The following is a 57,671-nucleotide window of genomic DNA, read 5'->3' as shown; positions in this document are numbered from 1 at the left end:
ATAGTTCCTTTAAAGCTATCATGCAGTTGCCTCCTTTTCAGCAAATGTTCTTCACATGATGGATTAACTATGTATATTCCTCATTCAAAAAAAAGCAGTCAATTAATTAGTTGACTGCTCTTTCTCATATGCATCAATGATCTTCGCTACTATTGGATGTCGGACTACATCACCTTGTTCCAAATACATGAATTGGATATCCTGTACGTTCTTCAAAATGTGTTCCGCAACATTTAGACCGGAATCCACACCGCGAGGTAAATCAATTTGCGTTTTATCACCTGTGATGACCATTTTCGATCCAAATCCGAGACGAGTCAGAAACATTTTCATCTGAGCTTTCGTTGTATTTTGAGCTTCATCCAAAATAACGAATGCATCATCAAGCGTTCTACCGCGCATATACGCAAGTGGTGCAATTTCGATGACGCCACGCTCCATAAGACGCTCTGTATGTTCGGCTCCTAGCACGTCGTGTAGCGCGTCGTAAAGAGGTCGAAGATAAGGGTCAACTTTTTCTTTCAAGTCGCCTGGAAGGAACCCTAAGCTCTCTCCAGCTTCAACAGCAGGTCGAGTCAACACAATTCGCTTTACTGAACCCGTTTTCATTGCCTGCACCGCCATCACGACAGCGAGATACGTCTTTCCTGTACCGGCAGGTCCTATACAAAATACTAGATCTCTTGAACGAATTGCCTGGACGTATTCTCTTTGTCCGATTGTCTTTGCACGAATAACTTTCCCTTTTGTATTGCGTGCAATTTCTTCTTCGTATAAAGAAGAAAAATATTCAATCGTGCCATTTTTCGCCATTTCAATCGCCGTTGCTACATCGCGTAAATTGATATTAATGCCTTTACGTATAACTTTCAGTAACTGCTCGAGCAAAGTTTTCGCTACCTCTGCTTGTTCTTCGGCTCCACTGATCGAGATATTTTCTCCTCTAGTGTGGATTGAAACTTTCAATTCTTCTTCGATCAAATTCATGTTCTGATCGGAAATGCCAAGAAGCATTATCGCTTCATTCGGTTCTTCAATATGAAGTTGAAGTAAATGTTCGCTCAATGTTTTCAGTCTCCTTGAGTTATAGGTCGTTTTTCAGCAATATTTTCATTAAGTAAAAATAGTATAGTCCCACTCACTTTATCATTAGTGAAGGATACATGTAAAATGTTTTCTTCTTTAATTATGCGCTCATTTGTTTTCTTTGACAATAAATCGTACTTAATCAGTGGCAAGATGATGGTCTCTTCCATTCCTTTTTTCAAAAACACTTCCTGAATGTGATTTTCTTTCGTCCTATCCATAATAATAGGATTTCTAAAACCTATATTTTTCATCTGGTTACCTATCCATGGCTTTTGCCAACTGATATGGAGATTTTCTTCTCCCTGAATCGAATAACTAATTGTCCGCGGTAATTCAAAATGACATTCTAACCAATAATCAGCAAATACTTCCCCATCCGCCCCTACCACTGTCGTTTTTTCACCCTGTTCAAGAATACCCGTTGCCAGCATATCACCTTTCTTTACCGTTTGATGAATGATACTCGCTCTTTCCCCTCTTGTTAATGCAAAGCGTGTGATTACTCCCCCAGTTTTCGCTACTAGATGAGATGGCTTCTCTTTCACTTCTTCCTCCACTTCGGTCGACAATGGCGCAAGCATCGGTGAAACAGTTAACGAAGTACCTGTCTTTGAGAACCGGATCCAGGAAAGAGAAGGTTCATCTTGCATAAGTAGCCGACGAATTTCATCCTCTTCCGGTAATTTGGATAATAAAGAGGGCGCAGTAATTTGTGCTTTCTGCATCTTTGTTTCCATCCGTTGCGCAATTTCCGGAATATCACTTTCCACTGTGATATTCCACAGAAACAGCGAGGCCACTAGTGGAATGAAACAGACGATTAAGAATAACAAAGATGCGAATAGTCGATGCTGAACAGTGTCCATGCCTCTACGCCTGATTTGTACTTTCACACGGTATTTTCTTCTGTAACGGCGGATAACTTTAATTCCCTTTGTGTCCGTTTCAAAAAACATAGCACTTCCAGAGACATACAAGCTGCTGATCTTGACATGCTCTCTCTGTAATCTACTTAGAAAAACAGAACCGTTACGAACATCTTTCACCTGCACTTCAAATCGTTTAGGACTCATAACTATTTCCATCTTCAGGCGTAAAACGCACCGTCACTTCCTGTAGTTCATCAATCGATATGTGGGCGTGTTGTTCAGTCAGCATTAGAACCGTTACATCTTCCCCTTTGACAGTCATGACATAGTCATTCGTTTGAAAGGATACGGATTGTTCGCTTAATGCGAGCAAGCGATAGTTGCCAGTAATCCGCAATGAGTTGAATTCATCTAGAATAATGGATGGATGAAGTGCGAATAATTTTTTCATGAAAAAACCCCCTGTCTCATCCTATGAAAAGACAGGGGGCGGCATGATTACCGTTTTGATTTTGGTGGACCTAAAATTTCTGCATAGACAATCCCTTGCATGATTTGCTGAGGTGTTCTTGGAACCAAGTCTTCCTGCAAGATTTGTTCATCCTCCAACATGATGGACTGCTTCTCACCATGCAGTCTACCCCTGCCTGCTTGACGCTCCGGACGTGGCGTAGAAGAGGGTTTAGCCGGCTTCTTAGGCTCTGCATAGAAGACTTCAGACTGAGGCGCCTGCGTCTTGACAGGCTGTTCAGGTTGTTTCGTTTCTTGTTGGAGATCTTGGAATTCCTTTTGAATATCCTCAAATAGGTTTCTAGATAATTCCTTCAACGAACGCGGCTTCTCTACAGGAGCTGCATTGGTACGTTGAGGTTCTCTCTGATTCATTTGACGTTGAGTTGGTTGTGCTGGCCATTGCTGACTAGGCGGTCGCTTCGGTTGTTGATCTGGTTTCTCTTGGTCTTTCTTTTTACCGAATAAAGATCCCAGAGCCAGCATAATGACCAAAATTATCAGTTGTTCCATTATGCATCCCCTTCCCGGGAATTCATCTTGTTATTATTGGTCTTTCTTTGGTTGTTGATCCGAACCTGTTTTGCTGATAGAATCCCGCATGCTTGTATCTGCTTGGATATTTTTATAATTCATATAATCCATGATTCCAATATTTCCTGAACGCAAAGCTTCAGCCATAGCTAAAGGCACTTCGGCTTCTGCACCCACAACTTTCGAGCGCATCTCTTGAGTTTTCGCCTTCATCTCTTGTTCATTAGCAACAGCCATTGCACGACGTTCTTCTGCTTTTGCTTGGGCAATGTTTTTATCTGCCATTGCTTGTTCAGTCTGAAGTTCCGCACCGATATTTTTACCGATATCCACGTCGGCAATATCAATTGAGAGAATTTCAAACGCTGTACCTGAGTCCAAACCTTTTTTCAGAACCGTTTGGGAAATCAAATCTGGATTTTCTAGTACTTTCGCGTGACTGATAGAAGAACCGATTGTAGATACGATACCTTCACCAACACGGGCAACAACTGTTTCTTCACCCGCACCACCGACAAGGCGGTCGATGTTTGCACGAACTGTAATACGCGCTTTTGCCTTTACTTCGATACCGTTCATCGCAACACCTGCAATAAATGGTGTCTCGATTACTTTCGGGTTAACGGACATTTGAACTGCTTCTAATACGTCACGTCCTGCTAAATCGATTGCCTGTGCTCTTTCGAACGTCAACTCGATATTCGCACGTTGCGCAGCGATTAACGCATTGACAACACGGTCTACGTTACCACCTGCTAGGTAATGACTTTCCAGTTGGTTGATTGATACACTTAGACCCGCTTTATGTGCTTTGATCAACGGGTTAACTACTCTACTAGGGATAACCCGACGTAAACGCATACCGATTAATGTGAAGATACTTACTCGAACGCCTGCCGCAATAGCGGAAATCCATAGCGTTACTGGAACGAATGTAAAGAATATCGCCAGTACGATGATGATAATAAAGACTGCTGCTACCAGCCCGATTGTTCCTAGTCCCATCATAAGCCTTGTTCCTCCTCTTTCTTCTCTCTTACTACGATTCTAAAACCTTCTACTGCTACAATCACTACTTTTTTGCCACTTTCGATGTAACGACCTTCTGATACTACATCGATGCGTTCGCCATCTACTTCAGCGACACCAGATGGATAAAGTGGAGTAATTGTTGTTGCCACCTTCTGCAATAACTCATTACGATTTTTGTTGGAAACGTAACCGCTTTCCGTATCCATCGTATCCATTAAAATGATTTTATTCAATAGATGAAGTTTTTTACCGAAGAATTTCATAATAACCACTGCTCCTATCAATGCTACGGCTATCGCAATTAGCACCGAAACTGCCATGAATGCCAAGTTTGTGCCTGCCAGTAAAATACTTCCTATGATAGCCAAGACCCCGAAGATACCAGCTATCCCTCCTGCAACAAAGAATTCGGCAATAATAAGCGCTACACCGAGCAGGAATAATAACAATGTCTCATAACCTGCTAGACCTGCTACTGTGTGTCCGTAGAAGAATAAGAATAGAGCTGTAAGCCCCATGCTTCCCGGTACACCAAAGCCTGGTGAATATAATTCTACAATCAGTCCAAGACTTGCAACGGAAAGTAAAATCGGTACAACGACTGGGTTGGTGATGAATCGAGCCATTTTCTCTGTAAACGTTTCCGCTGTAGAGATGACTTGTGCATCTTCCAAGTCCAGCTTCTTCAGTAACTCGTCAAATGAAGCCACTGTCCCTTCACTGTACCCTACCTTTTCGGCTTCGTCAGCAGTGAGTGTCAGAAGTTCCCCTTTCTGTGCACGTAAGTCCGGCAGATCAATTTCAGGATTAGCCATCGCCAATGCATATTGCGGATCACGGCCTGAGTGCTTTGCGGCATTTTTCATTTGTGCCAACCAGTAACTATTGGCTTTCGTCTCTGCTGCATTTCCAGATCCATCGATGACTTGTGCAGCTCCAATAGAACCGTTTGGTGTCATGTAGATTTCATCTGCATAAAGTGCGAGGAAAGCTCCAGCAGATAGCGCACGATCATTGATGAATGCGACGATTTTTACATCGTCAGTTGTTTTCATCAGCTTTGCGATTTGATCAGCAGCGTCTACAAAGCCTCCAGGAGTGTCTATATCCAACACAATCGTCTCTGCGCCTTCAGTTTTAGCTTCTTTAAATGAACGCTGTAGGAAGGCATGCAGCCCCTTTTCTACTTCTTGATGAAGGGGTACTTGATATACTTTTGTTTCAGCTGCGTCTGAGTGTATAAAAGGCAATGCGATTGTACCGATGAATAAAATGAGCAGAAAAACGGACCTAATCATTTTAGACATTATGTTCTCACCTCTCTCTACTGCCTATTATACTTACTATTTACGTTTGAAGAAGCATTTGGTTTCATTTAATTGCAATTAAATAAAAGTTTTTCTTTCTGTGTGACCTAGCTTGTTAGTATATGGATTATATATGGATAAAAATGAGCAGAATAGTTGAAGCCTTGTTTAAAGTTATAGAGGGTGAGGGTTGAATTAGTGTCTATGAGGGGATGGAAGCTCCAGCTGGCGGACGCTTTCCCATGGGCCTGCGGGAAGAGCCGTAACGTAGAACGGCTTTTGCGAGTAAAAACGAAGCGTTAGGAGCACATCTTTGCACTTCGCCGCCAGCTTCCGCTTCCATCTTACTTATTGAGTGGAGATACTTAGAATATTCATTGAAGCTAGTGTGTGAATTATTTTTGTGCATAAACTTATTTAAGTTCAAGTTTAAAATAGATTATAAACATAACTTCAATGCACAACAAAAGTGTCATCCCTTTACATTGCAAGGGATTGGCGCGTAGGAGGGGCGACTCCCAGAGGATCAGCTCGCCGCGAACCCTCAGGAAAGCGTCCCCTCCGAAGTGCCAATCCCCCCCCTAGGCCTTCGCCAACTACTTCCTATCAACTAATTCACACTCATGCACTACTTCCCGAAACTAGCACCCGTCAAATACTCTGTTTAGAATGAAATTAAAGTTCCACACAATAAAATAAACCGAAAATCCAGTGAAGGATTTTCGGTTTATAAGAAATTACATTAGTAGGTAATATCAAAATTCAATGTAGGCAGAAATTAGAACTTGCGCTTACGTGCAGCTTCTGATTTCTTTTTACGTTTAACACTTGGCTTATCATAGAATTCACGCTTTCTACTCTCTTGTATTGTACCACTCTTGGATACAGTACGTTTGAAGCGGCGAAGAGCGTCTTCAAGTGATTCATTTTTGCGAACGACTGTCTTAGTCATATCTCTTGTCCCTCCCTCCAAACACACACTTCGAAACATAGCACTTTGCTATGTACTATAAAATTATAACGTATATATTCGGTTTGGTCAATAAAAACTATTAGAATATCATGATAAATTTTATGAATTACTTTTTAAAAAGTGATCAATAATCAGACGACGATGAGAGACCTTGCATAATTGCAACACCTGAACTCGCACCGATACGTGTTGCGCCCGATTCAATCATGCGATCTACGTCTTCAGCACTGCGAACACCACCACTTGCCTTCACACCAATTGCTGGACCTACTACCGCACGCATCAGCTTCACGTCTTCCGGAGTAGCTCCGCCAGTGGAGAATCCAGTCGATGTTTTGACGAAGTCCGCTCCTGCGAGTACCGCCAGTTCACATGCTGTGCGTTTTTGGATATCATCGAGCAATGATGTTTCAATGATTACTTTTACTAAAGCTTGATCTTTTGCTGCTTCTACGACGGCTTCGATATCATTTTGCACTTGCTCAAGAAGCCCACTTTGTAATGCACCAATGTTGATGACCATATCTACTTCTGTGGCACCGTTTGCAATCGCGTCTTTAGCCTCAAAAGCTTTAACTTCGGATGTACTTGCGCCTAAAGGGAAGCCGATCACGGTGCATACTTTTACTTCCGTGCCTTGTAAAGCTTCTGCCGCCGTTTTAACCCAAGTCGGATTAATACAAACTGAGGCGAAAGAATATTTTTTAGCCTCTTCACATAATTCGTGTACCTGCTGTTTAGTTGCTTCTGCCTTTAACAACGTATGATCAATATAAGCGGCATAGTTTGTAGTCAATGAAAGCGCTCCTTTTTACATATCGTTTTTTTCAGTATAACAAAGCTTACATTTTGTTGCACGAAAAAGACCACCTATTACAGGTGGTCCATGTTAAATCGTAACTTTTTCTTCTGTCAGTACTCGAACCGGTTGACCTTCATTGTAAGGATAGCCCGCTTTTGTGATTTTCACTTTTACAATTTGTCCAATCATCGTTTCATCTGCAGGCAAGACCACTTTCAAATAATTATCTGTATAGCCTACATAGAGATTTTGATCCGTATCTTGCTTAAAGCTTTCTTCAGGAATAACCTCGAGTACTTCGCCTTCAAATCGAGCAGCATAATTTTTTGCTAATTGGTCGTTCAGCGTTAATAAACGGTGCACGCGTTCGTTTTTTACACTTTCGTCGACTTGGTCTTCCATTCGAGCAGCAGGTGTACCCGTTCTCTTCGAATAAGGGAACACATGGAGCTCAGAAAACTTATGATCACGAATGAAGTTATACGTTTCCATGAATTCTTCTTCCGTTTCACCAGGGAAACCTACGATGACATCGGATGTGATAGCAAGATCAGGTAACGCTTCGTTCAGACGAGTTAATCGATCCGAGAAGAATTCCATTGTGTATTTACGACGCATCCGTTTGAGTACGGTATCTGAACCCGATTGAATGGGGATATGCAAATGGCGTACGACAATATTAGAGTCACGCAATACATCGATCACTTCATCTGTTAATTGACTTGCTTCGATTGAACTAATACGAAGACGTTTCAATCCTTTTACTTGCTGTTCCAAGTCGCGTAATAGACGAGCTAGGTTATAGCCTTTTAAATCTTCACCATAACCACCTGTATGAATTCCTGTTAAGACGATTTCAAGATAGCCCGCGTCGACAAGTTGTTGTGCTTGATGAATAACTTCTTCGGGATCACGTGAGCGCATCAATCCTCTAGCCCACGGAATGATACAGAACGTACAGAAGTTATTACACCCTTCTTGTATTTTTAACGAAGCACGTGTGCGATCTGTAAATGACGGCACGTCAAGTTCTTCATAAACACGGTTTTTCATAATGTTGCGCACCGCATTAATCGGCTGGCGCTCTTCACGGAATTGCTCGATCAGCCCAAGCAATTTTGAACGATCTTGTGTACCGACGACAATATCCACACCAGGAATCGCCATAATTTCTGCCGGTGATGTTTGTGCATAACAACCCGTTACACAGATTACTGCATCTGGATTTTTACGAATAGCACGACGGATTACTTGTCGGCTCTTTTTATCACCGGTGTTCGTTACGGTACATGTATTAATAACATAGACATCAGAATTCTTATCAAACTCTACTCTTTCATAATCTGCTTCTTGAAACAATTGCCAAATAGCTTCTGTTTCATAATGATTCACTTTGCAGCCCAGTGTATGAAAAGCAACTGAAGACATAAGTTGTTCACTTCTTTCATTCAAATTCATAAGACATAGCGGACAATACATATAAAGGTGCTGTTTCCGTGCGCAGGATTCTAGGTCCTAACGACACTGGAAGGAAACCGGCCTCTTGAAGTAAAGCGGCTTCTTCGCGCGCTAATCCGCCTTCCGGTCCAAAAACAACTACTATTGATTGTCCATGATACACATTTTTCAGACGGTCCGCAATCTTATGCGGAACATCACTTTTCGCATCTTCTTCATCCGCAAACAATTTGACATCAAAGGAATCTGTATACATGATCAGTTGCTTGACGCTTTGAACGGATAAAATCTCAGGCACTTGGTTACGATGACATTGTTCAGCAGCTTCCTTGGCAATCTTTTGCAAACGTTCTATACGTTTATCACCTTTTTTAGCATCCCATTTGACAATCGACCGACTCGCAGCAAAAGGAATCAATCGAGCCATACCGAGTTCGGTACTTTTTTGGGTAATTAAATCGAGTTTATCACCTTTAGGCAATCCGCAGGCAATCGTGACGGAAATCGGTAATTCGTTAGATTGGTCCAGTTGTTTCTGCTGTAAAACGGTAACGGAGTCTTCAGAAATACTGTCGATCACCGCTACCGAAGCGACGCCATCATACACCGTCAGGATTTCCTGACCCGTCGTCATACGCATCACTTTGACAATATGCTTATAATCATCCCCGCTGATTGCTACTTCGTGCTGCTCATTAAATGGTTGATCTAGAAAATAACGTTGCATGATTATTCACTGCCCTTACGCGCAATGATCGCTACCCAATCTTCCATAAGAACCGTTTCCACAATTTCAAAACCTTGTGCCGTTAGGTCGTTACGCACTTCGTCCCGTTTCGCTCCAATGATACCCGATGTAATGAAAAGGCCGCCTGGTTTAACGAGTTGATAAGCATCTTTTGAAAACGACATGATAACTTCCGCCAAGATATTCGCAATGATCATGTCAGGTGGTTCTTCAATCGATTCAAGAAGATTACCTTTCAAGACGGTGATGCGATCATCTGCGTGGTTATACGTGACATTTTCCTGTGCAGCACGTACAGCTACTTCATCTAGATCAAGCGCGGTAATATGTTTGGCACCAAGTAAAGCAGCGCCTATTGCTAGCACACCTGACCCTGTGCCTACATCAACGATCGTTTGACCAGGTTCAAGGTACTTCTCCAGTGCTTGTAAACAGAGGACCGTCGTAGGGTGTGTACCCGTACCGAAAGCCATTCCAGGATCTAATTCAATGATCAATTCATCAGATTCCACTGGCGTATACTCTTCCCATGTTGGAACAATGGTAAAACGCTTCGAGATTTTCACCGGATGGAAGTATTGTTTCCATGAGTTAGCCCAATCTTCCTCATCCACCTCTGTGATGCCTATAGTAAAGCGTCCAGGATTTAATGAAAACTGACGAAGGCCTTCAATTTCTAATTCGAGATTTTCAACTGTTTCGTTGATGAAACTATTGACAGGCAAGTAAGCTTTAATAATGACTCCTTCACTTGGGAAGTCATCCTTATCTAATGCATATATTTCGCCATATTGGTCTACTCGTTCTTTACCAGGTTCTTCGGAGTCTTCAATAACGACTCCGCTAGCGCCTGCTTCATGCAAGATGTTCGCTACTGCCTCAGTTGCTTCATGTGTCGTGTGCACGGAAACTTCAGACCATTTCACAGTTCGTCAATCCTTTCATTCGCCTTTAAAAGTGCGTTTGATTTTATCGAAGAATGAGCTGGAATACTCATCAGGTGATTCTCCTTCAATTGATGCAAACTCACGCAGTAATTCCTTTTGTCGCTCCGTCATCTTTTTCGGTGTAGTCACTTTAACGATGACATGCTGATCGCCTGTTCCATGACCATGAACGTTTGGAACCCCTTTGCCACGAAGTCGGAAAGTTGTGCCGTTTTGTGTGCCAGCCGGAATCTTCAACTTCACTTTACCGTGCACCGTTTGAACTTCGAGTTCGTCTCCTAGTGATGCTTGTGGGAACGTCAAGTTCAATTCCAAAATGATGTCGTCTTCTTCACGAATAAAACGTTTATGTGGACGCACATTAAAGACGATGTACAAGTCTCCAGGAGGTCCTCCATTAATTCCCGCTTCACCTTGACCGCCTACTCGCAGACGTTGTCCTTGGTCTACTCCAGCCGGAATCGTAATTTTGATGACCTTGTTTTTCGTTACGCGACCTTTACCTCGACATGTATCACATTTTTCAGGAATAATTTTACCTGTCCCCTGACATGTAGGACAAGTTCTACGGTTCACTACTTGACCAAATGGCGTGTTTTGAGCGAATGAAATCTCTCCTGAACCATTACATTCCGTACATGTTTTGACGCTCGTGCCTTTTTTAGCACCTGAACCGTCACATGTATCACATTCTTCCTCACGAGGGATATCGATTTCTGTTTCTTTACCGAAAATAGCATCCATGAAGTCGACTGTCATTGTATATTGCAAGTCGTTACCTTTTTGTGGAGCATTTGGATCTCTTCTTCTGCCACTACCACCGAAGAATGTGCTGAAAATATCATCGAAACCGAAGCCATCTGCACCTCCGCCACCAAATCCTCCGAAGCCTGCACCTGGTCCATTATGACCGTATTGATCATATTCAGCTCTTTTGTTCTCATCGCTCAACACTTCAAATGCTTCTGTTACTTCTTTAAATTTCAATTCTGCATCCGCTTCTTTGTTCAAGTCCGGATGGAACTTCTTAGAAAGTGTACGGTATGCTTTGCGGATCTCTTCCTTCGTAGCGGATTTAGATACGCCTAGCACCTCATAGTAATCTCGTTTACTCATCATTGCACCCCTCATCGCATTTTACCTGTTGTCCATTGTAACACGTTGATATCGAATTTTGTTAAGTTAACAAACGAAAAAGTCAAAGCCGGAATTTCGGACTTTGACTTTTCCGTCAATAGCTATTTCGACTTACTTATTTAGTGTCTTTGTTATCTTGATTGTCTTCTACTTCTTCGAAATCTGCATCCACTACACTGTCGTCTTCTTGACCAGGTTGTGCATCACCTTGAGCAGCTTGTGCTTCTGCAGCAGCTTGCTCATATAGTTTTACAGATAGAGCTTGGATTAATTCGTCGAGTTTTTCTTTCTTCGTACGAATTTCCTCAAGTTCTCCAGATTCGTTAGCAGCTTTCAATTCTTCCAATGCCGCTTCCGCTTCTTTAACTTCCGCTTCATCCACTTTACCTTCAATATCTTTAAGTGTCTTTTCAGCCATAAATACTAACTGATCTGCTTCGTTGCGAAGTTCTGCTTCTTCTTTACGCTTTTTATCTTCTTCAGCGTGTGCTTCTGCATCTTTAACCATTTGATCGATCTCTTCGTCAGAAAGACCTGAACTAGATTGGATTGTGATGTTCTGTTCTTTCTGTGTACCCATATCTTTCGCTTTAACATTGACGATACCGTTTTTGTCGATGTCGAATGTTACTTCGATTTGTGGAACGCCACGTGGTGCTGGTGGAATATCCGTCAATTGGAAACGGCCTAACGTTTTATTGTCAGTCGCCATCGGACGCTCACCTTGCAATACATGGATATCTACTGCCGGCTGATTGTCAGCTGCTGTAGAGAATACCTGTGATTTGCTTGTAGGGATTGTCGTGTTGCGGTCGATTAGCTTTGTGAAAACAGAGCCCATTGTTTCAATACCTAGTGATAGAGGTGTTACGTCAAGAAGTACAACGTCTTTTACGTCTCCAGTTAGGATTGAACCTTGAACTGCTGCACCCATTGCTACTACTTCGTCTGGGTTTACGCCTTTGAATGGCTCTTTGCCTGTTACATTTTTGATTGCTTCTTGTACTGCTGGAATACGTGTAGAACCACCAACTAAGATAACACGGTCGATTTCAGATGCTGTAAGGTCTGCGTCTTTTAGTGCTTGACGCGTTGGGATCATAGAACGTTCTACTAGGTTCGCAGTCAACTCATCGAATTTACCGCGAGTTAATGTGATTTCCATGTGTAGTGGTCCTGCTTCTCCAGCCGTGATGAACGGAAGAGAGATTGAAGTGGATGTTACACCAGACAAGTCTTTCTTCGCTTTTTCAGCTGCATCTTTTAGACGTTGCATAGCCATTTTATCTTTAGAAAGATCAATGGAGTTTTCTTTACGGAATTCTTGTACCAAGTAATCCATGATAATATCATCAAAGTCGTCGCCACCAAGTTTATTGTCACCTGCTGTTGAACGTACTTGGAATACTCCGTCACCTAGCTCAAGAATGGATACGTCAAACGTACCGCCACCTAAGTCATATACTAGGATAGTTTGATCTTCATCTGTTTTATCCAAACCGTAAGCAAGTGCTGCTGCTGTTGGCTCGTTGATGATACGCTCTACTTCAAGACCAGCAATTTTACCAGCATCTTTTGTTGCTTGACGCTGTGCATCGTTAAAGTACGCAGGAACTGTAACAACAGCCTTCGTTACTTTTTCGCCCAAGTATTCTTCAGCATAGCCCTTCATGTATTGAAGAATCATAGCAGAAACTTCTTGTGGAGAATATTCTTGACCATCCACTTCTACTTTAAAGTCCGTACCCATATGTCTTTTAACAGACATGATCGTGTTAGGGTTGGTGATGGATTGACGTTTTGCTACTTCCCCTACTTGTCGTTCGCCGTTTTTGAATGCTACAACAGATGGTGAAGTTCTGTTACCTTCAGGGTTCGGGATTACTTTCGCTTCTCCACCTTCATATACTGCAACTACTGAGTTTGTTGTTCCTAAGTCAATACCGATAATTTTACTCATTTGTGATTTTTCCTCCTATAATGTGAATGGTTTAGTTTTTTATTCGTTTACTTTAACCATGGATGGTCGTAGTACACGCTCTTTAAGTTTATATCCTTTTTGCAGTTCTTCCAAAACAATTCCAGAATCTTTCTCTTCTTCATTGCCTGTCATCACTGCCTGATGGAAGTTCGGATCGAATTCTTGATCAAGTGCTTCGATTTCTTCGAGTCCGTCAGATTTCAAAGCTTCTACTAATGAACGGTAGACCATTTCCATCCCTGTTAAGAGGGCTTTCGTCTCTTCCTCTTTTGCTTCAACAGCAAGTGCACGTTCGAAGTTATCAAGTACAGGCAAAATATTCACCATAACGTTTTGTGCACGGTATGTTTGTAACGTTTGATAGTCGAGTGAAGCTCGTCTTTTGACGTTTTCCATATCTGCCAATACGCGTAATTTCTTACCCTCTTCTTCTTCAAGAGCTTTCGTTAATTCATCTATTTTTTTCTCAAGTTCTTGTTCTGTAGTGAGCTCTTCGACGACTTCCTCAACATCTTGCTGATCTGTCGCTTCAGTTTGCTCTTGCTCATTTTCGGAAAGATTTTCATCTAGTTGCTCTTCGAACTCTTGGTTTTCTTTCACGTGTCTTGCCTCCCGTTCCCGTCTTTTCCGATCGTTAACCGATGAAGTGCAGAAGATAAATCATTGCTTAATATATCAAGTAATGTAATGACTCTTCCGTAATCCATTCGCTTCGGACCGATAATTGCGATGGAACCTTCCATATTCTCTCCTGCCGAGTACGTGGAAGTAATCACGCTGTAGTCTTCCATTTCAATCACATTGTTTTCAGAACCTATACGAACTTGAATACCTTGTCCGTTTTTTTGAAAAAGCCCCATGGCAGGATTGCCTTTCTCTATCAGTTCAAAAAATGATTGCATCTTCTGGAAGTCGTGAAATTCCGGTTGTTTCCACATATTCAATTTCCCGCCAAAATACAATCGCTCTTCCGGCTCCACTGCCATTGCTTGCTGCAAGGAGCTGAATAGTTGTTCAGCTTGGTGAATATGCTGTTCAAATACATGTTTCGCTTCGAGTTGCAATTTTTGCTGCAACTGCACAAGCGATGTGCCGATTAGGCGTTCATTTAAAATATTTACCGTCTTCTCAATTTCCGAAGCAGTGAGACCAGGTGGTACATCGAAAATCCGATTTTCCACATGTCCGTTATCGGTTACGATAATCGCCACTGCCCGTTGTTGATCGAGTGGAACAATAGAGAATTTCTTGACGGCATGCGTTGATGTGTCAGGTCCAAGTAGGATCGACGTGTAATTCGTCAAGTCAGAAAGAATGGTTGCGGATTTCCGAATTAATTCCTCCGACTCTCCCACTCTCTCCTGAAACACCGTGCGCAACTGCAAGCTGTCCTCCAGGCCTAGAGCTTGTGGTTGCAATAAATGGTCCACAAAGAACCGATAGCCTTTTTCGGAAGGCACTCTTCCAGATGATGTGTGAGTTTTTTCTAAATAACCCATATCTTCCAGATCCGCCATATCATTCCGAATGGTTGCCGAACTAAATGGCGCTTCCGGCTTTTTCGACAGTTGTCTGGAACCAACCGGTTGAGCAGACTCGATGAAATCTTTCACTGTCAATTGTAGTATGAGCAATTGTCTGTTTGTCAACATGATCATCACTCCTGTTAGCACTCATTAACCTCGAGTGCTAATACTACTCATAATTTATCAAATTCTATTTTATATGTCAACGAATCAAACTCAATCTCCCAATAAAAATTCCTGAAATACTGTATTTCCTTGAAAAACACCTTTTCTAGTCAGACGAAGATGGTCCCCATCGATTTGTAGGAGCCCTTGCTGCTGCAATTTTTCTATCGGGGTACCAAAAACTGTATGAATCGGCCGCTCAAATTTCTGCTCGAATTCTTTCATCGAAACCCCTTCGATGATTCGTAAGCCGAGAAACATTTCTTCTTCCATCGATTCAGCAAGAGTTACGTCATGTACTTCTTTACGAGGTAACTTTCCTTCCTCCAATAGATTAATGTAATGTGTCAACGGCCCGACATTCGCATAACGCTCTTTGCCGATATAACCGTGGGCACCTGCACCTATGCCTGCATAATGAGAGTTCTCCCAATAAATCAGGTTGTGAAACGAAGGATAATCAGGTTTAGCAAAATTACTAATTTCATATTGATCGCGACCTGCAGCATTCATGCGATCGATCACCATCGAGAACATTTCTGCTTCAATGTCTTCTCCTGGCAATGGCAACTTCCCTTTGACCATTCGATTGTAAAAGACGGTTTTCGGTTCCACAATCAACGAATAAGCAGAGTAATGAGGAAGATCAAGCGCTAATGCACGATCAAGTGTCTCTTCCCATTCTTTCACCGTCTGAGTTGGTAAGCTGTACATCAAATCTATGCTAATGTTTTCAAAGCCGACTTTACGTGCAGCCTTAATGACATTCTCCACGTCCTCATTGGAATGCGTACGACCAATTTGTTTCAGTAGACGTTCGTTGAAAGTCTGCACGCCAATTGACAAGCGATTAACGCCTTTTTCCTTCAATATAGAAAGTTGTCCTTCCGATAAATCATCAGGATTCGCTTCTGTCGTGAACTCCTTTAATGCCGTGACATCGATATACTCTGAAACAATTGTCAGTAACCGGTCGAGCTGAGGAACATTGAGTGCTGTCGGTGTACCACCACCTAAAAATACGGTTTCCACTTCATTAAACGAATAACCTGCTTCTTTCATATAATAAAACTCTTTGCCGATCGATTCGATGTATAGATCGACAGGTTGGTTCTTTAGAAATACTTTATTGAAATCGCAATAATGACAAATTTGCTGGCAAAACGGTATATGGATATACACTCCCCGCATGCTGTCACATCCTTTTTAAGTATGTAAACGGCAAAAAGAGGGCGGTTTGCCCCCTTTTCACTGAATTTAATTAATCTTCATCCATCTTCAAAACAGCCATGAATGCTTCTTGTGGAACTTCCACCGAACCAACTTGCTTCATCTTTTTCTTACCTTCTTTTTGCTTCTCAAGCAATTTACGCTTACGGGAAATATCTCCACCGTAACATTTTGCTAAAACGTTTTTACCCATAGACTTAATAGTAGACCGTGCAACGATTTTTTGACCGATTGCCGCTTGGACAGGAACCTCAAACTGTTGTCTCGGAATTAACGATTTCAGTTTTTCTACGATTGCCTTGCCACGTTCATAGCTAAAGTCATTGTGCACGATAAAGCTCAGCGCATCCACATGTTCGCCGTTTAGCAAAATGTCCATTTTTACGAGTTTCGAGCGCTTATAGCCAATCAATTCATAATCCAGTGACGCGTATCCTTTTGTACTGGACTTCAATTGGTCAAAGAAGTCATAGACGATTTCAGCTAACGGTAGTTCATAGATGATATTGACACGTGATGCGTCCATATAATCCATTGTCATAAAGTCTCCACGTTTACGCTGACAAAGTTCCATGACAGATCCAACGTAATCATTCGGTACCATGATGGAAGCCTTAACATATGGCTCTTCCACAAAGTCTACTTTTTGCGCACTAGGCATCATCGATGGATTATCTACACTCATCGTTGAACCATCCGTTAAGTTTACTTTATAAATAACACTCGGTGCTGTCGTGATCAAGTCGATATTGAATTCACGTTCGATCCGTTCCTGAATGATCTCCATGTGCAAAAGACCTAGGAAGCCACAACGGTAACCAAAGCCAAGCGCTTGGGATGTCTCTGGCTCATATTCAAGTGCAGAGTCATTCAATTCCAGCTTTTCAAGTGCTTCACGCAAATCGTTGTATTTAGATGTATCGATTGGATACAATCCGCAGAACACCATCGGATTCATACGACGGTAACCTGGTAATGCTTCCTCTGCAGGATCATTGACAAGTGTTATCGTGTCCCCTACTTGTGTATCGCCTACCGTTTTAATGGAAGCAGATAAGAATCCTACATCGCCTACAGTCAATTCGTCACGTGGAGAAATACCTGGAGTGAAGACACCTAGTTCTAGTACTTCAAATTCTTTACCCGTCGCCATCATGCGAATCATATCGCCAGGCTTTACTTTTCCTTCCACGATACGGATATTGACGATAACTCCTTTATATTGATCATAATGGGAGTCGAAGATCAGCGCCTTTAGTGGTGCTTCCGGATCTCCTTGAGGTGCCGGAACTTTTTCTACGATCTGTTCCAAGATTTCATCAATCCCAATTCCAGATTTCGCAGAAGCTAAAACTGCTTCAGATGCATCTAATCCGATGACATCTTCAATTTCTTTTTTCACACGATCTGGATCTGCTGCTGGAAGATCGATTTTATTAATAACAGGTAATATTTCCAAATCATTATCTAGCGCCAGATAGACGTTTGCTAATGTTTGCGCTTCGATGCCTTGCGCCGAATCCACGACAAGAATAGCACCTTCACAAGCCGCTAAACTTCTCGATACTTCATATGTGAAGTCGACGTGTCCTGGTGTATCAATCAAGTGTAACGTGTAGTCTTCACCATTTTTTGCCGTATATACTAATTGAACGGCATTCAGTTTAATGGTGATCCCGCGTTCACGTTCTAGGTCCATCGAATCCAATGATTGTGATTTCATATTACGTGTTTTCACTATTTCCGTCTTTTCTAAAATTCGATCAGCCAGCGTTGATTTACCGTGGTCGATATGGGCAATGATAGAAAAATTTCGGATGTTTTTTTGACGTGCTGCTCTCTGCTCTTGATTCATCACTGTTCACTCCTACATGTACGTACCTATTTAAGCTACTTGAATTATAGCAGTGAACGGTTCAGACTTCAATATTTGAAAGATTATTGCACGATCATCATAGCGGAAATAGATTCACCAACGACAGATATCGTTTGATTGATCTCCATTTCCGTATTACCCACCCCACCCATTTCGACTAATATGATGCTCGTATTTAAATCTTGATTGTATTTACCATCTACTCCACGGCCACCTTTGATAATGATTTCCCGTGTAATCCCAGGCACTAATTTTTCCATCTCATTTTTCAATTGCTTTGCTTTGGCCAGATTCCGTTCGTAATACGGATGGTCCCTTCCAATGACAAATGCCACTTTTGCATAACGTTGACCCTCGTGTGTAATCGTCGTTTTGGAAGGACCGAGCGAATCTCTGTGCATGTCGATGACTAAATCATAAGACTGCTCATTAACCTTCTTTTCTACATACGGCCTGATCGCAGCATACGAGCGATGATACGGTATCTTCTGTTGTTGCATGATTTTCACAATATCGATATCGAGCTGTTCTGCCGCAAGGCCATGTGAAATTAAATTCTCTTTAAGCCGCTCGCCCACTTTTAAAATATTCTCTGAATGGTGAGATACCGCTACTTTTCCGTTCGCTGCTTTCGTAATAGGTTCATACGCTTCATGTGAGTGAGTCGAATAAATCAACACACTCCCTTCTGTTTTTGGTCGAATATCTTCTTCCAATACATTGGATGCGTAGACTATTGTGCTTGGTTCCTTTAACGAGAGGGCAGTGGGGATGGTCGGCTGTTTGGGAATGTACTGCAGAACGACAGGAAAGATGAACAATACAAAGATTACGCTCATCCAGATTTGCAAAGTTTTTTTCATAGTAATCCCTCCATCTTCCACACTATGCGGAAGAAAAAAGGTCAATGACTAGTTCATGTATTTACTTTATGAATCCAACTAATTAATGAAGTAGACAAGGCAGTTGCGTAGTTCGCTACCCATGAATCAATTTCTTTTGGGGATATAAATGTCGATAATTCTTGATTGGTCAGCACTTCTTCAAATAATTGAATTCTTTCTTCATGCGTCCAGGATGACCAATCGCCGAATATAGGGCCCAGCGCTGTGCGATCCGCATCTTTTGTGATGCGTTGCGGAAAACGTCCCGTTGAGAGTTTAGACGAAGGCATAGCCTCTTCTTCTATTTTCGCTGCGATATAGCCGAACATCGTGTCAATAGCATCCGCCACCAGTACAGGACCGTCCACAACCGTTGGCACACCTATTGCAATGACCGGGATACCGAGACTTTTCTCCGATAACTCTTTGCGGCTGTTCCCAACACCTGAGCCTGGATGAATGCCTGTATCTGTCAGCTGAACCGTGCGGCAAAGCCTTGCGCTACTCCTCGCGGCAAGCGCATCGACGACGAGCAATAGATCGGGCTTACTTTGATCGACGATTGCTTTGACGAAGGAAGCCGTTTCTAAACCGGTCTGAATAGTTACACCCGGTGCATAAACCATCACACCACTCTCATCCGCTTCGTAATAATCTGGTATTACTTCTTTCACGTAATCCATAACGGCCGGTCCAACTGCGTCTGGCGTAATCTCTCGGTTGCCGAGACCAACGCATAATACTTTTTTTACGCCGCCCGGCAAATTTTCTTTTATTAATGTGTCCATTTTTTCGACGACAAGTTCACATAAAGTTTGAAGCTCTTCGATTTCGTGAACAGCAAGTGTCGGAATCGTCAGCGTAATATATGTACCTTTCGCTTTTCCGATTTCTTCTTCACCTTCCGCTGTCACTTTTACAGTTGTCGCCTTAATTCGACCAATTGTTTGTTCTTCGACACGTATTCCGGACATTTTTTTCAATTTCTTTTCTTCTGACTCTGTCTGATGCCTGACAAATTCGTCACTTTCATCGATTAAATCCGTACGAAAGTAGTTGATTTCGCTCATTTTCTTCACCTCTACTAGCAAGTTTGTGCATTTTACCGGCGTTTATTCTGGAATTGTTTGCTGTAAAGTTGAATCGCTTTACTTTTTTTCTTGCAATCTGTCTGTAGCTTTGTTAAAATTATGCTTGTTGTAAAGAGATGTCCGGATGATTGTGGAAACACTCTTGCCTTACCTGAAAGCTGGAGGTGAATGAAATGCCAAACATTAAAGGTGCTATCAAACGCGTGAAACAAAGTGCTGCTGCGAACGAGCAAAACTCTAACGTAAAAGCTTCTATGCGTACTGCAATCCGTAAAGCGGATGCGGCTCTTATGAATAACGAAGAGAACGCTGAAGAACTTTTGAGAAATGCTGTGAAACAATTGGATACTGCTGCTCGTAAAGGTCTTATCCCAAGAAACACTGCTGCTCGCCAAAAATCACGTCTAACTAAAAAAGCTCAATAATGATATGTTAAAAGACTGCCTCCTCGTGACGGCAGTCTTTTTTTGCGTTCTTATAGTCCATTCATTAAAAATAATTCCAATTTACGCTGGCGATTACCACTCGTAGTTTTAAGTTGCAGATCAATCGTTGCCAAATCATCCAATGCTTTTAGCAACACTTGCAAAGGCGGAAGCTGTCGCTGCATCATCAATTTAACACGATACGGATGGATTCGCAGCGTTGTGGCAATTTGTTGTTGTTGATAGCCTTTTTTTCGTAAATTCGTCACATGTATCATTAAACGGACTTGACTCGCTATAAGTGACGCCAGCATGATCGGCTCTTCTCCATTGCGCAATAAATCATGGTAGACAGCGATTGATTCCGCCCGTTTATTATTGACGAATGAATCCGTTAGGCGGAATACGTCCATCTCAGGTGTCCTGGTCACCAGTTGCTCAATAACAGCAGTATCCACTATGCCATTAAACGCTAAGTAGCTAGCAAGCTTGTCCACTTCCGTAGCCAATGTTAGTAAGTCGGTTCCAGATATCTCCATAAGAAATTCGGCGGTCTTTTTATCAAACTCAATCCCTTTATCCTTACCTTGCTGCATTATCCATGTAGATACATCTTGCCCTTGCAAAGCAACGGCTTCTACAACGACTGCATGTTTTTTTATTTTCTTCGTAATTTTCTTCCGCGCATCTAATTTTTCATATGGGGCCACAAATACTACGGTAGCTGTAGGCGATGGGTTTTCCAGCCATTGTTCCAACATTTCTAGTTGATGGTTCTGCTTTTCCTTTGAATGATCCGTCGCTTTCAAGAATGAACAGTTTTTTGCGACGATTAATTTATGGTCGACTAAAAATGGAAATTCATTCGCCACTTCGAGTACAGCCTGAACTGGAATTTCTTCTAAATCAAAACGATTTACTTCTGATGATGTCATACCAGGGATTGCTTTGATTAATTTTTTGATCGTTTCGTCAAGTAAGTGTTGCTCTGTGCCTGTTAGTAGATAAACTGGCTGCACATCACCTTTTTCAATTTGACTCCAAATTTTTGTAACCATTTTCTCCACCTCAATTACCGATTGCTTGCTATTAAAAACCTGTGATAACTATACATGAAAATCAATCATTTCTCCATACTAGCAAGTAAAGGAGGTTTTCATTGATGAAAAAATCTAATCGTTTGGACGTACATTCACGTAAAAAATTGAAATCTGAGGAGAAAGAAGAAATATCACTAGAGTTAACAGAGCTTGAACATTTAGCACCGAAGCAGGAACCGATGACACCGAACCATCGGGAGACGGCGGAAAAGGACAAATACTATTAATTCTATACGACGAGGCGGAATTTGCGATGCGCAACTCCGCTCGTATAACTTATAAGGCACGGACTCTATGAACAAATTGTGTCAACGTATGTGACAACTCCTAAAAACTGCGATTTTAATGGATTTTTCTTTCACTTTCATCTATACTTAGTATGGAATTAGGAGGTGTAGCAATGAATGAATTTGAACATGATGTCCAGTCCAAACGTAATGATGCGATTGACAGCGGCATCGGCTTTATAGTAGCGTTTATCGGTTTTTCTGCAATTTTTGTTGTTGCTACGATCATCGATATCGTCGCTCTCTAATCAACTGTTGTATAAAATAGACACATCCACCAAACTGGCGGATGTGTCTATTTGTTTTTCTACCGACTCGAAGTGGCGGTGTACACTCCGTCTTTCGCACGCAATTCAATCGTTCCTCTTTCGGCTGTCGACCAAAACGGTATACCGTGTTCACCAAAGCGGTCGATGACTTCTGCATGCGGATGCCCGTAGCGACTATTCCTTCCCGCTGATACAATAATAAACTCAGGCTTAAGAAAATTAATAAACGGCTCCGTACTCGACGTTTTGCTTCCATGATGGCCAGCTTTTAGTACGACGCGTTGAAAGTCAGCAGTTAGATATCTCTGCAAAAATCGATGCTCTCCCTCTTTTTCTAGATCTCCAGGAAAGATGAAATGAAGATCTTCTTTCTTCATCACAAGTACCAATGAACTATCATTTCCATCATATTTACGCTCTTCTGGCGCTACATACTGGAATTGATAGTCTGCCACTCTCCAATTCATCCCCTCCTTAACTAGTTGCACTGAAATGTTCTGCTCCTTTGCCAACCGCAACACTTCATCCATCGCTTTCTCCTGTTCACTTCCTGGTGACAAATGAATTTCCTTTACTTTCAACTCGTCCAATACTTCATCGGCACCCTCCATATGATCCATATCGGCATGAGATATTATTAGCCGGTCTATTTTCGTGATTCCTTTTGCTTTTAAGTACGGCACGACGATATTTCGCCCGATTTCAAAAGGTTGCTCAGGTGTTTTCCAATCAGTTTCGCCAAAATGGACAACTCCACCTGTATCTATCACATACACTGCTTTCCGATACGGCATTTCGATTATCGTGCTATCCCCTTGCCCGACATCTACATACGAAATGATTACGTCACGATGCAGTATCGGTTTAATTTCTAGATAGAGCGCTGGGAGAAGCAAGCAGATCAGACCGATGAGGATGAACTTCTTTCTTTCCAGACAGACGAGAAAGATGAGGATACCGACAACAGCAAGCGCTGAGCCGACGCCCCCCGGTTGTCCCGGCGTCCACATTTGATAAGGAAAGGAAGCAAACCAAGTCGTTACACTACCAATCCATAGTCTCACTGGCTCATAGATGAGAAAGAGAATACTTGCTAGCGGCGGCGCGATGTAGGTGCAGATCAATAACAATAAATTGGCAGGTAGGATAAATAATGAATACAACGGAACGTAGAACAAATTCGCAATAAAAGAAGAAATCGATAACTCGAAGAAGTGATAGAGCAAAATAGGATAGAGTGCAACTTGTGTAATGACGGTGACGAGAAATGAAACGACCAATCCGTTTTTCGCTTGATTAAGAATAGCTGACGAGTACAACAAAGAAAACGCAGCTAAATAGGATAACTGAAATCCCGGCTGGAACACGATAAAAGGTTGCATTACGATGAAGAATAATGCGCTTAAAGCAAGAGCATCATCCAGGCGCAACTTTAAATTACCTGAAACAGCAAGTAATACAATCATCGTCACCGTGGCTGCACGCCAGACAGACGGTGCTCCGCCAGCAATACATGCGTAGATTGGCAAAAAAATGAGTAATCCGTATGTCACCCACTCTTTACGAAAACCGATACGCAGCAATATCGCTCGAATGAAAAACGTCAATAAACCGACGTGCAAGCCAGAAATCGCAAATAGATGCGTAATACCTAGCGTCTGATACTCTTTTTGCAAGAGGCGATCCATACCCGAACGGTCACCGATCAATAACGCTTCAGCTTCTGTAACTAGTGAAGGTGGAAATTGATTATGAATATGTTGTTTAATCACAGAACGATAGTGAGAGAGTCGTGAACGCGGTGTAGTAAGTCGTTCGCTCGATGTCATACGAGTGGCTTCTAGAATGCCTGCGGCTCCATTCATTCGTAAATAGCGCGCCATATCGAATGAATAATCATGGGCTGCCGGTTCTAATTCTTTCGGCTCCACTTCCGCGGTGAACTGAACCGTTGATAATCGTGCAGACTGAAATCGGATTTTTTCTTGTTCGGAATGTAATGGATACATCATATAAACAACGGTGCCGTCAGACAAGGTAGCGAAGCCTTTCACTTTAGCCCCATCGATTTTCACTTGATCTTTCCAATGAAAGGTCACGACTGAGTCGTCAGGCAGAGTTGTAGAATGACTGGAGAAATAGAAAAAAGAGAGACTTGCAAGAAGGGTGCAAAGAAAAAGGTGTAGATAATCTTTGCGTAAAAAGTAGAACGGTATGAGGAATAAAGCATTCAAAAATAAAAGCGATCCTGAAAGCTCAGCTGCAAACGCAGAAATCGCAACAGGAATCGCTATATACATCCATCGTATCGATCGGATTAATTGCCAAATAAATGATTCACCCTTTGCAAAAGGGCATCCAGTTCTTCAGGTTCAGCGCCAAGTTCCTGCATTTTCGTCAACATCTCATTGAATAATGAAAATTTCTCTTCACTGGCGAAGTCAATTGAACGCGCGTCAAACGGTACTTTTTCAATCTCTACGCCTGCTTGCGCACATAGCTCGAGTGCATACTCACTATTACGATAATCTTCGGCATATTTAATGCGTTCTATACCTGCCTGAATCAATGCTTTACTACACTGCAAACACGGGAAGTGCGTGACATAAATGGTCGCCTTCGCAACTGGTATGCCATATTTAGCACATTGTAGTAATGCATTCATTTCTGAGTGTATCGTTCGAACGCAATGATTGTCCACGACATAACAGCCGTGTTCAATACAATGATCTCCACCCGATATCGAACCATTGTAGCCGCCAGCAATAATGCGTTGGTCTCGTACCAAAATGGACCCTACCGAGAGTCGCGTACATGTGCTGCGCATCGCCAGCAAATGACTTTGCGCCATGAAGAACTGATCCCAAGTAATTCGCTCCATACGGTTGCCTCCATCAGTTAAGAATTATATGTGGTTCTAATTTTTCAAATGTCTTGTCACCAATACCTGACACGTTTTTAATCTCGTCCAATTGCGAAAAAGCTCCATGCTCTTCACGGTATTGGACAATCGCCATAGCTTTTGCTGGGCCTATGCCAGGAAGTGTCTGAAAATCATTTTCATTCGCAGTATTGATATTTACTTTTGAAGTGGAACTGTCAGAAGATGATGACGCTGAAGCCGGTTGCTCATATACCGGTGGCTCTTCTCCTGCGACCGGTACATAGACGACAGATTCATCCTGCAGTCTTTGCGCATGATTCAACAACCTAGTGTCAGCGGCCTCTGTGTAGCCTCCTGCTTTGTCGATTGCATCAAGTAATCGATCACCATCTTGCATCGAATAAAGGCCAGGATGTTTCACTGCGCCTTTAACGTCCACTAGAATTGCAACCGTAATAGCTTCCGCGACCAATTCGACAGGCGCTTCCACTTCTTTATTTTGTTCAGCAGTTTCAATTGGTTCAAATAGGGATTGTCCATGTTCTTCGGAAAGTTGATCCGGTTGTTCTTGGGGAAAGAACAAAACAGTGGAAAGTACAGCGAACGCTGCAATAGGAATGATCAATGTACGCCATTTTTCGGTAAAGAATGAACGGATAAGCAACAATCCTTTCTTTCAGCACCGTATGGAGTCTCATTAACTATACCCGATTCCGAAATACTATGGTAGTCCTATTTTCGAACTTGGAAGAATATTCTTTCGCTTTCTTCCTCAGGTGCTTCATCTTCCCAGTCTGCAAAAATTCGTTCAATCTGAAATCCAACTTCTTCAAGCATTTGAACATATTCCGGGATTGCAAACGATCGTTGCATATGTACTTCGTCAAAACGTTGATAGGAATTATCTTGCTGTTTTACGAAAAATGCCAACTCGGAATAAATTGAATGATTCTCTTCTCCCGGGCTCGTTTGCCAAATATATGCAATACGTTGATTATCAAAAACAAAAGGTCCTTCAAGGAAGATCTCATCCATTTTGTATAATGAATGCACATCAAAGAGCAACACGCCACCCGTAGCAAGCGCTCCATAAATCCGGCGGAATGTTTCTATGACGCCTTGTTGCTTTATTACATAGTTCAATGAATCGATTGAGATGATCGCAGCATCAAATGTATCTTCTACATCCAGTTGCTGCATAGGTTGCTCGATAAACTGAATATCTAGAGAAAGTGACTGTGCACGATGCGAAGCAACCTCGAGCATATCTGAAGAAAGGTCAATACCAGTGACATGCGCCCCTTTTTTCGCAAGCATCGCAGAAAGCAAGCCAGTTCCACAACCTATATCTAATACTTTTTTCCCTGAAACGCCAGCAGACGCCAAATCGAGTAACTCGACATAGGCGTCATACGGGATATCATTCATTAGTTCGTCATAAATAGATGCGAACGCTGAATAGGAAGAACTCATATTTCTTCCTCAACGTTTAGTAACTGTGCGTCTCCCCATAGCTTTTCCAAGTTATAGAATCCGCGTTCGTCTCTGTGGAATACATGGACGACTACGTCTAGAAGATCGACTAAAATCCAACGACCCGCGTCAAACCCTTCCAAACGTTTCACTGTGTATCCTTCTTTAGAAGCCGCATCCGCTACTTCGCGCGCGATGGCTTGCACTTGTCTTTCAGAGTTAGCATGACAAATGATGAATTGATCAGCAATTAGTGAGATGCCCTCCATGTTTAATACTACGATGTCTTCTGCTTTCTTACTATCTACTGCTTCATAAGCTAATTCTAATAATGTTGGCATATTTCACTGTTCCTTTCTTCTACGTACATGTTCATTATAGCAATCAAATGAATGTGGAAAAATGACTGCGTATCGCTGAACTAAAAATTTAAATGTATGTTGAATGCATTCTGTCATTTGATCTTCCAGTGGTTCTCCGTTAATACGTTGGCGCAACTCTTCGATACCCGGAAACTTTCTTCCTGGTTCGATTAAATCAGCGATATAGATTACTTTCTCTAACTCGCCCATTTCTGCACGGCCCGTCGTATGAAAACGGATAGCTTGCAAGATATCTTGATCTTCTACTCCATAACGATCTTTCGCGAGCATCGCTCCAACTGGCGCATGCCATAATTCGGAGTGATACTGTGCATAGAGCTCATACTCTTCGTCACGTTTTAGTAATTCGAGTAATTCATCTTTATCCATAAACTTGGCGTAATCATGAAATAGGCCAGCAATTTCAGCCTTTTCCACCGACACACCCACTTCCTCAGCTAATTTCTTCGCTGTTTCCGTGACTCTCAGTACGTGTTCATAACGCGCTTTGGGTAAGCGTTGTTCTAGGTCATTTCGAACTTGTTGAAGATCCATATAATCTCTCCTCTCGAATGTAAGCTTCGACAGCCGGGGGAATCAAAAGTTGCACGGTTCCACCTTCTACAAAACGCTGGCGGATCAATGTGGATGACAAATCAAGTTGTGGTGTTTCTACTAATTGTACCGGGATTGCAGAAGCGTTATCGGCACCTGGACGTTTGACACCGATAAACGTAACGATATCGAGTAAATCCTCAATCCGGTACCATGTCGGTAACTGATCGATCATATCTCCGCCAATAATGAAATGAAAATGTACACCTGCTTCATCTTGTATTAATTGCGACATCGTATCATATGTAAAGGATACTCCGCCCCGCTCAATTTCAAACGATGATGCACGCAAGCCGTCCACTTCATCTACCGCCAGTTTCACCATTTGCAGGCGTTGCTCTGCTGTCGCGTCACCTGTCGCAATCTTATGCGGAGGGACTGCAGCGGGCATTAACCATACTTCATCTAACTGTAGTGCATAACGCACTTCATTGGCGATCAATAAATGTCCAGTGTGTGGCGGATTGAAAGTTCCGCCCAATATGCCGATTCGTTTCATCTGATTCTCCTTACGGTAATTGTATACGTTTTTTCTCTGTCGATTCTCTGTATAAAACAATTATGTTACCGATGACTTGGACTACGTGAATGCCTTTATACGCGCCAATCTTTTCAGCAATTTCCTTTTTATCTTCGTCACAATTTTGAAGAACGCTCACTTTAAGTAGTTCACGTGCTTCAAGTGCTTCGTCGATTTGCACGAGGATTGCGTCAGTTAAACCGCTTTTCCCTATTTGGAATAGTGCATCCAAATGATGTGCTTCGCTGCGTAAAAATCTTTTTTGTTTACCTGTTAACATGTTTACCCGCCAACTTTCATTGTAATCATTTCGATCATCTTTTTTGTGTCAGGATAGACTCCTGTCCACTTTTCAAAAGCAAGAGCTCCTTGATGGACGAACATTCCAACACCATTCATCGTCTTGGCCCCTGCTTGTTTTGCTTGCTGTAAAAATTCCGTTTCAAGCGGATTGTAAATTATGTCCGCTACTACTGCACCATTTGCCACGTTCTTTGGATCGAGCGGTATTCCTTCTTGTGCAAAATTCATACCGACTGATGTGGTTTGTACTACAAGACTAAACTCACCGAGTCGATCTTCAGCGTCTTCAATAGAGAGCGCGTGACCATCATTCATATCTGTCGCCAGTTCTGCGGCTCTAGAAGCAGTCCGATTCGTGAAATAGAGAGGTCCATAGCCAGCTGACTGCAACGCAAAGGCGATGCCTCTAGCCGCGCCGCCAGCTCCAATAAGTAATACCGAGCCTTTCACTGAATCTGAAAACTCTTCCAACGATTTCACGAACCCCGCTCCGTCCGTATTGGCACCGATTAGTTTACCATCATCTGTTTGATAAACTGTGTTAACCGCATCCATGACCGTTGCTGATTCGTCCACTTCATCGAGGAAAGGAAGAATCGCCTGCTTGTGGGGTACCGTCACATTGAAGCCACTGCATCCAAGTGAACGCAAACTTCTTATTGTATTCTGCAAGCTTCCCGCTGTTGCATGAATCGGTATATACGTTGCGTCCAATGCGTTATCTTTAAACCACTGATCATGCATGTCCGGTGACATTGATTGCGCAATTGGATCACCTACTACCGCATACCATTTTTTCATCTGGTCTTTCCTCCTGCCCCTCTTAAATCAATGAAGGTCTGATTTCGACATTGACACCTTTTGGTGCATGTACAGCCACTGTAACATTCGCATGCTGAATCGTAATCCAGCCAAGCCCTGAAATCACTAAATCCGTCTTCGCTTCCTTAATTGAAAACTCATGACGTATAAGTGCCGGCAACTTCTCAAGTGATGCAGGTCCTGGTGGCGATAGCATGTCACCAAGATGGTTTTTGTACAATTCATCGGCATTTTCCAACTTCGTCCGGTGAACTGGCAAACCATTTGCTGCATAAATGTTGAAAGAAGAGCGACCACCTTGAATGAAGTCAAAACGGGCAAGTCCGCCGATGAATAATGTTTGTTCAGCATTCAGCTGATAAACTTTCGGTTTTAGCTCTTTCTTCGGAGTAATCAACTTCAAATCATGAGGATCCAAGTGATGGGCCATTTGATGATCGTTGATAATCCCTGGTGTATCCATTAGCATTTTACCGTCGTCTAATGGAATTTCCACTACATCAAGAGTTGTCCCTGGGAAGTACGATGTCGTAATCACATCTTCCATACCGGTCGCATCTTTAATGATTCGATTAATAAAAGTAGATTTCCCTACATTCGTACAGCCGACTACGTAGACGTCCTTACCCTTACGGTATTTCTCAATCGCGTCAAGCGCTTCACTCATACCGTTACCTTTTACAGCGGACACGAGTAATACATCGATTGGTTTCAAACCTAGCTTTGCAGCTTCCGTCTTCATCCAATTTTTCACTCGCTGCGGATTAATCGCTTTCGGCAGGATATCTGCCTTGTTCCCAATTAATAAAATATCTTTCTTGCCTACAAAGCGATGCAGACCATTGATCCAACTACCGTTGAAATCAAAAATATCCACGACTTTCACGATCAAGCCTTGTTTTTCACCGATTCCATTTAAAATCGCTAAAAAATCGTCTCCTGATAAGGATACCGGCTGTAATTCGTTATAGTTTCGTAATTTAAAACAGCGTTGGCAAATGACATCTTCTTTTTCTAATGAAGCTGGCGGCGCATAGCCTTCCATTGTCTTATCCGTCGTTTGGATCGTAATACCGCATCCAATACACTTGATCAATTCCAAATTTAGTCCTCCCACGTAAGTAATCCTTTTCTTTTAAACCTTGCCATAATGCGTCGTTCAATCGCACGGTTGAACTTCGTAATCGTCGCATCGGAACTTGCTACAGGGACGACTAATATCGTCTGCAGCCCCACACGATTCGCACCCAAGACATCCGTTAACAATTGATCGCCAATCATGACGACTTCCTTTTTGGGCAAGCCTAATGTAGCAAGTGCCTGATAAAATGACTTTTTCATCGGCTTGCGTGCTTCGCAAATATACGGGATGCCTAATGGATCACAAAAGTGACTGACGCGTTCTATATGGTTATTGGAAACAACTGTAATTTGCAAACCAGCATCGCGCATGGACTTGAACCACGCCATAATATCTTGCGTAGCATCCGCACGATCCCATTCAACGAGTGTGTTATCTAAATCTGTAATGATACCCTTAATACCATTCTCAAGAAGGTCTTCTGGTTTAATCAAAAACACGGATTTTACATAAGCACTCGGTAAAAAATGATTTAACACATTATCCTCTCCGCCCTACAACAAATTCTTGTCTGATTATAACATAGTTGTATGGCCTGCACGCACAACTATGTCTGATTTTATCGCTTTTCTTGTCAGTGATAGACCATCCGTCGTTTGCATAGAGTAAACTACTAATAATCGGAGGTGGTCACATGAGCGGTTTTTTCCTGGCCGTCATGCAATTATGGTTAGAGATCCCCGCGCTAATCGGTTATATCCGAGGGCAAGCTTTCCTTCGTCCGTTGTCCAAGAAAGAAGAGGCAGAGTGCCTGAGACGATTAGCAGAAGGTGATCTAAGTGCGCGTGATGAACTTATTGAACACAATATGCGTTTAGTTGCCCATATCGTCAAGAAGTTCCAGCCAAAGCACGAACTACTTGATGATTATATTTCCATAGGAGCGATTGGTCTGATGAAAGCCGTCAACAGTTTTACGCCAGATCGTAAAACCAAACTCGCGACGTATGCTGCACGCTGTATTGAAAATGAAATCCTTATGTATTTACGAACTCAGAAAAAGGTACAAAAAGATGTCTCCCTCTACGAACCAATTGGCATGGATAAAGATGGCCAATCCCTAGAAATCGCAGACCTCCTTCAAACAAATGACATACCTCCACAAACAACCGTAGAACAAAACGAACAAAAAGAGCGTCTCTACCGACATTTGGATAAGCTCGATTCACGCGAGTTGGAAATCATTCAAAGACGTTACGGCTTGTTGGATGATCAGCCGATGACACAAAAAGAAATTGCCGAGCAACTGAATATTTCCAGGAGTTATGTTTCACGTATCGAGAAACGTGCAATTGTCAAATTATATCAATCGTTTAAGCATGAATACCAATAATACAAAAAGCGCTTCCGATCGTGCAACAGAGGGCCACAGCCCCCGCACACCGGAAACGCTTTGTTTCTTTTCTCAGTCAGCCTTAACCTCGCGTAAAATAATTGCTGCCAATAGTGCTGTGACGATAAATACTCCACCCATTAAGAATTCCATTGAATGTCCCTCCTCTCAACCAAACGAACTGCTAATCTGTCTACTAAGACATTTTATCATAGAACGATCAAAGTTTCGAGATGACGCGCAAAACAATCTGTGACGAGTGTTTGGCTGCCAGTGGTAAAAATTCATCAAAACTGACTGTCGATTCCTTACCGGCTATATCAGATAGTGCGCGGATAACAACACATCGCGTGTTAAACTGATAACAGACTTGCGCGACGGCCGCCGCTTCCATTTCTACAGCGATTACGCGCGGGAATCTTTTTTTAACTTGCAGGACTTTTTCAGGATCATCCATGAAAGTATCAGCTGATGCGATAGTTCCTACAGCATGTTCATATGTATCTAACTCAATTACAGCTTCTCTAGCAAAATCGATCAGTTTAGAATCTGAAGGAAAGCTTGCAGGAAGTTGAGGAACTTGGCCTAGCTCGTAGCCGAATGCAGTGACATCGACATCATGATGCAGGACATAGTCAGATATTACAATCGTTCCTACTTCGAGCTCTGGATTAGTTCCACCTGCAGAACCTGTATTCAAGACTACGTCAGGTTTGTAGTTTTGCAAGAGGATCGTTGTTGCCATGGCAGCGTTTACTTTTCCGATGCCACTTTTCGTTACAATCACTTGATGCTTGCCTACTTTGCCTTCAATAAACTCACAATTTCCCACGGTTGTGATTTTCCCAAGACCAATTTCTCTGCGTAATATTTCGACTTCTTCCTCCATGGCACCTACGATTGCTATTTTCATTTATGCCTTCTCCCCTTTTCACTTACTAGAATGTGCTGCCCAATAAGCAGCACATCGGTAGGTTAATTCACTTACTTCAAAACTTCCATTTTGACAGGTTTCCAGCCTTGGCCGTCCACCCACTCAAGATATACTTTGAATTTTTTGGAATTGTCTTTACTTCTCACAATACCTTCTGACTTTTGAGGACTGCCGCCATTCTGAATCCGATCAAAATACAATTGATCTTCAGACATGCCAGTTGCATAGGATATGGCTTTCTTTTTCTCATACCAGTCATCGGACTGACCATCATACTTTGAAACGTGCTCGCCTGATTGTTTTGTTCCAACGGGTTTCCAGTCAGGATTTACAACTACATTCTTACCAGAATCCGATGAAGTTTCTTTCTTTGGCTTGTCCTCTTTTGGTGGTTGTTTTTTCGCTTCCTCTACTTTAGGCGCTTCTACTACTGGCGCTTCCGGTTCTTCAACCACTTCATTTACCACTTCGTTATTTTCTTCAGGAGCTTGAACTTCTGGTTCATCTGCTTCTTCCGGCTCCGCGTCTTCTTTTTCAGGCTTGTCCGCCTCGTCCTCATCGTCTAAAACGATAGGTTCCATTGGGGCTGTATCTGATTGCGTAGATTGTTCAGGCTTGTCAATTGCCACTTCTTTTTTATCGTCATCACCAGTGAGAAAGATGATGGCAACAACCGCAATAAGAAAAATCACAACGCCTATTGAAATATTCAATACTCTATTCACTTTGCTCGCTTTACTGCCTTGTTTTCTTGACGTTCTTGAATACTTCGGATCTTGATCTGCCATTTCAGACATCTCCTTTACTATGAAATGAATTAAAATTACAATACCGTCTTCTGCTAGTGAGAAGACGGTACGCGTGTCACTTTATCTCGAGTATTTCTACTGACATTTCACCGCCGGGAGTCTGGATCTTTACTTTTTCATCTATTTTCCGACCAATTAATGCTTTCGCAATTGGCGAGTCGTTCGAGATCATACCTTCTAATGGATTGGCTTCAGCAGAACCAACGATCGTGTACGTCTCTTTATCACCATCAGGAATTTCTTTAAAAGTAACTGTCTTGCCTAATTGCACTTCATCATTGTTCAATTCATCTTCAGTAATAATGACCGCATTACGAATCATTCCTTCAATAGAAGAGATCTTACCTTCGACAAATGCCTGATCTTCTTTCGCTGAATCGTACTCGGAGTTTTCCGATAAATCACCATAGCTTCGTGCAATTTTAATGCGTTCTACTACTTCCACACGTTTAACCGTTTTCAATTGTTCTAGTTCGTCTTCTAACTTTGCTTTACCTGCAGCTGTCATTGGAAATTTCTTTTCTGAAACCATGTACTAACACTCCTCATATGTCTGTTCATAAAAAATACTATGTCGCACAAACTTCAATTATGTGACATAGCGGAACTATTTTAGTTTTAACTATACTTTTTTCCGTTCCTAATTCTAAACTGGACGAAAAAAAGCCCTTGCTTGTCTTGCATGCATCCTATTTATACTATACAAACACTGTCAGATGCTGAATTAATTTAAAATTATGTCATCATCATATTATACTTCGTCAACAGAAGCAAGAATTGTTTTTATCTTCGTTACCATCAAATCGATTGCGACCGCATTCTCGCCGCCTTCAGGAATGATTATATTAGCATACTTTTTTGTCGGTTCAATAAATTGATTATGCATCGGACGCACAACCGTAACGTATTGCTCGACGACAGAATCTACTGTACGTCCACGATCATGAATATCCCGTAAAATCCGACGAATAATACGTATATCAGAATCCGTATCAACAAATAGCTTGATATCCATAAGATCTCGCAATCGTTCATCTTCCAACACCAAGATACCTTCAAGAATGATGACATCTTGTGAATCTACAGTTACTTTTTCAGCTGAACGAGTATGCAATGTGTAATCATATGTCGGCTTTTCGATTGCTTGCCTATTGATCAACTGGTGGATATGCTGAATTAGTAGGTCAGTATCGAATGCTAATGGGTGATCATAATTCGTTTTTAATCTTTCTTCAAGTGCTAAATGCGATTGGTCTTTATAGTAATCATCTTGTTCAATGACGACGACAGAATGACCTTGAAATACTTCATGTATCTTTTTGGTGACACTAGTCTTACCGGAACCAGAACCACCGGTAATACCAATTACGACAGGTTTTTTCTTCACAGTGATTCCCCTTTGTTTCCTACTGTTTATTACTTTTTCACAGCTATTAAGATGCCGTCACCTATAGGTACTAGAGACGTTTCATAGTGATTGTTCTGCATTGCCCAGCTCGTGAATTGTTGCAAATTTCGGATCATTGTCCGGTTGCGTTTTGGTATGTCTCCATCTTCCAACAGCACCATACCATGCATAAACATATTATCACAATAGATAACACCTGCGGGACCGACGAACGGGCTATATTTGTCGAAAAACTTTCGATATTGCCCTTTGGCTGCGTCAATGAACAGTGTGTCAAATGGTTCTTGTGGTAACTTGGCCTCATCTAACTCGAGTGCGTCATCATGAATGATTATAATACGCTCTTGCAGTCCACTGCGCTCAATATGCTCGACCGCTTTCTCATACCGCTCTGTATCGCGCTCAATCGTATAAATGACAGCATCAGGAAAAGCTTTCGCCAATCGAATAGCCGAATAGCCGATCGCGCTTCCGATTTCAAGAATACGTTTCGGCTGCTGGATTTGCAGCAGCCCGATTAATGTATATAAGCCTGTATCATCCATGATTGGCACACGATGCTCTGCGGCATAGTGCTCCATTTCCAGGATGAGCGGCTCTTTTACTTCCGCAAAGCGGCTAATATACGCATTGTAGTCCGTCATATCTAGTTCCCCTTTACGACGTATTATTTATGTTGGCTGTCGATATACTTTGCTTTATTCTTTAAATGGTCTTCATATGTTTTAGCAAAGTGATTCTTGCCATTTTTATCTGCCAGGAAGAACAAGTATCCCGTATTGGATGGTTCTACTGTCGCCTGGAGCGAAGCAGTTCCGGCATTCGCAATGGGTCCTGGCGGCAATCCTTTATTCTTATACGTATTATAGACATTATCCACTTTCAGGTCCTCATTCATGACGCGGGCTTTATGTTCTCCTAATGCATATAAAACGGTTGGATCTGTCTGTAACGGCATCCCTTGCTCAATACGATTATTGAAGACGCTCGCAATCGTTTCGCGATCCGTTTGACCAGTTGCTTCTTTTTCTAACAGCGAGGCAAACGTTAGCATTTTATGCACTGAACGGTTTTTGCCTTCCTCAGCCCAATACGCTTTATACGGTATCACGTTCTGTACGGTGGCATCCACCATCGTATCGACCACTTCTTTCACTGTAGGCTTTTCCTCAAAGAACGGATAAGTAGCAGGGAATAGATAACCTTCAAGTGCATAACGTATATTCTCATTCAGAATTTCTTTTGTTATGACTTCTGGATATTTTTCCATATATCCTTGAATGACTTGTTCATTCGTTACATACTCCATAAACTGCTCTTTAGTAATCGTCGTCTTTTTGCTTGTTCTTTCTGCAATTTGATCTATCGTTAACCCTTCCGGAATCGTAAGTGTAAATGCCGGTGTGCGGTAGACTACACCTGTTTTCAGACTCTTAATCAATTCATCTGGTGTCATAGACTGTGTTAATCCATACGTTCCAGCTTGAAAATCTGCTTCATTGTTTACTTTTGCATAGTATTTAAAGATCCGAGCATTTTTAATAATCCCCGACTCTTCCAGTTTTTCTGAAATCATATCCAAACCTGAACCTATCGGAATTTCTACTTCAACAATTTTTTCCGAATCCGGATCCACAGGCTGTAGCGCACTTTTTATGTATGTATAGACCGAAAAACCTCCAACTATCCCTACAACCAATACGACTGCCACAATCCAAAGTACTATTTTTCTAACGGTTCTCACTTCTTCCTTCTGTTCTAACATACGTTTAAACATGACATCTTTTTTTCTCTGGGGCTCTTTATCCACAAGCCTCACCTCTTCTTCCGCTATAGATAAATCCATTAAAAAAGACGGAACGGTCAGCACCATTCCGCCCGTCACATGATATTATCGCTTACTCGTCTTCTTCTTCCAGGAATGTGTTCAATACTTCTTCGATCATATCCCATTCTTCATCAGATTCGATTTCAAGAAGTGATCCGCCATCTTGTCCTTCTTCAGTTGGAATGAAAGCAGATGCGTGGATTTCAACTTCCTCGTCATCGTCTCTCTCTTCGCCATCTAAAACATGATAAAGTACATATGATCTTTCATATTCTTTTGAATCAAATGTTAAAATTACCTCACATACGTGTTCTTCGCCGTTCTCATCTACGATTGTCATTGTTTCTTGTCCGTGTTCCATTGTTTAATCACCTCTAGTTTTTTTGTGAATCCAAATAACCTTGTAAAATCATGACAGCTGCCATTTTATCTATGACCGATTTACGTTTTTTACGACTGACATCCGCTTCAATTAAGACGCGTTCAGCAGCCATAGTAGTTAATCGTTCATCCCATAAAACGACAGGTAAACCGAATTTTTCGCGTAATTTCTCCGCATATTGTTCGGATGCTTCTCCACGGGGCCCAATCGTATTATTCATATTCTTAGGATACCCGACGACAAACTCCGTCACTTCGTATTCTTCTGTCAATTGTTTGACACGTTTCATCCCGAAAGAACCTACCGCTTCATCAATTTTTATAGTTTCGATTCCTTGGGCTGTCCAACCGAGGCTATCGCTTATCGCAACACCAACGGTCTTCGTGCCGACATCCAATCCCATAGTTCTCATTCTGTTTTACCTCTATTTTCTCGGATATAGAACTTAACTAATTCTTCAAGAATTTCGTCCCGTTCCAATTTCCGAATCAGACTACGCGCATCTTCATGGCGTGGAATGTAGGCTGGATCACCAGAAAGTAAGTAACCAACCATCTGGTTAATTGGATTGTAACCTTTTTCTTCTAATGATTTGTAAACGTGGAGCATGACTGTTTTGACTTCTTCCTCCATTGATTCTTCAGGAAAGTTAAACTTCATCGTTTCATCGGACGAATTCATACTCGACACCCCGCTTTCCGATTTCCATTTATGTCTATAACGATCTACCGTCAAAATATACATAGTAAATAGATTTGTGGATAAACCACCGTTCAAATTTGTTCTAGTCTGGCTCTTTCCTATAGGCATGTACTTTATTCACCCGAATGGAAATTAACTAGTTACATGTATCTACATTTTATGATTCATCGCTCTACATAATGGTTAAACAGATTTTACATAATCATACACGGATTGAAGCGCATCATCAAGTTTTGACGCATCTTTCGCCCCGGCCATCGCCATGTCCGGACGTCCGCCGCCTTTTCCGCCACAAAGTGACGCAACATGATTGACGATTTTACCCGCGTGGTAGTTACCGCCTTTTAAATCATCGGTAACGCCAGCGGCCAGCATAACTTTCCCATCCGTTACTGTACCAAGTACAATGACGCCTTTGGAAGTTTTTTGTTTCATTTCATCAATTAATTGACGTAAACCGTTATTGTCTTTCACTTCTACATTTGCAGAAATGACTGTAATATCTTCGATCTGCTGAGCTGTTTCCAGGACACTTGCCAATTGGCTGTTGCCCATCCTCGCTTGCAGTGATTCATTTTCACGTTGAAGTTCTTTAAAGTCAGCAAGAATCGACTCGACTTTTGTGATGACTGTTTTCGGTGTAGCTTTAGCAGTTGCTGCTACTTGATCGATGACCGCTTGATCTTCTTTAAATGAACGGAATGCTTGTCCACCTGTGAAAGCCTCAATACGTCGTGTGCCTGCTCCAATACCGCCTTCAGAAACGATTTTGAATACGTTGATGTCAGACGTGTTACGAACATGACATCCTCCACATAGCTCAACTGAGTAGTCACCGACTTTGACAACACGAACAATGTCGCCATATTTTTCACCGAACAATGCCATCGCACCCATTTCTTTTGCTTCTGCTATCGGTGAAATGATTGTATTGACAGGAATACCTGCCCAAATTTGTTCATTGACCTGGAATTCGATACGCTCGAGTTCTTCTTTTGTGACTTGTCCAAAATGGGAGAAGTCAAAACGAAGACGATCCGGACCAACATATGAACCTGCTTGATTGACATGTTCACCGAGAACATCTTTCAATGCGCGGTGCAATAAGTGTGTAGCCGTATGGTTCTTGACTGTTAGATTGCGTGAGAACTCGTCCACTTTTGCGCTAACGGATACGCCTTCATTCAATTCACCTGAACTGATGAAGACCGTATGTAAGTTTTGTCCATTAGGCGCTTTTTTGACGTCGCGAACTTCCGCTGTGAACGATTCGTTTGAGATCGTACCTTTATCAGCCACTTGACCGCCACTTTCTGCATAGAACGGAGTCTGATCCAAAATGATTTGTACTGTTTCTCCTTCAGATGCATGTGCGATACGTTGACCATCTTGAATAAGGACACTGACGATTGCAGTTGTTTCTAGTCCGCCATAGCCAATGAATTCGCTCGCTTCATGTACTTCACCAAGAATACCGGATTGAACATGCATGGAGTCCGATGTTGCGCGCGCAGCACGTGCACGATTTCGTTGTGCAGCCATTTCTTCGTCAAACCCGATACGATCGACTGCCACATCTTCTTCGAGAGCGAATTCCTCTGTTAGTTCAAACGGGAATCCGTATGTGTCATAGAGTTTGAACGCATCGCTGCCTGAAACGATTGGCAAGCCTGAAGCTTTTGCCTTTTCAATGATCGTCGTAAGAATCGCCATACCATCATGCAAGGTTTCGTGGAAACGATCTTCTTCGTTTTTCACGACTTTCATAATGAAGGCTTGTTTATCATGAACTTCAGGGTAGAAGTCTTTCATGATATCCCCAACAATTGGCACTAGCATGTACATAAATGGCTTATCAACGCCTAATTGTTTCGCGAAACGAACTGCTCTTCTTAATAGACGACGCAGAACATAGCCACGGCCTTCATTGGAAGGAAGTGCTCCGTCTCCAATAGCGAATGCTACTGTGCGAATATGATCCGAAATTACTTTAAACGCTATGTCTGCTTGAGTCGTTTCTCCGTACTTTCTGCCTGAAACATTTTCTACCGCTTCAATGATCGGTAAGAACAAGTCCGTATCGAAGTTCGTAGGCACGTCTTGGATAACTGATGCCATACGCTCAAGACCCATACCTGTATCAATGTTTTTCTTCGGAAGCGGTGTATACGTGTGATCAGGATTGTGATTGAACTCAGAGAATACTAAGTTCCAGATTTCCAAATAGCGTTCGTTTTCTCCACCTGGATATAATTCAGGATCTGAGAAATCGTCACCGTAACTTGGTCCGCGATCGTAGAAGATTTCGGAGTTAGGGCCACTTGGACCTTCCCCTATATCCCAGAAGTTCCCTTCGAGACGAATAATACGTTCTACCGGAATACCAATCTGATCTTTCCAGATTGCGTACGCTTCTTCATCTTCCGGATGGATGGTAACTGACAAGCGTTCCGGATCAAAACCGATCCATTGTTCATTTGTCAGGAAATCCCACGCACGAATAATGGCTTCTTCTTTGAAATAATCACCAATAGAAAAGTTGCCGAGCATTTCAAAGAACGTATGATGACGTGCTGTATAGCCGACATTCTCAATATCGTTTGTGCGGATCGATTTTTGTGCATTAGCAATCCGCGGGTTTTCAGGAATTACTCGTCCATCAAAGTATTTCTTCAATGTAGCAACTCCACTGTTGATCCATAGCAGTGATGCGTCATCAACTGGCACTAATGCAGCTGATGGTTCTACATTATGCCCGTACTCTTGAAAATAGTCTAAAAACATTTGGCGAATTTCAGATGCCGTAAGTTTTCTCATCGTTTTGCTCCTCCTAAAATTAAAAAAACTCCACCCCTTGTATAAAGGGGCGAAGGTTTCATTGATCGCGGTACCACCCTAATTACCGCATGACGCGGTATCTCGAGTTGCCTTAACGCGGCAAGACGGCAGGGATTAGCCTGCAACTTCGGAATAGCGTTCGCTGTAAATCTGAGAGAGCTTTTTCAGCCAAGAAGCTCTTTTCTATGACACAGAATAAACAGGTACTTGTTCCTTCAACGTTTTTCATTATTTCTAAACGAATTATAGGAAAGTTCTCTCGCTTTGTCAATCAGTCACTTCAAGAAAGTCGAATGGTGACACATTGTTCATACCAACAAGCGGATCGATTGCAGTAAAATTGTCCATTGTTAACTTCGCTTGCGACGTGTCTTGTGGTTCAACCGTCACTTTTGTCGGTGCTGTATCAAGTGAAATGGTTTCCGCCGTTTGTATGGTCTGAGCTTCTTGTGTTTCTCCCGTAATGCGTTCTTGTAGCGTCGTCTGTCGCTCTGTTTCGTCGGTGCGCGCAATACCCGCTTTAAATTCTTCTGCTTCACCGCACAGGATTAAGAAGTTCTTCGCACGCGTAATCCCTGTATAAAGCAGATTACGACGCAACATTTTCCGCTGACTTCTGACGATTGGCATGACGACAATCGGAAATTCACTACCTTGGGATTTATGGATCGAACAACAATACGCAAGTGTCAGCTGATTCAAATCGCTTCTCTCATACTGCACTTCATTGCCGTCGTAAGAGACCACCATGATCGCTTTTTTGTCCGTGGTTTCTTTCGCTAACATAATGGCAACGACTTCCCCCATATCCCCGTTAAAGACGTTGCTTTCCGGTTGGTTGACGAGTTGCAGCACTTTATCTCCAATGCGATACGTCGTTTCACCGAAGACCATTTCTTTTCTACCCTCTGCAGGTGGATTCGTCACTTCTTGAATCATTTTATTCAAACCATCTATGCCTGCCGGACCTTTATACATCGGCGCTAGCACTTGGATGTCTTTAATGGAATGCCCTTTGGATGTGGCGTTTTGGATAATTTGTTTGACCGCAGGCAAAATTTGATCACTCGACGCTCTAATAAATGAGCGATCCGACGTCTTCTTCGTGACATCCATCGTCCATTCTTTTTGCTTGATCATATGGGCCATTTCGATGATTGTAGATCCTTCACTTTGTCGGAAAATATCGGTCAGTTCAACAACCGGAATTTTTCCTGACTGCATGAAATCATGTAACACTTGACCAGGTCCTACAGAAGGTAGTTGGTCTTGGTCTCCAACGAATAATAACTGCGCATCGTTGCGCACAGCTTTTAACAGCTGATGCATGAGCCACGTATCGACCATTGACGTTTCATCAATGATGATGAGATTGCCTTCTACTTCCCGTTCCGTCTCTTCTTCGGCGTCCTGACCCGTAAATCCGAGTAGACGATGGATCGTCATGGCAGGTAATCCAGTTGATTCGGACATCCGTTTCGCCGCGCGTCCGGTAGGGGCTGCTAAGATGATCGGAAACGGTTCTTTTTTTCGAGCATACTCTTCAATGTCGAGCGAGATACCATGCAGTTCTGCGTACGCCTCAACTAAACCTCTTATGACGGTGGTCTTGCCTGTCCCGGGTCCACCTGTTAGCACGAGCAATGAAGAATGAAGAGCTCGTTCGATCGCTTCGACTTGCGTTTCAGCATATTGCACTTCCAAACGTTCCTCTATTTCACCAATAGCTTTTCGTATTTCAGAAGCAGGAAATTGTTCCGCGACTTCATTTTCGAGAATTTTATTGACCTTAGCGGCAATACCAATTTCTGAAAAATAAAGAGAGGGTAAGTAGAGACGCTGCATTTCAGCAGACAGAGTGCCTTCTTCGACAAGTTCAATCACTGCTTGGGTGATCGAGTCGTACGAAATGATATGTGCCTGACTCGATTCAAGTAACTGCTTCGCTTGAGGTAAGATTATCTCCGACTCTACGTAGACATGTCCTGCTGACTGTACTTCACTATGTACGCTGTAATAAACAGCTGCCTTAATACGGGCAGGATGATCTCCTACGAGCCCGAGTTGCTTGGCGAGATCGTCTGCACGTTGAAAGCCAATTCCTTCAATTTCTTTAATTAAACGATATGGATTTTCCGTTAGAATCGTGATGGCCTCGTCCTGATACGCTTGATATATACGCATGGCTACTTGCGGACCGAAGCCCCATTCATTTAGCTGCACCATTGTACGCTCAAGACCTAGATTCTCCTGCAAGACTGAAACGAGCGTATCTTTCCGTTCGTCACTCAAACGCGGGATTTGGTCCAGGACACTGCGGTCTTCAAGAACTTTCTGGATGACGTTATTGCCGAGTGTCTTGACTATATCACTAGCTGTTTTCTTTCCGATTCCAGGAAATAAATCACCAGATAGGTACAGGATCAGACCCGCCTCTGTGGCAGGCAACTCTTTCGAGAACGTCTGCACATCGAACTGCTGTCCATGTACCGGATGGTTAACAAGTCGACCCGTAAATTTATAATCTTCTTCCGCGACTAAAGGAGGGAAAGACCCTTTGATCACTATTTCACTGTCGCGGTAATCGGTATTGGTGGAAGTGACTTTCAACTTGACGATGGAAAATAGATTCGTCGTATTATGGAAAATCGTCACGACCGGTCTGCCGATTAGATATGGTTCTGTTTCACTCATCGAAGGCTTCCCTCCTTTTTTTGCTGATGTATTACTCGCCTTGTTCTCCAAGCTTGATCATATCGAATAAATAACGCGCCTGTGTATGGTCAGGTTCTGCAGTGAAAGCTTGTTCTAAGTGTGACAGTGCACTTGCTTTGTCTTCCGTTGACACTGCATACAAAACACCCAAATTATAATGGCTATCCGCATGATCCGGAGCTACCGCCAAAATGGATTCAAATACAGGCTTCGCCTCTTTAAATAGCTCGAGCTTAGCTAGTAAAATTCCATAGGATAATGCAATTTCCTGATCATCAGAATTTAATTCAACGGCACGCTGCAAATAGGGCAAAGCCAAACGGTCATTACCTGCTTGTTCCATACTTTTACCGAGCATGAAATAAGCATCGGCAGAGTCTAATCCTGTATTGATCGCTTTTTCATATAATTTTGCTGCCTCTTCAAAGCGCTCTTGATTGTAATACAGATTTGCCAGTCCGTAAAAAGCCGTTCCTGCATTTTCGTCAAGCGTCAACGCTTTTTGGAAAAATGGTTCCGCCTGCTCAGCATCTCCAAGTGATGCAAAAATGTTTCCGATATTAATATAGCCTGTAGGCTCTTCCGGGTTTTCCTCTACTGCTTTCATGAAAAGCTCAATCGCTTTCTCATAATTGCCTTCTTGCATTTCTTTAATCGCATCTTGATGAATCGACATGCTGATGCCTCCTTATCCTACGTATGTCAGTTTCTGGCCGTCTTTAAATACTTCGTTGATTGTTCCGCCACCTAGGCACTCATCACCGTCATACAGTACGACAGCTTGTCCAGGCGTGACTGCACGGACAGGTTCATCAAAAGTCACAATCGCTTCGTTACCAGATAGCTGCACAGTTACTTTAGTATCCGGCTGACGATAACGGAATTTAGCTGTACAAGTGAATGTCTCCGGTAATTCTTTCGGTGAACAAATATTCATATCCGTTGCTTGTAAACTCGTTGAGAATAGTGTGTCGTGATAGAAGCCTTGTTCAACTAGCAACACATTGCGCTCCAAGTCTTTACCGACCGCAAACCAAGGTTCTCCAGCTCCGCCAATTCCTAGACCATGACGTTGCCCAATTGTGTGGTACATGAGTCCGTCATGCTTGCCCATCTTCACTCCGTCCATCGTCTGCATCTCGCCTGGACGTGCAGGTAAGTACTCCCCGAGGAATTCTTTGAAGTTGCGCTCACCGATGAAACAGATTCCTGTTGAATCTTTTTTCTTCGCTGTGGCGAGTCCTGCTTGTTCTGCGATTTCACGGACCTCACTTTTCTCCATGTGACCTAGAGGGAACATTACTTGCTGAAGTTGTTCTTGTGTCAATTGATTCAAGAAGTATGTTTGGTCTTTATTATTGTCTACACCACGGAGCATCGCTACACCGTTTTCGCGTTCTTCGACTTGTGCATAATGTCCAGTCGCCAAATAATCGGCACCTAGACTTTTTGCGTGTTCGAGGAATGCTTTGAATTTGATTTCTTTATTACACATGACGTCTGGATTCGGCGTACGGCCTTTTTTATATTCATCCAAGAAATACGTAAATACTTTATCCCAATATTGCTTTTCAAAATTCACAGAGTAATACGGAATGCCGATCTGATCACAGACACTGCGTACGTCTTCAAAGTCTTCTGTCGCAGTACAATGTCCGGATTCGTCGGTGTCATCCCAGTTTTTCATAAAGATCCCGATTACTTCATAGCCTTGCTTTTTTAAGAGTAATGCCGCAACCGAAGAGTCCACTCCGCCTGACATTCCAATGACTACACGTGTATCGGCAGGTGCTTTTTTCGTTGTCATATTGTTCATCCTTTACTGAATTCATTTCACTAGTCGTTTGACTACTTTTGCGATTCGATTACCTGCTTCTTCTATAATAGATTCATCCAAGTCATAGCCGAAACTGATGCGGATCGAGTTTCTAGCTTTATCTGATTCCGTACCAAACATAGCCGTTACGACATGCGACGGTTCAAATGATCCTGCTGTACAAGCAGAACCACTAGAGACAGCCACCCCTTCTAAATCCAAGCTCATCAAAAATGTCTCCACATCGGTACCTGGAAACGATACATGATAAATATGTGGTAAAGATTCTACTGCGTGGGGAATAGTCGGTTGGAAATCGATTTGATTTTCTTCAAAGACATCCGCCATTTTTTGTTTATACGTAGAATAAGCTTTTTGTTTTTTTAATTTGGTTTGCTCGGCAATCGAGACCGCTTCTGCAAATGCAATTATTGCTGGCACATTTTCAGTACCTGCGCGGCGTTTTTTCTCTTGTGAACCACCGAGTACTTGGCTCGACAGCAACTTGCCATTTCGCTGATAAAGGAAACCGACCCCTTTAGGTCCATTCACTTTATGAGCTGAAACCGATAAGAAATCGACTTGCAGTTCTTCGACGTCCAGTTGGCATGTACCGTAAGCTTGCACCGCATCTGTATGAAAAGCGGACTGATGTGTAGAGAGCAACTGGCCGATTTCTGCAATCGGTTGGATCGTTCCTACTTCATTGTTACCATACATGATGGACACTAAAATGGTTTCATCTGTTAACGCGCTCTGAACTTGTTCTGCTGTAATGACCCCATTGCGGTCAGGTGATAGATACGTCACTTTATAGCCTTGTGACTCCAGTTGTTTACACGGGTTTAACACCGCGTGATGTTCGATTTCCGTCGTAATAATATGTTTTCCTTCTGCATTCAACGACTGTACGTACCCAAAAATTGCTAAGTTATCTGCTTCTGTTCCTCCAGAAGTAACAATGATTTCATGGGGTGACGCATTGATCGAGGATGCGAGCGTTTTCCGTGCGTCTTCCAGCACTTTCTTTGCGTGACGACCAAATTGATGCGTACTTGAAGGATTACCATATGTATCATGTAGCGCAGTAGTAAATCGCTCCAAAACAGCTGGATGCATCGGTGTCGTAGCGGCATAATCTAAATATATAGCTGGTTTCATAACTAAACTCCTTTAAATATAGAACATGTATTCATCAGCAGTGGACGTATCTTCAAATTCAATTAAGTCTTTGATTGTCGTATGATCTAATACCCCTCGGATTGCGTCTCCGATTCGTTTCCATAGTTCTCGTTGCGGAATATCATCGTCATCAAGTCCTTCGACTAATTGGATCGGCCCTTCAAGCAAACGAATGACGTCTCCTGCCATAATTTCTGAAGGATCTTTTGCGAGTTTATAGCCACCGTAGGCACCGCGAACACTTTTCACCATTCCGCTGTTGCGTAAAGGTGGGATTAGTTGTTCCAGATATGCTTCAGAGAGATTTTGCTCTTCTGCGATTTTACGCAAAGGCACAGGACCCTCTCCATATTTTCGTCCTAATTCTACTATTACTGTAAGTCCGTATCGTCCTTTAGTGGATATTTTCATTGGGCATCGTCCTTTACTAAAATTGCTGAAATCAGTATAGCATAATTGTATCACTGGTTCTTGCAAATGACTTCACTAATGTTTTACGGTATAATGAAAGAACAAACGTACGCTAGGAGGATGTACATGCATAATGAACCTTTGGCTTTTCGTATGCGGCCTGAGACGATTGATGAAGTGATCGGACAAGACCACGTCATCGGCAAAAATACTCCCTTATATCGGATGATCAAGAACGGGCATGTCCCATCTCTTTTATTATATGGTGAACCAGGTATCGGAAAAACGTCTTTAGCCTACGCAATTGCGGGGACGTCAAAATTGCCTTTCATTGCGTTGAATGCGACCGTGGCAGGTAAGAAAGATGTAGAAGATGTAGTGAAAGAAGCGCGAATGACAGGTAAAGTATTGTTATTCTTAGATGAAATCCATCGTTTCAATAAATTGCAGCAAGATACGCTGCTTCCTCACGTAGAAAGCGGTTCGATCGTCTTGATTGGCGCGACAACGGAAAATCCATTCCACGACGTCAATCCCGCTATTCGTTCACGCTGTGGGGAAATCGTCCAGTTGAAACGATTGCAGCCAAAAGATTTACTGGAATTACTTGAGCGCACGTTGAAAGACGAGAAAAAAGGACTCGGTAAGGAAACGATCGAAATCACTACAGAACAACTCGAGAAAATTTCAGAAGGCGTAAATGGTGATGCACGAAAAGCTTTAACGTTCTTAGAATCATTACTTGCTGCTAGTGACGAAGAAGACGGTAAAATTATTATAGAAGATGCATTGCTCGCTCAATTACTAACTAGAATTAGTTTACTAGGTGATAAAAAGGGCTCGCATCATTTTAATTTATTATCCGCTTTACAAAAAAGTGTACGCGGAAGTGATGTCGATGCAGCGCTTTATTATTTAGCACAATTACTCGAAATCGGCGACTTAACTGCCGTTACTAGACGCATGCTTGTCATGAGTTATGAAGATATCGGATTGGCCGCGCCTGATGTTGGAAGCCGGGTTCTCGCGGCTACAGATGCCGCACAGCGTCTCGGCATGCCAGAAGCACGTATTCCACTTGCCACAGCCATTATAGAGATGTGTTTGGCATCCAAGTCAAACTCCGCTTACAAAGCGATCGATGCGGCTACAAAAACATTGCATGAAAAACCAACAGGCGAAATTCCGATGCATTTACGTGACACACACTACAGCGGATCCGCTGCACTCGGTCATGGCGGCTACGTCTATCCACACGCAACACCGGTAGGTACATTCGGTGGTTGGACAGACCAGCAATACTTACCAGACAGCCTAGTACACTCTAAGTTCTACACTCCTGTAGAAGCAGGAGAGGAAACAAGAATGGCCGCCATTCACAAACGGCTTCAATCATTCAAAGGGAAAAAGAGTCCGCGGTAGGAATGTAGTTGGAAACCATAAAAAAATCCACGCCACCTTTAGTAGGTCAGCGTGGATTTTTTTATATTACTCGAACATCTCCGCATCTTTCGGTGTGGAAATCGCATCGACATCATTAAAATAACTATACTTTGCATCGAGTTTTTGTTTATAACGGATATAATCCCGCCCGAAATAACTCGTGACATTCGCAGACATCTTCATGCCTGTCACAAACATCGTCTTTTCATTTACCGTCAGCTCTACATCCAGCTTCTCCACTACAGGAAATCCGCCATGCTTATGGACAAATTTCTCTGGTTGTGGACTATTCACCGATACAGCCTCCATCAACTGACGATAATCAGCAGGTGATAAAGAAAACTGCACGGCATAGCCGTAATCAATCTTTTCTATTTCTGCATCATGCACAAAAGGTTCTAACAGCGACAAGTCCATTACAGGAGAGGCAAACGGCACCCACACACCGAGCAATTCCGTGCGTTGCTCTTCTGTTAGCTCTTGCCATTCACTCTTCTCTTCTTCCAATGTCTCTTGCATAGCCAATTGATTACCTTGGCGGAATAATTGAATGTTTTTCGCACCTTGTTTTGGAATTTTCCAGACGACTTCCTCTGAACTTTTCAGTGGATTCTGTTCAATATCCGCCTGAACTTGTACATTTTTGCTTGTACGTTTTGCAGGATCGGATGTGACGCTACTTTCGTCATACGCAATATTAGCATGGACCGACTCCAATTCATCCATCGCTTGTTCCGCTTTCTTCAATAAATCTTCCGCACTCGACGGGGCAGAAGACGTTTTTCCGCATCCTGTCACTGTAAATAGCAGTACTGCCAGGAATAGAACGATCAAACTTTTGTTCATCAGGAAACTCCCCTTCAATCAAAACTATTAACAGTGTACTTCACAGCAACGCAGTTGTCACGGTCCATTCCACCTTAATTGTGAGGAAAATTAGTCTACTGGCACGACCCAGTTAAACGGATCTTCCACTTTACCTGTCTGGATACCTGTAATCGTCTCGTATAACTTCAATGAAAGCTCACCGATTTCATTATGATTAATCTCGCATTTTTCGCCTTCAAAGAACAATTCACCTATTGGAGAAATAACAGCGGCCGTTCCTGTACCGAATGCTTCTTCCAATGTACCTGCTCGATTAGCTTCCATAATTTCCTCGATCGACACTTTACGTTCTGTTACTGGAATATCCCAAGCTATCAATAATTCGATAACTGACTTACGCGTGATGCCTTCCAAAATACTGCCATTAAGGCTTGGCGTGATGATTTCTCCATTGATTTTGAAGAATACATTCATCGCTCCTACTTCTTCGATATAGCGATGTTCTTTTGCATCAAGCCATAGAACTTGGGAATATCCTTCAGCTTCCGCTACTTCCTGGGCTTTCATCGCGCCTGCATAGTTACCAGCTGTTTTCGCAGAGCCTGTACCACCTACTGCTGCACGGACATACTGTGACTCAACTGCGATTTTGACAGGATTGACTCCTTCTTTATAATACGGACCTACCGGAGATAAAATAATCATGAGACGGTATGTTTTAGACGGTGCTACCCCTAAATAAGGCTGTGTCGCGAAAATGAATGGCCGCACATAAAGTGATGTTCCTGGTCTGTCAGGAATCCAGTCTTTATCAAGAGAAATCAATTCCTTCAGTGCACTTAACACAAATTTCTCGTCGAACATCGGCATGCATAATCTATCATTTGAACGATTCAAACGTTTCATATTTTCCTCTGGACGGAATAAAACTACTTCCTTGTCTTCATTCAAATAAGCTTTCAAGCCTTCGAAAACAGTTTGTCCATAATGCAACACGATTGCAGCTGGATCTAGAAGAAACGGCTTGTACGGCTCAATACGAGGATCATGCCATCCCGTTCCATCTGTATAATCCATTACAAACATGTGATCAGTAAAAATCGTTCCGAAAGCGAGTGGATCATCCACTGCCGGCTTGTCTTTTGGTGCGGTAGTTTCATAGTGTAAAATATTTTTTTCAGTTGACATAAATAAACCCTCCTATATATTATCTGATTTGTCCGGTTCCCCGAATTACAAATTTTGAAGAAGTCAATGCTTCTAATCCCATGGGACCTCTTGCGTGAAGCTTTTGTGTACTAATACCGATTTCTGCACCATAACCGAATTCAAAACCATCCGTAAAGCGAGTGGAGGCATTGACGTAAACAGCTGCCGCATCTACACTATTCAAAAACTGCTCAGCATGTGCATCCGTCTGTGTAATAATGCTTTCCGAATGCTTCGTACTGTATATGGCAATATGATCTAGTGCTTGCTGTACATTTTCCACGCTCTTTACGCGTACTGTCAAGTCCAAGTATTCACTCGACCAATCATTTTGTCCAACAGCTACGACATCTGGATGAAATGCCTGTAGCCGATCATCACCTTGTATTTGAACATCTTTGTCTTGCAATGCTTTGATCAAACTCTTCCCATGTTGCGCTAACCAGTTGGAATCAATCAATACCGTTTCGATCGCGTTACAAACCGACGGGCGATGCGTTTTGGCATTAACGACTATATCGACGGCCATTTTCGCGTCGGCGGATTGGTCGATAAATACATGGCAATTCCCTGCACCCGTTTCGATTACAGGTACTGTAGATTCACGGATCACAGTTTGAATTAACTTAGCACCACCACGTGGGATTAACACATCTAAATAGTCATTGAGTGTGAATAATTCTTTCGCCGTTTCTCGGCTTGTGTCTTCTATTAATTGAACAGAATCCACTGGCAATGAACTTTTTTCAAGTCCGCGTTGAATGACACGCCATAGTGCTAAATTGGAATGTTTAGCAGAAGAGCTTCCGCGCAAGACGACCGCGTTTCCTGTTTTTAATGCTAAGGACGCCGCATCAATCGTAACATTCGGACGCGCTTCATATATCATGGCGATGACACCGATCGGCACGCGCTTCTTGACAATATGTAAACCGTTTTCCTTGTGGATTTCTTCCAGTGTTTCTCCAATCGGATCTTTAAGATCAACTAGTAAACGAACACCTTCCGCCATCGCTTCAATGCGCTCAGGCGTCAATAAAATACGGTCGAGAACCGCAGCATCGATTCCTTTTTCGCGACCTTCCTCAATATCTTTTTTATTCTCCGCGAGTAATTGATCTTGTTCTACCAATAGTTGATCGGCAATCAATTGCAACGCTTGGTTTTTCTCTTCGGTTGTAGCTACGTTTAGTACAATACTCGCTTCTTTTGCAGCCTTACCTTTATCTCTAATTTCACTCATAATAAATTCTCCTCTATGATTATACTTGTACCCAGCGGTCACGGTGAATGACTTCTAACATCGGCTTAAACTCTTCCAGCTTATCCTTATCGGAAATCGTTAGTTTTAATTGTTCTGACGAATAGGTGACTTCACCTTTCCCGATCAATCCATTTAAACCGAACACTTCCACTACTTCCCCAACCTCAAAGTTCCCCTGTACTTTAAAGACTCCTGCTGGTAATAAACTGCGTCCATTATGCACAATAGCCTCTTCGGCACCTTTATCGACATATAGACGTCCCGTCGATTCGGAATGAAGTGCAATCCATTGGCGGTTTGTATTGATCGTGTGGGCAACAGGACTGGAAATATACGTACCGTCTCCGTGACCTTTTAAAATATCCAGCAATTTTGATGGACCGCGGCCTGTTCCGATGAAGACGGGAACGGCCAATGTGTGAGCAGTTCTTGCTGCCAGTAACTTCGAACGCATACCGCCCGTACCGACTTTTGAGCCGGTATCATCAGCGCCACCAAGCAATTCGTCTGTGACTTCATCCAATTTAGTTAATCGTACAGCGTCCGGATCTGTTCGAGGGTTACTCGTATAGATCCCGTTGACATCGGTTAAAATAATCAACTGATCCGCGTGTAGAAAACCACTGACTAATGCAGATAGCATATCATTATCACCAAACGTTAACTCGTCAATGGACACCGTATCGTTTTCGTTAATGATTGGCATGATGCCACGGTCAAGTAGTTCAGACATTGCCGCAAATGCGTTACGGTATCGATCACGATCCGCAAAGTCATGACGCGTCAATAAGATCTGTGCCGGTATGACGTTATGCACGCTAAACCTTTCGATATAGGATTGTATTAATAAGCTCTGTCCTACTGCCGCAGCGGCTTGTTTACCTTTAATCGTCTGCGGACGGGAGGAATAGCCGAGACGCGCAAAGCCTGCCGCCACCGCTCCTGACGAGACGACAATGACTTCATGCCCGATGTTTTTCAGCATCGCCAAAGCATCGACATGATCATTGAATTTCACCTGATCGATTTCTCCATTATCATTTGTTAACGAACTGCTACCGATTTTCACAACGATTCGTTGTCTTTTCATATGGATTCGCCTACCGTTTCTACATATCATTTACTTTTATACAATAAAAAAGCCCAATCGTCCCGATAAAATCAGGACGAAAGGACGTAACTTCCGCGGTGCCACCATCATTGGATTCATTTTCACGAATCCCGCTTTCCTTCTAACGCCAAGGTGCGCGCCTGTATTTTCACAGGACTCAAAAGGCAGGTTCGACAAGGCATTGCGACGGAAACTTCCAGCCGATGGATTCCGCTCTCTAACACATGCTATTTATCTACTGGTCCTTCTTCAACGTTCCATATCATTTCCCCAATCATACAATATTCAGAGTAATTGTCAAGCACTGCTTCGTTACTTTCGCTGTAGCATACGGTCTAGCGCGTCTACCGCATCTGCAGAAGTAGCTGCATCCACTTTGATAATGTTTTGCTCTTTACCTTCCATAATACTTTCAAGACTCCATAGTAAATGTGGTAAATCGATACGGTTCATTGTCAAACAAGGACACATTAACGGATTTAGCGAAATAATATCTTGATCAGGATGATTTTCCATCAAACGGTTGACTAAATTCATTTCCGTGCCGATCGCCCATTTCGTTCCAGGAGCCGCGGCTTCAATTTGATCAATAATATATTTTGTCGAGCCGTCGTCATCAGACTTCATCACGACTTCATGTGAACACTCGGGATGAACGATAATTCGGCGCTCGGGATCATTTTCACGTAACTGACGAATATTTTCTACCGTGAAGTTTTCATGAACAGAGCAATGTCCTTTCCATAAAATCACTTGACACTCTTCGTTTTCTCCAGCGTATTCTAAAGTATCTGTAATGGGGTTCCAGACCGCCATATGATCGAGTGGCACGCCAAGTCCGTATGCAGTGTTACGCCCTAGATGTTGGTCAGGTAAGAATAGTATCCGTTTTTTCTGCGTGAAAGCCCATTGGACGATTTCTTTAGCGTTTGACGAAGTCACTGTTGCACCACCATGACGACCAACAAATGCTTTTATCGCTGCCGTCGAATTCACGTATGTCAGTGGAAGAATCGTATCACCAAAACGCGCTTGCAAGTCTTGCCATGCTCTTTCCGTCTGGTAGATATCGGCCATATCGGCCATTGAACAACCCGCACGCATATCGGGTAAATAGACTTTTTGATTTTCCGTTGTTAAAATATCTGCCGTTTCTGCCATGAAGTGCACGCCACAAAAGACAATATGTTCCGCTTGCTCGTTTGCTGCGCAAATTTGTGCTAATTGCAAAGAATCTCCTGTCGCATCCGCAAATTGAATCACTTCATTTTTCTGGTAGTGATGGCCAGGGATAAATAATTTGTTTCCTAGCGTCTGCTTAATCGAGCGAATCTTTTCTTCCATTTCAGTCACCGTGTAGTGTTTATACCGTTCGGGCAACATAGCGTTTGCCTGTTCTTTTACAAGATCCATCATCGACATATTCTTCAGTCCTCCTGCGTAGTAAGTTGTATAGTCGCGCTAATATCCGCCGCCATAACGGAATGCGTTAGCGCGCCAACCGATATGTAATCAATCCCTGTCTTACCATAAGAAGCTATCGTGTCTTCTGTAATCATGCCCGAAGCTTCGGTTACGATATGTGGAGGTACGAGTGGTAACCAGTCCGTAATTTCTTTTGGTGTGCGGTTATCAAACATAATAATATCCACATTGGCTTCAACAGCTTCTTGTAGTTGTGCTAACGATTCGATTTCTACTTCTATTTTTACCGTATGACCTAATCGTGATCTTAATAGTTGCACGGCATGTGTAATAGAACCTGCATACGCCAAATGATTATCCTTAAGCATCACTGCGTCATATAAGCCGTTGCGATGATTAAATCCACCGCCGGTTCGAACTGCATATTTATCTAGCATACGAAGTCCTGGCGCTGTCTTTCGTGTATCACAAACTCTTGTCTTCGTTCCGGATAATAATGCCGTTAGGTCAGCGGTTTTCGTCGCAATCGCACTCATTCGCTGAATACAATTTAGAACTACTCGCTCCGCAGTCAACATACTTCTGACAGAACCTTTTACAATCGCGAGTACTTGCCTGTCTGTTATTCTTTCGCCATCTTCTACTAGACATGTGACTTCTATTGAAGGATTCATCACGTGAAAACCTGTCGTAATGACATCTACCCCACAAAACACTCCTGAGGATTTAGAAATAATTTGCATTTCACCTATCGCATCTGCAGGAAATAATGAATTAGCCGACAGATCGCCATCTCCCACGTCTTCTATGAAAAACTGTTCGAGCATTGAGACCAATTTGATTTTATTCATCTACGTTCCTACAACCTTTCTTCAAACCGCGTGTCTTTACATCTATCTTTACATATATACAGTTATATGACAAGATGAATATATTATTTATTGCAGGAGGTCATTCATTTGCATTACTTTGATTACGCTGCCACAACGCCTCTTCGTGAAGAAGCCGCTTCCGTCTATGTATCGGTATCACAACAACAATTTGGCAATACGACGAGCCTGCACGATGCAGGAGGGGCTGCACAAAACGTATTGACCCATAGCAGAAAACAGCTATCTACACTTCTTGGCGTGCGTTCTGAAGGGATATACTTCACTTCAGGCGGTACAGAAAGTAACACGCTCGCCTTAGTATCTTTGGCTGAGTCGACAAAGAACAAAGGACAGCATATTATTCTTTCTGCAGCTGAACATCCTTCCCTCCATTCAGCTGCAGCGTATCTTGAAGGACAAGGCTACCAAATTACAATGATCCCTTTTACATCAAAAGGCATTATCGATTTACAGGCACTTGAAGAGGCTATTACAGAACAAACGACTGTCGTATCAGTGCAGCATTGTAATCCGGAAATTGGTACCATTCAACCCATCCGATCCATATCGGAATTAGTAAAACCGAAGGGCGTTTATTTGCATAGTGACTGTGTACAATCATTCGGTAAATTATCTGTGCGTGACATCTCTCCATATGTAGACAGCTTGTCGGTATCTAGCCATAAAGTGCACGGTCCAAAAGGTGTTGGCGCAGTCTATATCGATCCACGCGTACGCGCTGTCCCACTCTTTCCAAGCGCTACACAAGAGAAAGGATTCAGAGGTGGAACGGTGAACGTACCAGGAATCGCAGCATTCGTTACAGCTGCTGAACTGGCAAATATCAATGAAGCAAAGTATCGCGCATTACGCTCACTCTTCATGAATATACTTTCTACACATCAAGATTTTTTCACTTTCTATACTAGTCCCCGATCATCTGAACAACTTCCGCAAATTATTGGTCTATGCGCCAAACACTCGGAAGGACAGCTCATTATGTTAGAATTAAATAGAAGAGGATTTGCGGTGTCGACAGGTAGTGCTTGTCAGGTCGGTCAGCAACAGTCATCTATGACAATGAGCGCGATGAATATACCCGTCCACTTGGCGAAAGGGTTTGTTCGGATTTCATTTGGTGAGACATCGACTAGTGAAAACGTCACTCAATTAGCAAAAGCGTTGCTCGAAGTGGCGGCATTGACACATACTGCATAAACCCCGATAGATATTTTATAGATAGCAGGTGAGAGTTTTGCGAAAGAAAACAAAAGTGGCAGGAGAACAGCGCCGCGATTTGATTCTCCAGACGTTGAAAGATGCAAATCATCCCGTAACGGGTGCAGAACTAGGTGATTTGACAAAAGTCAGCAGGCAAGTAATCGTCAGTGATATTAATTTATTGAAAGCAAAAGACGAACCTATCATGGCGACGAATCAAGGATACTTATACACGCAGTCAACTACAAAAGTAAAAGATGTGGAAAAAATCATCGTCTGCAAACATACGCCTAATCAAACGGAAGAAGAGTTGCATATTTTAGTCGACCACGGCGTAACCGTGAGAGATGTCCGTGTAGAACATCCTGTGTATGGCGATGTTCGCGCATCCATCATGGTATCGAACCGACAAGAAGTGAAGACATTCATCGAACAGATCCAACAGGCACAAGCTCCTTATTTATTGAATTTGGACGAAAGCGGCATTCATTTACACGCTATTTCCGCACCACGAGCAGAACAACTACACGATGCAGAAGAAGCATTAAAAAAAGCGGGATTCCTAATTGAATAGGAATTCCGCTTTTCTATGGAAATAACCAAATACCGAATAAAGGACCCGCAAGTGCACCGATAATCGCGGATAATGTCATGGCAACCGAACTCATAGAAGCTGTTTGTTCTCCGTATTCTAGTGCTTTAGAAGTTCCAATTGCGTGCGCACCCACTCCGAGACCAATACCCTGGCCAATCGCTGTATCAATCTTGAACCAGCGATTGATCCATGGACCCATCAGGATTCCAGCGAGTCCTGCGATAATGACTAATACCGTCGCTAGCGAAGGTATGCCACCAAGTTCTTCTGCTATTTGCATCGCGATAGGTGAAGTAATAGATTTCGGTAAAATACTAGCTAAAAGTTCAGTTGAAAATCCAACAATTCGCGCCGCTAAGACACCTGTCAACATCCCGACAATTCCGCCCACGACGACTCCACCGAAGATTGGCAACAGATTTTTCTTGATGATATCTCGCTGCTTATAAAGGGGAATACAGAGTGAGACAATGGCAGGGCCAAGTAAGGCATCGATCCACTTGCCTCCTACCATATATGTTTCATATGACACATTGAATAACGATAACACGACAATCACTACGATAGTCGTTGTCAGAATAGGCACTAGAAATGGCGAACGTAACCTAACGTAGACAGCGTTCATCAAAAAGTAAAGCATAACCGTTAACCATATCATCGTGAGGGCAAGTACTATAGTATTCATGAAAGAGTTCCCTCCTCTTTCACATTACGCTTAGCCATAGATTGACTGACCAAACTTGCAACGACCATCGTGATAAATGTACTGACGATTGTGATCAAGATCAGCAGACTACCTTTGCCAACAAAAACATGCCCATAATCCATGACGCCAACCGTAGCCGGAATCAAATAAAGCGGCAAAGTCGATAGAAATACATACGCACCTTTTTCCACCCAGCGAAGCGGGATAACATTGATCGATAACAGTCCCCATAACAATAGCAAACCGATAATGCTTCCAGGCAAAGGAATGGATAGTTTC

62 protein-coding genes and 1 other annotated feature (2 of these 63 only partly in view) are annotated in these 57,671 nt (G+C 42.6%); of the genes, 7 read left to right on the top strand and 55 right to left on the bottom strand.

Translation table 11 applies throughout. The annotated features are described in order from the left end of the window. The 20 genes from CSV72_RS01745 to gpr all read right to left on the bottom strand — a co-directional run. Positions 1–22: the beginning of an HD family phosphohydrolase gene (locus CSV72_RS01745; RefSeq protein WP_099676838.1), read on the bottom strand. The gene continues 2,096 nt to the left of window position 1, outside the view; only the first 22 of its 2,118 coding nucleotides appear in the window; its start codon is at positions 20–22; its stop codon lies beyond the left edge, outside the window. An 80-nt stretch (positions 23–102) separates the two neighbouring features. Then, the gene (locus CSV72_RS01740; RefSeq protein ID WP_199168474.1) at positions 103–1,065 is read right to left on the bottom strand and encodes a PhoH family protein; all 963 of its coding nucleotides are present in this window, start codon (positions 1,063–1,065) and stop codon (positions 103–105) included. 5 nt (positions 1,066–1,070) lie between these two features. Continuing rightward, positions 1,071–2,162 carry a sporulation protein YqfD gene (locus tag CSV72_RS01735; RefSeq protein ID WP_158232113.1) on the bottom strand — a complete coding sequence of 364 codons (1,092 nt, stop codon included), beginning with the start codon at positions 2,160–2,162 and terminating at the stop codon, positions 1,071–1,073. Next, positions 2,152–2,409, bottom strand: coding sequence for a YabP/YqfC family sporulation protein (locus CSV72_RS01730; protein WP_099634165.1), 258 nt, complete (start codon positions 2,407–2,409; stop codon positions 2,152–2,154). Before CSV72_RS01730 ends, CSV72_RS01735 begins: the two co-directional genes overlap by 11 nt. A 47-nt stretch (positions 2,410–2,456) precedes the next feature. Beyond that, entirely contained in the window at positions 2,457–2,981 is a 525-nt protein-coding gene (locus tag CSV72_RS01725; RefSeq protein ID WP_099676836.1) for a hypothetical protein, read from the bottom strand. 33 nt (positions 2,982–3,014) lie between these two features. Beyond that, positions 3,015–4,007, bottom strand: a complete 993-nt coding sequence (floA, locus tag CSV72_RS01720; protein WP_099677120.1) for a flotillin-like protein FloA — start codon at positions 4,005–4,007, stop codon at positions 3,015–3,017. Beyond that, positions 4,007–5,341, bottom strand: a complete 1,335-nt coding sequence (locus tag CSV72_RS01715; RefSeq protein ID WP_099676835.1) for an NfeD family protein — start codon at positions 5,339–5,341, stop codon at positions 4,007–4,009. The genes floA and CSV72_RS01715 overlap by 1 nt, the downstream gene beginning before the upstream one ends. A 778-nt stretch (positions 5,342–6,119) precedes the next feature. After that, complete coding sequence (gene rpsU / locus CSV72_RS01710) at positions 6,120–6,293, bottom strand: 30S ribosomal protein S21 (protein ID WP_029054680.1); 174 nt, start codon at positions 6,291–6,293, stop codon at positions 6,120–6,122. A 145-nt stretch (positions 6,294–6,438) separates the two neighbouring features. Beyond that, positions 6,439–7,110 (bottom strand): deoxyribose-phosphate aldolase, encoded by a 672-nt coding sequence (deoC, locus tag CSV72_RS01705; protein WP_099676834.1) that lies wholly within the window; start codon positions 7,108–7,110, stop codon positions 6,439–6,441. 93 nt (positions 7,111–7,203) lie between these two features. Beyond that, positions 7,204–8,544: a tRNA (N(6)-L-threonylcarbamoyladenosine(37)-C(2))-methylthiotransferase MtaB gene (mtaB, locus tag CSV72_RS01700; protein ID WP_099676833.1), complete on the bottom strand. Its 1,341-nt coding sequence runs from the start codon at positions 8,542–8,544 to the stop codon at positions 7,204–7,206. 16 nt (positions 8,545–8,560) lie between these two features. Beyond that, the gene (locus tag CSV72_RS01695) at positions 8,561–9,301 is read right to left on the bottom strand and encodes a 16S rRNA (uracil(1498)-N(3))-methyltransferase (RefSeq protein ID WP_099676832.1); all 741 of its coding nucleotides are present in this window, start codon (positions 9,299–9,301) and stop codon (positions 8,561–8,563) included. Between the two features lie 2 nt (positions 9,302–9,303). Then, positions 9,304–10,248, bottom strand: a complete 945-nt coding sequence (prmA, locus tag CSV72_RS01690) for a 50S ribosomal protein L11 methyltransferase (RefSeq protein ID WP_099676831.1) — start codon at positions 10,246–10,248, stop codon at positions 9,304–9,306. 15 nt (positions 10,249–10,263) lie between these two features. Further along, positions 10,264–11,385, bottom strand: a complete 1,122-nt coding sequence (dnaJ, locus tag CSV72_RS01685; protein WP_099676830.1) for a molecular chaperone DnaJ — start codon at positions 11,383–11,385, stop codon at positions 10,264–10,266. 136 nt (positions 11,386–11,521) lie between these two features. Then, positions 11,522–13,366 carry a molecular chaperone DnaK gene (gene dnaK / locus CSV72_RS01680; RefSeq protein WP_099676829.1) on the bottom strand — a complete coding sequence of 615 codons (1,845 nt, stop codon included), beginning with the start codon at positions 13,364–13,366 and terminating at the stop codon, positions 11,522–11,524. A gap of 39 nt (positions 13,367–13,405) precedes the next feature. After that, complete coding sequence (gene grpE / locus CSV72_RS01675; protein WP_099676828.1) at positions 13,406–13,987, bottom strand: nucleotide exchange factor GrpE; 582 nt, start codon at positions 13,985–13,987, stop codon at positions 13,406–13,408. Next, the gene (hrcA, locus tag CSV72_RS01670; RefSeq protein WP_099676827.1) at positions 13,984–15,039 is read right to left on the bottom strand and encodes a heat-inducible transcriptional repressor HrcA; all 1,056 of its coding nucleotides are present in this window, start codon (positions 15,037–15,039) and stop codon (positions 13,984–13,986) included. Before hrcA ends, grpE begins: the two co-directional genes overlap by 4 nt. Positions 15,040–15,129: 90 nt before the next feature. Beyond that, on the bottom strand, positions 15,130–16,269 hold the full coding sequence (gene hemW / locus CSV72_RS01665) for a radical SAM family heme chaperone HemW (protein WP_099676826.1): 1,140 nt from the start codon (positions 16,267–16,269) through the stop codon (positions 15,130–15,132). A 70-nt stretch (positions 16,270–16,339) separates the two neighbouring features. After that, positions 16,340–18,163, bottom strand: coding sequence for a translation elongation factor 4 (gene lepA, locus CSV72_RS01660; RefSeq protein WP_099676825.1), 1,824 nt, complete (start codon positions 18,161–18,163; stop codon positions 16,340–16,342). 83 nt (positions 18,164–18,246) lie between these two features. Further along, positions 18,247–19,047 carry a stage II sporulation protein P gene (gene spoIIP / locus CSV72_RS01655; protein WP_233191043.1) on the bottom strand — a complete coding sequence of 267 codons (801 nt, stop codon included), beginning with the start codon at positions 19,045–19,047 and terminating at the stop codon, positions 18,247–18,249. Between the two features lie 53 nt (positions 19,048–19,100). Further along, positions 19,101–20,138, bottom strand: a complete 1,038-nt coding sequence (gene gpr, locus CSV72_RS01650) for a GPR endopeptidase (RefSeq protein ID WP_099676824.1) — start codon at positions 20,136–20,138, stop codon at positions 19,101–19,103. 194 nt (positions 20,139–20,332) lie between these two features. On the opposite strand from gpr, the gene rpsT reads away from it, so the two are divergent. After that, positions 20,333–20,584, top strand: coding sequence for a 30S ribosomal protein S20 (gene rpsT / locus CSV72_RS01645; protein ID WP_099634179.1), 252 nt, complete (start codon positions 20,333–20,335; stop codon positions 20,582–20,584). A 50-nt stretch (positions 20,585–20,634) separates the two neighbouring features. Here the strand turns inward: rpsT and holA are convergent, their stop codons facing one another. Beyond that, entirely contained in the window at positions 20,635–21,642 is a 1,008-nt protein-coding gene (gene holA / locus CSV72_RS01640) for a DNA polymerase III subunit delta (RefSeq protein ID WP_099676823.1), read from the bottom strand. A gap of 104 nt (positions 21,643–21,746) precedes the next feature. Between holA and CSV72_RS16625 the strand changes: the two genes are divergently transcribed. Beyond that, on the top strand, positions 21,747–21,911 hold the full coding sequence (locus tag CSV72_RS16625) for a hypothetical protein (RefSeq protein ID WP_158232112.1): 165 nt from the start codon (positions 21,747–21,749) through the stop codon (positions 21,909–21,911). A gap of 173 nt (positions 21,912–22,084) precedes the next feature. After that, complete coding sequence (locus CSV72_RS01635; RefSeq protein ID WP_029054667.1) at positions 22,085–22,219, top strand: YqzM family protein; 135 nt, start codon at positions 22,085–22,087, stop codon at positions 22,217–22,219. A 59-nt stretch (positions 22,220–22,278) separates the two neighbouring features. Here the strand turns inward: CSV72_RS01635 and CSV72_RS01630 are convergent, their stop codons facing one another. The 11 genes from CSV72_RS01630 to CSV72_RS01580 all read right to left on the bottom strand — a co-directional run bounded on the left by CSV72_RS01630 (position 22,279) and on the right by CSV72_RS01580 (position 30,839). Beyond that, positions 22,279–24,540 (bottom strand): DNA internalization-related competence protein ComEC/Rec2, encoded by a 2,262-nt coding sequence (locus CSV72_RS01630; RefSeq protein WP_099676822.1) that lies wholly within the window; start codon positions 24,538–24,540, stop codon positions 22,279–22,281. Positions 24,541–24,557: 17 nt separating this feature from the next. Next, the gene (locus CSV72_RS01625; protein WP_099676821.1) at positions 24,558–25,121 is read right to left on the bottom strand and encodes a ComE operon protein 2; all 564 of its coding nucleotides are present in this window, start codon (positions 25,119–25,121) and stop codon (positions 24,558–24,560) included. Positions 25,122–25,134: 13 nt separating this feature from the next. Continuing rightward, positions 25,135–25,788: a helix-hairpin-helix domain-containing protein gene (locus CSV72_RS01620; RefSeq protein ID WP_233191042.1), complete on the bottom strand. Its 654-nt coding sequence runs from the start codon at positions 25,786–25,788 to the stop codon at positions 25,135–25,137. 68 nt (positions 25,789–25,856) lie between these two features. Next, positions 25,857–26,597: a class I SAM-dependent DNA methyltransferase gene (locus CSV72_RS01615; RefSeq protein ID WP_099676820.1), complete on the bottom strand. Its 741-nt coding sequence runs from the start codon at positions 26,595–26,597 to the stop codon at positions 25,857–25,859. Further along, positions 26,594–26,938 carry a ribosome silencing factor gene (gene rsfS, locus CSV72_RS01610; RefSeq protein ID WP_099634184.1) on the bottom strand — a complete coding sequence of 115 codons (345 nt, stop codon included), beginning with the start codon at positions 26,936–26,938 and terminating at the stop codon, positions 26,594–26,596. The genes CSV72_RS01615 and rsfS overlap by 4 nt, the downstream gene beginning before the upstream one ends. A 3-nt stretch (positions 26,939–26,941) precedes the next feature. After that, positions 26,942–27,514 carry a bis(5'-nucleosyl)-tetraphosphatase (symmetrical) YqeK gene (yqeK, locus tag CSV72_RS01605; RefSeq protein WP_099676819.1) on the bottom strand — a complete coding sequence of 191 codons (573 nt, stop codon included), beginning with the start codon at positions 27,512–27,514 and terminating at the stop codon, positions 26,942–26,944. Next, positions 27,489–28,073, bottom strand: a complete 585-nt coding sequence (locus tag CSV72_RS01600) for a nicotinate-nucleotide adenylyltransferase (protein ID WP_099676818.1) — start codon at positions 28,071–28,073, stop codon at positions 27,489–27,491. The genes yqeK and CSV72_RS01600 overlap by 26 nt, the downstream gene beginning before the upstream one ends. A gap of 10 nt (positions 28,074–28,083) precedes the next feature. Beyond that, a complete protein-coding gene (gene yhbY, locus CSV72_RS01595; protein WP_099634187.1) occupies positions 28,084–28,374 on the bottom strand; it encodes a ribosome assembly RNA-binding protein YhbY in 291 nt (96 codons plus the stop codon). 2 nt (positions 28,375–28,376) lie between these two features. Further along, a complete protein-coding gene (gene aroE, locus CSV72_RS01590; protein WP_099676817.1) occupies positions 28,377–29,198 on the bottom strand; it encodes a shikimate dehydrogenase in 822 nt (273 codons plus the stop codon). Between the two features lie 22 nt (positions 29,199–29,220). Beyond that, positions 29,221–30,321, bottom strand: coding sequence for a ribosome biogenesis GTPase YqeH (gene yqeH, locus CSV72_RS01585; RefSeq protein ID WP_199168478.1), 1,101 nt, complete (start codon positions 30,319–30,321; stop codon positions 29,221–29,223). A gap of 2 nt (positions 30,322–30,323) precedes the next feature. Next, positions 30,324–30,839: a YqeG family HAD IIIA-type phosphatase gene (locus CSV72_RS01580; protein ID WP_099676816.1), complete on the bottom strand. Its 516-nt coding sequence runs from the start codon at positions 30,837–30,839 to the stop codon at positions 30,324–30,326. A gap of 155 nt (positions 30,840–30,994) precedes the next feature. On the opposite strand from CSV72_RS01580, the gene sigK reads away from it, so the two are divergent. Then, positions 30,995–31,693: an RNA polymerase sporulation sigma factor SigK gene (sigK, locus tag CSV72_RS01575; protein ID WP_099676815.1), complete on the top strand. Its 699-nt coding sequence runs from the start codon at positions 30,995–30,997 to the stop codon at positions 31,691–31,693. A gap of 220 nt (positions 31,694–31,913) precedes the next feature. Here sigK and mtnN read toward each other — a convergent pair whose 3' ends face one another. The 15 genes from mtnN to cymR form a co-directional block, all read right to left on the bottom strand. Next, positions 31,914–32,606, bottom strand: a complete 693-nt coding sequence (gene mtnN, locus CSV72_RS01570; RefSeq protein WP_099634192.1) for a 5'-methylthioadenosine/S-adenosylhomocysteine nucleosidase — start codon at positions 32,604–32,606, stop codon at positions 31,914–31,916. A gap of 71 nt (positions 32,607–32,677) precedes the next feature. Further along, complete coding sequence (locus CSV72_RS01565) at positions 32,678–33,415, bottom strand: DUF1510 family protein (RefSeq protein ID WP_158232111.1); 738 nt, start codon at positions 33,413–33,415, stop codon at positions 32,678–32,680. Positions 33,416–33,491: 76 nt separating this feature from the next. Then, the gene (gene greA / locus CSV72_RS01560; protein ID WP_099676813.1) at positions 33,492–33,968 is read right to left on the bottom strand and encodes a transcription elongation factor GreA; all 477 of its coding nucleotides are present in this window, start codon (positions 33,966–33,968) and stop codon (positions 33,492–33,494) included. Positions 33,969–34,187: 219 nt separating this feature from the next. Continuing rightward, positions 34,188–34,829 (bottom strand): uridine kinase, encoded by a 642-nt coding sequence (gene udk, locus CSV72_RS01555; protein ID WP_158233024.1) that lies wholly within the window; start codon positions 34,827–34,829, stop codon positions 34,188–34,190. A 23-nt stretch (positions 34,830–34,852) separates the two neighbouring features. Beyond that, positions 34,853–35,488, bottom strand: coding sequence for an O-methyltransferase (locus CSV72_RS01550; protein ID WP_099676812.1), 636 nt, complete (start codon positions 35,486–35,488; stop codon positions 34,853–34,855). Between the two features lie 23 nt (positions 35,489–35,511). Continuing rightward, positions 35,512–36,690 carry an endolytic transglycosylase MltG gene (gene mltG, locus CSV72_RS01545; protein WP_099677117.1) on the bottom strand — a complete coding sequence of 393 codons (1,179 nt, stop codon included), beginning with the start codon at positions 36,688–36,690 and terminating at the stop codon, positions 35,512–35,514. Positions 36,691–36,742: 52 nt separating this feature from the next. Then, positions 36,743–37,033: a DUF1292 domain-containing protein gene (locus CSV72_RS01540; RefSeq protein ID WP_099634197.1), complete on the bottom strand. Its 291-nt coding sequence runs from the start codon at positions 37,031–37,033 to the stop codon at positions 36,743–36,745. A gap of 13 nt (positions 37,034–37,046) precedes the next feature. Next, complete coding sequence (gene ruvX / locus CSV72_RS01535; RefSeq protein WP_099661417.1) at positions 37,047–37,466, bottom strand: Holliday junction resolvase RuvX; 420 nt, start codon at positions 37,464–37,466, stop codon at positions 37,047–37,049. Continuing rightward, entirely contained in the window at positions 37,463–37,735 is a 273-nt protein-coding gene (locus CSV72_RS01530; protein ID WP_029054646.1) for an IreB family regulatory phosphoprotein, read from the bottom strand. Before CSV72_RS01530 ends, ruvX begins: the two co-directional genes overlap by 4 nt. Before the next feature lie 204 nt (positions 37,736–37,939). Then, positions 37,940–40,573: an alanine--tRNA ligase gene (gene alaS, locus CSV72_RS01525; protein WP_099676811.1), complete on the bottom strand. Its 2,634-nt coding sequence runs from the start codon at positions 40,571–40,573 to the stop codon at positions 37,940–37,942. Positions 40,574–40,615: 42 nt separating this feature from the next. Continuing rightward, positions 40,616–40,822: a binding site (T-box leader), on the bottom strand. A gap of 39 nt (positions 40,823–40,861) precedes the next feature. Continuing rightward, entirely contained in the window at positions 40,862–43,288 is a 2,427-nt protein-coding gene (gene recD2 / locus CSV72_RS01520; RefSeq protein WP_099676810.1) for an SF1B family DNA helicase RecD2, read from the bottom strand. Between the two features lie 31 nt (positions 43,289–43,319). Continuing rightward, positions 43,320–43,985, bottom strand: coding sequence for a tetratricopeptide repeat protein (locus CSV72_RS01515; RefSeq protein WP_099676809.1), 666 nt, complete (start codon positions 43,983–43,985; stop codon positions 43,320–43,322). Between the two features lie 12 nt (positions 43,986–43,997). After that, complete coding sequence (gene mnmA / locus CSV72_RS01510; protein WP_099676808.1) at positions 43,998–45,116, bottom strand: tRNA 2-thiouridine(34) synthase MnmA; 1,119 nt, start codon at positions 45,114–45,116, stop codon at positions 43,998–44,000. Between the two features lie 21 nt (positions 45,117–45,137). Next, the gene (locus CSV72_RS01505) at positions 45,138–46,286 is read right to left on the bottom strand and encodes a cysteine desulfurase family protein (protein ID WP_099676807.1); all 1,149 of its coding nucleotides are present in this window, start codon (positions 46,284–46,286) and stop codon (positions 45,138–45,140) included. 12 nt (positions 46,287–46,298) lie between these two features. Next, complete coding sequence (gene cymR / locus CSV72_RS01500; RefSeq protein ID WP_029054640.1) at positions 46,299–46,718, bottom strand: cysteine metabolism transcriptional regulator CymR; 420 nt, start codon at positions 46,716–46,718, stop codon at positions 46,299–46,301. A 126-nt stretch (positions 46,719–46,844) separates the two neighbouring features. Between cymR and CSV72_RS01495 the strand changes: the two genes are divergently transcribed. Then, positions 46,845–48,140: a replication-associated recombination protein A gene (locus tag CSV72_RS01495; RefSeq protein ID WP_099676806.1), complete on the top strand. Its 1,296-nt coding sequence runs from the start codon at positions 46,845–46,847 to the stop codon at positions 48,138–48,140. 66 nt (positions 48,141–48,206) lie between these two features. Here the strand turns inward: CSV72_RS01495 and CSV72_RS01490 are convergent, their stop codons facing one another. From CSV72_RS01490 to nadC, 6 genes are all read right to left on the bottom strand, one after another. Next, on the bottom strand, positions 48,207–49,007 hold the full coding sequence (locus CSV72_RS01490) for a DUF6612 family protein (RefSeq protein WP_099676805.1): 801 nt from the start codon (positions 49,005–49,007) through the stop codon (positions 48,207–48,209). Positions 49,008–49,097: 90 nt separating this feature from the next. Further along, the gene (locus CSV72_RS01485) at positions 49,098–50,177 is read right to left on the bottom strand and encodes a branched-chain amino acid aminotransferase (protein ID WP_099676804.1); all 1,080 of its coding nucleotides are present in this window, start codon (positions 50,175–50,177) and stop codon (positions 49,098–49,100) included. 19 nt (positions 50,178–50,196) lie between these two features. Further along, positions 50,197–51,441 (bottom strand): glutamate-5-semialdehyde dehydrogenase, encoded by a 1,245-nt coding sequence (locus CSV72_RS01480; protein WP_099676803.1) that lies wholly within the window; start codon positions 51,439–51,441, stop codon positions 50,197–50,199. Positions 51,442–51,460: 19 nt separating this feature from the next. Beyond that, complete coding sequence (gene proB, locus CSV72_RS01475) at positions 51,461–52,552, bottom strand: glutamate 5-kinase (RefSeq protein WP_099634208.1); 1,092 nt, start codon at positions 52,550–52,552, stop codon at positions 51,461–51,463. A gap of 333 nt (positions 52,553–52,885) precedes the next feature. Continuing rightward, complete coding sequence (gene nadA, locus CSV72_RS01470) at positions 52,886–53,995, bottom strand: quinolinate synthase NadA (RefSeq protein WP_099676802.1); 1,110 nt, start codon at positions 53,993–53,995, stop codon at positions 52,886–52,888. 5 nt (positions 53,996–54,000) lie between these two features. Next, positions 54,001–54,849 carry a carboxylating nicotinate-nucleotide diphosphorylase gene (nadC, locus tag CSV72_RS01465; protein ID WP_099676801.1) on the bottom strand — a complete coding sequence of 283 codons (849 nt, stop codon included), beginning with the start codon at positions 54,847–54,849 and terminating at the stop codon, positions 54,001–54,003. Positions 54,850–54,957: 108 nt separating this feature from the next. Between nadC and CSV72_RS01460 the strand changes: the two genes are divergently transcribed. Beyond that, positions 54,958–56,088, top strand: coding sequence for an IscS subfamily cysteine desulfurase (locus CSV72_RS01460; protein WP_099676800.1), 1,131 nt, complete (start codon positions 54,958–54,960; stop codon positions 56,086–56,088). 37 nt (positions 56,089–56,125) lie between these two features. After that, positions 56,126–56,665 (top strand): transcription repressor NadR, encoded by a 540-nt coding sequence (locus CSV72_RS01455; protein WP_099634212.1) that lies wholly within the window; start codon positions 56,126–56,128, stop codon positions 56,663–56,665. A 13-nt stretch (positions 56,666–56,678) separates the two neighbouring features. Here CSV72_RS01455 and CSV72_RS01450 read toward each other — a convergent pair whose 3' ends face one another. Both CSV72_RS01450 and CSV72_RS01445 read right to left on the bottom strand, forming a co-directional pair. Continuing rightward, complete coding sequence (locus CSV72_RS01450) at positions 56,679–57,371, bottom strand: LrgB family protein (protein WP_099676799.1); 693 nt, start codon at positions 57,369–57,371, stop codon at positions 56,679–56,681. After that, on the bottom strand, positions 57,368–57,671 hold the 3' portion of the coding sequence (locus tag CSV72_RS01445) for a CidA/LrgA family holin-like protein (RefSeq protein WP_099676798.1). Its footprint extends 74 nt past the window's final position; 304 of the gene's 378 nt are visible here — the last part of the coding sequence; its start codon lies off the right edge, out of view; its stop codon occupies positions 57,368–57,370. The genes CSV72_RS01450 and CSV72_RS01445 overlap by 4 nt, the downstream gene beginning before the upstream one ends.

The organism is Sporosarcina sp. P20a, from assembly GCF_002743175.1.
In the GTDB taxonomy this organism is placed as follows: domain Bacteria; phylum Bacillota; class Bacilli; order Bacillales_A; family Planococcaceae; genus Sporosarcina.
The sequence above is the reverse complement of the archived record's forward strand: the minus strand, read 5'-3'. Positions and strand labels throughout refer to the sequence as shown.

Bases quoted from the DNA above. Each gene is read 5' to 3' on its own strand.
- CSV72_RS01735 (WP_158232113.1), bottom strand. From the start codon at position 2,162: ATGAGTCCTAAACGATTTGAAGTGCAGGTGAAAGATGTTCGTAACGGT.
- CSV72_RS01730 (WP_099634165.1), bottom strand. From the start codon at position 2,409: ATGAAAAAATTATTCGCACTTCATCCATCCATTATTCTAGATGAATTC.
- CSV72_RS01725 (WP_099676836.1), bottom strand. From the start codon at position 2,981: ATGGAACAACTGATAATTTTGGTCATTATGCTGGCTCTGGGATCTTTA.
- floA (WP_099677120.1), bottom strand. From the start codon at position 4,007: ATGGGACTAGGAACAATCGGGCTGGTAGCAGCAGTCTTTATTATCATC.
- CSV72_RS01715 (WP_099676835.1), bottom strand. From the start codon at position 5,341: ATGTCTAAAATGATTAGGTCCGTTTTTCTGCTCATTTTATTCATCGGT.
- rpsU (WP_029054680.1), bottom strand. From the start codon at position 6,293: ATGACTAAGACAGTCGTTCGCAAAAATGAATCACTTGAAGACGCTCTT.
- mtaB (WP_099676833.1), bottom strand. From the start codon at position 8,544: ATGTCTTCAGTTGCTTTTCATACACTGGGCTGCAAAGTGAATCATTAT.
- CSV72_RS01695 (WP_099676832.1), bottom strand. From the start codon at position 9,301: ATGCAACGTTATTTTCTAGATCAACCATTTAATGAGCAGCACGAAGTA.
- dnaJ (WP_099676830.1), bottom strand. From the start codon at position 11,385: ATGAGTAAACGAGATTACTATGAGGTGCTAGGCGTATCTAAATCCGCT.
- dnaK (WP_099676829.1), bottom strand. From the start codon at position 13,366: ATGAGTAAAATTATCGGTATTGACTTAGGAACAACAAACTCAGTAGTT.
- hrcA (WP_099676827.1), bottom strand. From the start codon at position 15,039: ATGTTGACAAACAGACAATTGCTCATACTACAATTGACAGTGAAAGAT.
- hemW (WP_099676826.1), bottom strand. From the start codon at position 16,269: ATGCGGGGAGTGTATATCCATATACCGTTTTGCCAGCAAATTTGTCAT.
- lepA (WP_099676825.1), bottom strand. From the start codon at position 18,163: ATGAATCAAGAGCAGAGAGCAGCACGTCAAAAAAACATCCGAAATTTT.
- spoIIP (WP_233191043.1), bottom strand. From the start codon at position 19,047: ATGAAAAAAACTTTGCAAATCTGGATGAGCGTAATCTTTGTATTGTTC.
- gpr (WP_099676824.1), bottom strand. From the start codon at position 20,138: ATGAGCGAAATCAACTACTTTCGTACGGATTTAATCGATGAAAGTGAC.
- rpsT (WP_099634179.1), top strand. From the start codon at position 20,333: ATGCCAAACATTAAAGGTGCTATCAAACGCGTGAAACAAAGTGCTGCT.
- holA (WP_099676823.1), bottom strand. From the start codon at position 21,642: ATGGTTACAAAAATTTGGAGTCAAATTGAAAAAGGTGATGTGCAGCCA.
- CSV72_RS16625 (WP_158232112.1), top strand. From the start codon at position 21,747: ATGAAAAAATCTAATCGTTTGGACGTACATTCACGTAAAAAATTGAAA.
- CSV72_RS01635 (WP_029054667.1), top strand. From the start codon at position 22,085: ATGAATGAATTTGAACATGATGTCCAGTCCAAACGTAATGATGCGATT.
- CSV72_RS01630 (WP_099676822.1), bottom strand. From the start codon at position 24,540: ATGTATATAGCGATTCCTGTTGCGATTTCTGCGTTTGCAGCTGAGCTT.
- CSV72_RS01625 (WP_099676821.1), bottom strand. From the start codon at position 25,121: ATGGAGCGAATTACTTGGGATCAGTTCTTCATGGCGCAAAGTCATTTG.
- CSV72_RS01615 (WP_099676820.1), bottom strand. From the start codon at position 26,597: ATGAGTTCTTCCTATTCAGCGTTCGCATCTATTTATGACGAACTAATG.
- rsfS (WP_099634184.1), bottom strand. From the start codon at position 26,938: ATGCCAACATTATTAGAATTAGCTTATGAAGCAGTAGATAGTAAGAAA.
- yqeK (WP_099676819.1), bottom strand. From the start codon at position 27,514: ATGGATCTTCAACAAGTTCGAAATGACCTAGAACAACGCTTACCCAAA.
- CSV72_RS01600 (WP_099676818.1), bottom strand. From the start codon at position 28,073: ATGAAACGAATCGGCATATTGGGCGGAACTTTCAATCCGCCACACACT.
- yhbY (WP_099634187.1), bottom strand. From the start codon at position 28,374: ATGTTAACAGGTAAACAAAAAAGATTTTTACGCAGCGAAGCACATCAT.
- aroE (WP_099676817.1), bottom strand. From the start codon at position 29,198: ATGAAAAAATGGTATGCGGTAGTAGGTGATCCAATTGCGCAATCAATG.
- sigK (WP_099676815.1), top strand. From the start codon at position 30,995: ATGAGCGGTTTTTTCCTGGCCGTCATGCAATTATGGTTAGAGATCCCC.
- mtnN (WP_099634192.1), bottom strand. From the start codon at position 32,606: ATGAAAATAGCAATCGTAGGTGCCATGGAGGAAGAAGTCGAAATATTA.
- CSV72_RS01565 (WP_158232111.1), bottom strand. From the start codon at position 33,415: ATGGCAGATCAAGATCCGAAGTATTCAAGAACGTCAAGAAAACAAGGC.
- greA (WP_099676813.1), bottom strand. From the start codon at position 33,968: ATGGTTTCAGAAAAGAAATTTCCAATGACAGCTGCAGGTAAAGCAAAG.
- CSV72_RS01550 (WP_099676812.1), bottom strand. From the start codon at position 35,488: ATGACGGACTACAATGCGTATATTAGCCGCTTTGCGGAAGTAAAAGAG.
- mltG (WP_099677117.1), bottom strand. From the start codon at position 36,690: ATGGATTTATCTATAGCGGAAGAAGAGGTGAGGCTTGTGGATAAAGAG.
- CSV72_RS01540 (WP_099634197.1), bottom strand. From the start codon at position 37,033: ATGGAACACGGACAAGAAACAATGACAATCGTAGATGAGAACGGCGAA.
- ruvX (WP_099661417.1), bottom strand. From the start codon at position 37,466: ATGAGAACTATGGGATTGGATGTCGGCACGAAGACCGTTGGTGTTGCG.
- CSV72_RS01530 (WP_029054646.1), bottom strand. From the start codon at position 37,735: ATGAATTCGTCCGATGAAACGATGAAGTTTAACTTTCCTGAAGAATCA.
- alaS (WP_099676811.1), bottom strand. From the start codon at position 40,573: ATGAGAAAACTTACGGCATCTGAAATTCGCCAAATGTTTTTAGACTAT.
- recD2 (WP_099676810.1), bottom strand. From the start codon at position 43,288: ATGAGTGAAACAGAACCATATCTAATCGGCAGACCGGTCGTGACGATT.
- CSV72_RS01515 (WP_099676809.1), bottom strand. From the start codon at position 43,985: ATGTCGATTCATCAAGATGCGATTAAAGAAATGCAAGAAGGCAATTAT.
- mnmA (WP_099676808.1), bottom strand. From the start codon at position 45,116: ATGACAACGAAAAAAGCACCTGCCGATACACGTGTAGTCATTGGAATG.
- CSV72_RS01505 (WP_099676807.1), bottom strand. From the start codon at position 46,286: ATGAAACCAGCTATATATTTAGATTATGCCGCTACGACACCGATGCAT.
- cymR (WP_029054640.1), bottom strand. From the start codon at position 46,718: ATGAAAATATCCACTAAAGGACGATACGGACTTACAGTAATAGTAGAA.
- CSV72_RS01495 (WP_099676806.1), top strand. From the start codon at position 46,845: ATGCATAATGAACCTTTGGCTTTTCGTATGCGGCCTGAGACGATTGAT.
- CSV72_RS01490 (WP_099676805.1), bottom strand. From the start codon at position 49,007: ATGAACAAAAGTTTGATCGTTCTATTCCTGGCAGTACTGCTATTTACA.
- CSV72_RS01485 (WP_099676804.1), bottom strand. From the start codon at position 50,177: ATGTCAACTGAAAAAAATATTTTACACTATGAAACTACCGCACCAAAA.
- CSV72_RS01480 (WP_099676803.1), bottom strand. From the start codon at position 51,441: ATGAGTGAAATTAGAGATAAAGGTAAGGCTGCAAAAGAAGCGAGTATT.
- proB (WP_099634208.1), bottom strand. From the start codon at position 52,552: ATGAAAAGACAACGAATCGTTGTGAAAATCGGTAGCAGTTCGTTAACA.
- nadA (WP_099676802.1), bottom strand. From the start codon at position 53,995: ATGTCGATGATGGATCTTGTAAAAGAACAGGCAAACGCTATGTTGCCC.
- nadC (WP_099676801.1), bottom strand. From the start codon at position 54,849: ATGAATAAAATCAAATTGGTCTCAATGCTCGAACAGTTTTTCATAGAA.
- CSV72_RS01450 (WP_099676799.1), bottom strand. From the start codon at position 57,371: ATGAATACTATAGTACTTGCCCTCACGATGATATGGTTAACGGTTATG.